Origin of the sequence: Sphingobium soli, from assembly GCF_020782245.1 — a bacterium.
GTDB lineage: Bacteria > Pseudomonadota > Alphaproteobacteria > Sphingomonadales > Sphingomonadaceae > Sphingobium > Sphingobium soli.
In genome coordinates this window covers 55,581-110,650 of sequence record NZ_JAJGNP010000010.1, presented here as the reverse complement: position 1 = coordinate 110,650, position 55,070 = coordinate 55,581, and the positions used below count along the sequence as shown (strand labels likewise).

The following is a 55,070-nucleotide window of genomic DNA, read 5'->3' as shown; positions in this document are numbered from 1 at the left end:
GCATGACCAACCCGCCGCTCAAAGCCGCCCTGATCCCCGTCACCCCGTTGCAGCAGAATTGCACGTTGTTCTGGTGCACGGAGACGATGCGGGGTGCATTCGTCGATCCGGGCGGCGACCTGCCCATGCTCAAGAAAGCAGCGCAGCAACATGGCGTGACCATCGAGAAGCTGTTGATCACCCACGGGCATATCGACCATTGCGGGCAGGCGGGCGTTCTGGCGCGCGACCTGGGCGTCCCGATCGAGGGGCCGCATGAGGAGGACCGGTTCTGGATCGAGCGGTTGGCACAGGATGGCGAGCGTTGGAATGTGCCGGGGGAAAGTTTCGAACCAGACCGCTGGCTGGCGGATGGCGACCAGGTGACGGTTGGCCATCTGACGCTGGATGTCTATCATTGCCCTGGCCACACGCCCGGCCATGTCGTGTTCCACCATGCGCCCAGCAAGCTGGCGATCGTGGGCGACGTGCTGTTTCAGGGTGCGATCGGCCGCACCGATTTCCCGCGCGGCAACCACCAGCAGCTGATCGACGCCATCACGGGAAAGCTGTGGCCGCTGGGCGGAGAAACCGCCTTCGTGCCCGGACATGGGCCGATGAGCAATTTCGCCCATGAACGCCGCACCAATCCGTTCGTGGCCGATTCGGTGCTGGCGCGCTGATCTAGGCCTGCGCCGCCAAGGCTGGCGGCACCGGCATTTCGCGCGTCTGGTGATAGGCCAGGGCAAGCGCGGCGCCTGCAAGCAGCACCATGACGCCCCAGGTGACGAGCGCCCCGCCCGCACGCCACAGGGTCGGTTTGTCCGCATCCATTCCGATGGCATGGGCGACGCGCGCCAGGATATAGGCCAGCGCCCCGATCCACAGCCACAGCGAAGGCCCGGCCGCCAGTTCGATCAGCGCGAACAGGATGAGGATGATCGGCGTATATTCGATGAAATTGGCGTGGGCGCGCATCCGTTTGGCGAGCAGCGCATGACCGGCATCGCCATGCATGATCTTGTCCGAAATGCGAAACCGCGCACAGCGAATCGCCAGCCACAGATTGAGCAGCGCGCAGGCGGCGGCAAAGGTCAACGTGATCGGCAGCAGCATCCGGCATTCCCCTGTATCTCGACGTGCGCACCCTATCGCGCGGGGCCGGGTGGGCAAGCGCAAAGGAAGGAAGGGGTTGCGTGGACGGCAAAAAGCGCTATAGGCGCATGGCTTCGCGATCACCCGGGCCGCATGGGTCTGCGGCGCCGTTGGCGTCGGCATCCCATCGGAAACCGGCCAGTCGCACAACCAGATCATTATACGGAACAAGGTGCCGACATGGCTGTCCCCAAGCGGAAAACTTCTCCCTCCCGTCGCGGCATGCGCCGCAGCCACGACGCGCTGCGCGTCGAGGCCTATCAGGAATGCTCCAACTGCGGTGAACTCAAGCGCCCGCACAATCTGTGCGACGCCTGCGGGCACTATAACGGCCGCGAAGTCGTCGCCGTCGGGGCCTGAGCCCATTCTCTACTCCGCAAAGGGGTGACCTGACAGTGTCCAGACAACCGCGAATCGCAATCGACGCGATGGGCGGGGACGAAGGCGTGCGTGTGATGATGGCCGGTGCCGCCTTGGCCCGCCATCGGCACGAAGGCCTGCGGTTCACCCTGTTCGGCGACGAAGTGCGGATCAAGGCCGCGCTTGACCGTCACCCCAATTTGCGGGCGGCGTCCGATGTCGTTCATAGCGACAGCGTGGTCGACGGTTCGGACAAGCCAAGCGTCGCTATTCGCAAGAAGAGCAGCTCCATGGCGATGGCGATCGCCGCGGTGAAGGCGGGTGATGCCGGCGCTGCGGTATCCGCCGGCAATACCGGCGCGCTGATGGCTATGGCGAAGCTGGCGCTGCGCACCATGCCCGGCGTGGATCGGCCGGCCCTGGCCGCCATGTTGCCGACGCTGGGCGACAATGACGCCATCATGCTGGATCTGGGCGCGAACACCGAATGTGACGCGCGCAACCTCGTCCAGTTCGCGGTGATGGGCGCGGCCTATGCCCGCATTGCCTTCGATCTTGACCGGCCGCGCGTGCGCCTGCTCAACATCGGCACCGAAGAATTGAAGGGCACGGACGAAATTCGTGATGCCGCGGCCATTCTGCGCGCCGCCAATGACCTGTCGCTCCAGTTCGACGGCTTCACCGAAGGCGACAAGATCGCGCGCGGGGACAGCGACGTCATCGTGTGCGACGGATTTTCCGGCAATGTCGCGCTCAAGACGGCGGAGGGCACGGCCCGCTTCGTCACCGACGTCCTGCGCAAGGCCTTCACCAGCTCCATCCGGTCCAAGATCGGCTTCCTCATTTCGAAGCCGGCCATGTATATGCTCAAACATCATCTGGACCCGAATAACCATAATGGCGCGGTGTTCCTGGGCCTCAACGGCGTCGTGGTGAAAAGCCATGGCGGCGCGGACGAAAAGGGCGTAGCCAATGCCGTCCATGTCGCCGCGCGGTTGCTGGAAGAGGATATTACCCGCCGCATCGCCGCCGACATGGCGGGCGTCGAGGGGCTGGGCGCCGTCGCATCGAAGCTGGAGCAGCCCGTCAAGTGATCCGCCGTTCTATTCTCCTGGGGACAGGCTCCGCCCTGCCCAAGCGCGTCGTCACCAATGCCGAACTGACAGAGACGGTCGACACCAGCGATGAATGGATCGTCGAGCGCACCGGCATCCGCATGCGCCATATCGCGGGTGAAGGGGAAACCACAGCCACGCTGGCGACCGATGCCGCCAAGGCTGCGCTGGAAGCGGCTGGCCTGACCGCGCAGGACATCGACCTCATCATCCTGGCGACGGCGACGCCCGACCAGACCTTCCCCGCTAGCGCAACCAAGGTGCAGGCGGCGCTCGGCATCGACGATTGTGTCGCGTTCGACGTCGCAGCAGTATGTTCGGGCTTTCTCTATGCCGTGACCGTGGCGGACAGCATGATCCAGTCGGGCGCGGCGCAGCATGCGCTGGTGATCGGGTCGGAAACCTTCAGCCGCATCCTCGATTGGGAAGATCGCACGACCTGCGTCCTGTTCGGCGACGGCGCGGGCGCGATCGTGCTGGGCGCGGAGGAAAGCGCGGCCACCGACCCCCGCTCCGCACGGGGCATCCTGGCGTCGAAACTCCATGCCGATGGTCGGCACAATCAGCTTCTCTATGTCGATGGCGGCCCTTCGACCACCGGCACTGTGGGCAAGCTGCGCATGAAGGGGCAGGAAGTGTTCCGCCATGCCGTGGTCAATTTGGCCTCGGTCTTGAACGAAGTCATGAGCCTGGCTGGCCTGGACGCGCGCGACATCGACTGGCTGGTGCCGCATCAGGCCAATGCCCGCATTCTCGATGCGACCGCGCGCAAGCTCAAGCTGCCTGCCGAGCGTGTGATCGTGACGGTCGACCGGCACGCCAATACGTCGGCTGCGTCGGTTCCGCTGGCGCTCGACCTTGCAATGCGCGACGGGCGGATCAAAGCCGGCGACCTCGTCGTGCTGGAAGCCATGGGCGGCGGCTTTACCTGGGGTGCCTGCGTCTTACGTCTATGATCATTGGTGCTGCTTGCCGAATCAGCAGGAATCGGTCAAATTTGCCTTTGGTCATCGGGGGGTGACTGACGCAATCGGTCGAGAGGGGACCAATATGGGCGAAATGAGCACTTTGACGCGGGCGGACTTGGCGGAAAGCCTCAACCGTCATGTCGGATTGTCGCGCGCGGAAGCGGCGGCGCTGGTCGAATCCATTCTGGATCATATGTCGGACGCGCTGGAGCGCGGCGAGAATGTGAAAATCTCCAGCTTCGGCACCTTCGTCCTGCGCGACAAGACCCAGCGCATGGGGCGCAATCCAAAGACCGGCGTGGAAGTGCCGATCGAGCCGCGCCGGGTGCTGACATTCCGCGCCAGCCAGACCATGCGCGATCGCGTCGCCTGACAAGCGCAAAGCGCAGGATTATCCGCCGCTTTTTCCTGTCGGACGCCGTCGGTTGCGGTTGACGCCCTAGTGGGGGCGGGTGCAACATTGAAGTCATGAAAAAGGCGGAGGGGGCATTTCTGACGATCAGCGAATTATCCGCTGAACTCGATGTGCCCCAGCATATCCTGCGCTATTGGGAAACGCGCTTTCCGGCCTTGCGGCCCCTGCAACGCGCCGGCAACCGCCGCTATTACCGGCCCGACGACGTGCTGCTGGCGCGGCGGATCCATCATCTGCTGAGCGTCGAGGGCTTCACGGTAAAGGGGGCGCAGAAGGCGTTGAGCGAGGGCGCGGGCAGCATGCCGCCTGCGCCGGTTGACGCCGCGCCCGAAACCCTGCTCAGCCAATTGGAAACGGTGCGCGCCATGTTGGCGCGGGCGCTCGGCGTCTGACCGACCGGCGCGCCGCGTCAGCGCGTTTCCGGCCCGAGCGCAGGATCAAGGTCGCGCGGCCGCGTAAAGCTTTTGAGCGTGGCGACGCCGGGCCGCGCATCGGCCCAGTGCTCGATCGCCAAGTCCATGACGGCCAGGCTGGCGGTGGGGAATTTGACTTCCACATCGTCGCGCAGGGCGCTTTTGCCGTCGTCGGGCACCAGATCCAGGATCAGTTCCTCAAAGCCGGGATTGTGACCTGACATGAGCGCTGCTTCCGCCGTTTCGGGCAGGTCGCGCACCACGTCGAACAGCGTCGCGGACGAGGCGAGGTAGATGCGCCGGTCCCAGCGGGCCTCCAGCGTTTCGCCATAGCCGGTGAAAAAGGCGTCCAGCGTCTGCACCACACGCTCGGCAGGGGAGGCCACCAGCTGGTCGAAACGCATCCCCTGGCGCGCGGCGAACTTTCCCATTAGCCGCGCGGCCTTTTCACCGCGCTGGTTGAGCGGGCGATCGAAATCGCGCGCCACCGGATCGTCCCAATCGGACTTCGCGTGGCGCAACAGGGTCAGCCGCTTCATTGTCACTCCTGTCGGGGCAAGCCGGATTCGTGCCCCTGATGCCCGATGGCGGCGCGTTCGCCAAGGCTTTCGCTCCGGGCGGATCGACTGACGGCGATGATCGCTTCATCCAGCGTCAGCCGACGCACCGGCGTTCCGGGCGGAAAGGCGGAGAGCAGGCGGCTGGGCATGGCGGCGGACAGGATGACGAAGCTGCCCCGATCCTCGGCCCGGCGGATCAGGCGACCAAAGGCCTGCGCCAGCCGCGCCCGGATCAGCCGGTCGTCATAGGCGCTACCCCCGCCGGCCAATCGGCGCGCGGCATGCAGCACCGTGGGCTTGGACCATGGCACGCCCTCCATCACCACCAGTCGCAACGAATGGCCGGGCACATCGACCCCGTCGCGCAGCGCGTCGGTGCCCAGCAGGGACGCGCGCGGATCGTCGCGGAAAATATCGACCAGTGTCCCTGTGTCCATCGGATCGACATGCTGGGCATAAAGCGGCAGGCCCGCGCGTGCGAGTCGATCGGCGATGCGGGCATGGACCGCGCGCAGCCGACGGATGGCGGTGAACAGGCCCAGCGTCCCGCCGCCGGCCGCCTCGATCAAACGGCCATAGGCGCCCGACAGCGCGGCGATGTCACCTCGCTTGATGTCGGTCACGATCAGCACTTCGGCGCGATCCGGATAGTCGAACGGGCTGCTTGCTTCGAACCGTTGGGCGCCATGGGGCAGATGGATCGCGCCAGCGCGCGCTTCGGCATTGTCCCATTCGCCCCCACCCTTGAGCGTGGCCGAGGTGATGAGCACGCCCTGTGCGGGCTTCAGCACGGTTTCGGCCAGCGGACGGGTCGGGTCCAGCCAATGGCGGTGGATGCCGATATCATATTCGCGCCCTTCGACCCGATCGACGGTCATCCAGTCGACAAAGTCGGGATCGGCCGGGCCGCCGATCCGCGCCAGCAGCGCCAGCCAGGCCGCGATCAGATCCCGGCGCCAGCCCAGCGATGCGATCGCGCCTTCGACCCGCGCCCGCGCCGCGCCATCCAGCCAGTCGGGCGCATCCTCGATCACCGCTTCCAGCCGGCGGGCCAGGCGCACCAGCGGCTTGATGAGCGCATCGAGCGCAAGCGCGGCCTCCTGCGCCGCTTCCACCAATGCCCCGTCGGGTTCGGCCAGTTCGGTTTCCAGCCCGTAGCCCGCATCCGCTTCGCCCGCATCGGCGGCGCGGGTGTATACGGTGCCGCGCACCGCCGCGAGCAGCGCCTCCAGCGGGCCGAACGGCTCGCCCGCCACGACGCGTTTCAACCAGTCGTCGGCCGGCAGCGCCTGCGCTGCATCGATCGCGGCGCGGATGGCCTGGCCACCTTCCTCATCATAGCTGGCCAGATCTGACAGACGCGCGGCAAGGCCCCGCCTGCGGCCGCGCGATCCGCCCTCCGGCCCCATGATCCAGCGGCGCAACTCGATCGCTTCCTGCCCGGAAAGGGCAACGGAAAAGGTCGAATCGGCTGCGTCGAACAGATGATGACCTTCGTCGAAGATGATGCGCTGGGGCCGCTGTCCCGTTTCGCGCCCGCGCGCGGCGTTGATCATGACCAGCGCATGATTGGCGATGACGATGTCGGCGTCCGCGCTCGCCCGGGCTGATCGTTCGATGAAGCATTTGCGATAATGGGGGCAGCCGGCATAGATGCACTCGCCGCGCCGGTCGGTGAGCGCGGTGGAGCCATTGCGGCGGAACAGCGTCGGCAGCCAGCCGGGCAGGTCGCCACCCACCATGTCGCCATCCTTGGTAAAAGCCGCCCAGCGCGCGACCAGTTGCGCCAGGATCGCGGCGCGCCCGGAAAAGCCGCCCTGCAACGCATCCTCCAGATTGAGGAGGCAGAGATAATTTTCACGCCCCTTGCGCACGACCACCCGCCTTGCCGCGAGCGCCGGGTCGGGAAACAAACGCAGGGATTCGCGATCGAGCTGGCGTTGCAGCGCCTTGGTATAGGTCGATACCCATACCGTCCCCTGCGCTTCGCTGGCCCAGAGGGAGGCTGGCGCCAGATAGCCCAAAGTCTTGCCGATGCCCGTGCCCGCTTCGGCCAGCAGCATATTGGGCTGGTCGCGATGGCGTTTGGGGGTGAAGGCATCGCCGGCGGCGGCGGCATAGGCGCGCTGGCCCGGGCGCGGCTCGGCCCCAGCGCCCGTCAGCGCGTCGAGCCGGGCGAGCACCTGATCCTCGTTCAGGCTGATGGTGCGCGGGGCAGGGCGAGGCTGCGCCTCCTCCCACTCCGGCAATTTGGAAAAAAGCCAGCGTTCAGCGTCCTTGGGGCGCGGGATGCGCGGCGCGACCAGCGGTGACCAGGGCCAGCGCAAACGGTGCAGCGCCTGCGCCGCGGTCCAGCCGCCCTCTCGCTCCAGCCAGTCCGGCGCGTCCAGACGGTCCAGCAACAGCGTCGCGGCCTGTTGCAGCAAGGCGGGAATGTCGCCCTCCTGCGGCGGCGCTGGCAGTCCCAGCGCTGCCGCCAGCCCCTTGGGCGTGGGCACCAGAAAGCGGGCGGGATGGAGAAAGGCCCATAGCTCCAGCAGATCGAGGCCGTTGAGTTCGGGATAGCCAAGGCGCTGGCCGGTCAGGGGCGCGTTGAGCAACAGCACCGGCGTTTCGGCCGCGCGAGCGATGGCCTGCCCCTTTGCCAGGCCCATCGTGCGGCCCTCTTCACGAAGCCAGATGCCGCCATGGCTGGCGTGGAGCGCTGGCAGGGAGGCGGGGTCAATCACCCCGCCGGCTTAGAGCAGCGGGAACAAAAGGAAAACCTGTTTCAGCCCATCCGGCGGCCAAAACCAGCACCCTGCACGCGAGGCGGCACAGTCATTGCCTCGGTGCGCGCGGCGCGCGCCAGCATCAGCTTGTCGAACAAGGGGCCTTCGGCCAGCGGATAGGGGAAACGGATGCCCATGCGATCCTCTTCGGACCAGCGCACCAGGCCAAAGGTAATGTGGCCATCAAGATCCAGCTGGCAGGACATTCCCGCAGGCAGGGAACACCCCGCCACCTGCGCGCCGCCCTCGCTCAGATCTATCACCACCCCATCCTGATAGTCGAGCACGGTTGTCACGACGACAGGTATCTCAACAGACACGCGTTGATGGCTGCGTTGTATGTGCATATCGCCTCCACTTCACACATCTATAGCATATTGTACATCGATGACGCAAAGCGGCGCGTGCTCCTGTCGGCCTTTGTCATCAAAAGGCGTTTTCTTTCCTTGCCGTCAGGACTAGGGGCTGTGCATTATGACTATCCCCGATCCGCTCCGCTCCGCCGCTCAGGCGTCCAAGGCCTGGCCCTATGAAGAAGCGCGCAAGCTGCTCAAGCGCTATCCGAACGGCGCGCCGGACAAAGGGCATATCCTGTTCGAAACCGGCTACGGCCCATCGGGTCTTCCCCATATCGGCACGTTCAACGAAGTGCTGCGCACGACGATGGTGCGCAACGCCTATCATGCGCTGTCGGATATTCCCACGCGCCTGGTGGCGTTCAGCGACGACATGGACGGGCTGCGCAAGGTGCCCGACAATGTGCCCAACCAGGCGATGCTCAATGCGCATCTGGGCAAGCCGTTGACGCAGGTGCCCGACCCGTTCGAAAAGTTCGAAAGTTTCGCCCATCATAATAATGCGATGCTGCGGGAATTTCTCGACCGCTTCGGTTTCGATTACGAGTTCGTGTCTGCGACCGAACAATATCGCGCCGGTGCTTTCGACGACGCGCTGCGGCAGGTGCTGCGGCGCTATCAGGCAATCATGGACATCATGCTGCCGACGCTGCGCAAGGAACGGCAGGCAACCTATTCGCCCGTCCTGCCGATTTCGCCCAAAAGCGGCATCGTGCTCCAGGTGCCGGTCGAGGTGATCGACGCGGAAGCAGGCCTCGTGCGCTTCGAGGATGATGGCGAGACGATCGAGCAGTCGATCCTGTCGGGCGGTGCCAAGCTGCAATGGAAGGTCGACTGGGCGATGCGCTGGTATGCGCTGGGTGTCGATTATGAGATGGCGGGCAAGGACCTGATCGATTCGGTCACGCAGTCGTCCAAGATTTGCCGCGCACTGGACGGACGCCCGCCCGAAGGCTTCAACTACGAAATGTTCCTGGACGAAAAGGGCGAGAAAATCTCCAAGTCCAAGGGCAACGGCCTCAGTCTCGAACAATGGCTGACCTATGGCCCGCAGGAAAGCCTGGCCTTCTACGCCTATCGCGAGCCGAAAAAGGCGAAGCAGCTGCACATGGGCGTCATTCCGCGCGCGGTGGACGAATATTGGCAGTTCCGCGGCAACTATCCGCGCCAGACCATCGAGCAGCAACTCGGCAATCCGGTGCATCATATCCATGACGGCAAGCTGCCGCAGGGCGAGCTGCCGGTGACGTTCGGCCTGTTGCTGAATCTGGTCGGCGTGATGGGCGACGCCAGCCGCGAACAGGTATGGGGCTATCTGCAAAATTATGTGCCGGGCGCGAGCGTCGACACCTATCCCGAACTCGACGGGCTGATCGGTCATGCGCTCGCCTATCACCGCGATTTCGTCGCGCCGACGCTCCAGCGCCGCGCGCCGGAGGCGAACGAGGCAACGGCGCTCAAGCGGCTGGACTTGGAATTGGCGGCGCTGCCGGCCGATGCCAGCGCGGAGGACATCCAGAATATCGTTTATGCCATCGGCAAGGACGAAGCATTCGGATTCGCCGAGCTGCGGGACTGGTTCAAGGCGCTGTATCAGACGCTGCTAGGCGCGGATCAGGGGCCACGCATGGGCAGCTTCATCGCCCTTTACGGCATCGAAAACAGCCGCAAACTGATCGCGGAGGCGCTGGCCGCCTGATGCGGAAAAATGGGGAACAATGGCCATAAAACGGCGTTTGCCCCTATGGTCCACCCCCCTTTCGGACTGATGATGCGCCTCGCGCGCATTATCGGCCGCGTGCGCCTGGCAACGGGCGGCGCGGCCAAGGGCGGTACACCCTCGTCGGCTGCACGGCACGACAGAAACGGCCCCGTTCCATCTGGAACGGGGCCGCTGCGTCTGCGCCCTCTGGTTTACCAGAAGAAGCCGCGATGCACCTGCATCACCCGTCCAGTACGGACGTTCACCAGCAGCACGTCGTTATAGTGGCGGACCCAGCGCAGGTTCGCGCCCGGGCGGGGCAGGCGATAGCGATAGGGGTCGGCGATATAATAGCGCGAGCTATAATAGGCCGGCCGCAACCGTGCGCCGGTGTTCCAGGCGGTATAGCGGAAGGGCGCGCGCCAGTTGCCGCCGCGATAGACGTTGCGGTGGCTGCGGCGATAGTCACGCCAGTCCTCGCGCACTTCGCGGCGGGCTTCGCGCACGTCGCGGCGTTGTTCGCGCACATCACGGCGGTCGCCATGGCGCTGCGCCTGCCGTAGATCGCGCTTTTCCTCGCGCAGTTGCCGCTCGCTGCGGCGCGCTTCGCCATAGGATTGGGCCGAAGCGACACTGGGGGCGACGGTGGCGGCCAGCAGGCCCAATATGATCAGTTTACGCATCTTTGGTCTCCCATTCAGCTTGGCGTCGAACCGATCTTTAGCTTTCCGGTTCCTGCGCCAGTGAAGAGAGATATGGCCCCGCGCATCTGAACGGACCGGGAATGGCGCCGTCAGATTCCAGTCATTTATGTCGCAATTTGTATCAGCCTCTCAGCCCCAGGGACGTTCGCGAAACCATTTGGTGACGACATATTTGGTGCCGCGCTCCACGGGCAGGGCAGCATGCAGGCTGAAGCGATTGGGCGCGCCATCCCGGTCCATATTATTCCAGATCAGGATCATCCCTTCGACCGGTGGGACCATGAATTCGCATTGCGGGAAATGCGTCTCTCCCCCGGCCTCGACAGCGGACAGATAGATCATCGTCGTCCATGTGCGTTGCCCGCCCGTCCCGCGCATCCTTTGCCAATAGTCCGCCGTCGCCGGGAAATAGTCGCAATGGACCTTATATTCCTGGCCGGGGGTATAGCGCTGTCCCTGAAGCGTCTCGCCGCTGATCGCCGGCAATCCGGTCAGCGCGCAGATGCGCTCGGTAATCCGTTCGACCAGCGGATCGCGAGGCGACAGGTTGCCGCTGTGGCTGGTGCGATAGTCTGCGTTGGCGCTGCCGGAAAAAAGCGTCGACGGCTGCGCATTCGCGTCGATCAGGCGGCGCAGTTCGGCGCATTCTTCCGGACTGAGGAAATCCTGTCGCCCAAATATCTCCAGGTGCGGCGTATCGATACGGCTCACCATCGGGTTGCGCTCCAGCCGCGCACGCACGGCATCGCCTATGGCGGCGCGAGCAGGAGAGGCGATGCCGCCGTCATCGGCAGCGTCTGCATCGAAAGAACCGGTCATAGGCCTTCCCTGCCACAGGGAGGACGGCGATGAAAAGACCCCGACGCGTCGCCGCGCCGGGGCCAGGGACTCCTGAAGGCCAGTTCAGGAAGCCGCGAATTCAGAAAACCGGCGCGTCACCAGAAAAAGTCGCGGATGACGTCGACGACATAGCCGTCGCGAACATCGACCAGCAGCGCATCGTCATAATAGCGGATCCAGCGCAGCGTGCCGTAGGCGGGAGGAAGCCGATAGGCATAGGGATCGTTGATCCAATAATTATTGGCGTAGAGCAGGTCGTTCAGGAAAAGCCCGACCGAAAAGGATCGATAGCCATAGCTCCATCCGCGCGGCGCATAATAGCGCCCGACCCGGTAGCGATCGCCATAGCGGTTGCGATAGCTGCGCCAGTCATAGCGGCGGTCCTGACGCCAGCCATTGTCCCAGCGCCGCTGGTTATTCCACCGTGTCCGTTCGTCAAAGCGCCGCACATCGACCCGTTCGCGCCCGCCTGTCCAGCGCCAGTCGCCCGGCCTGGCATCGCGGCGATCATTGCGCCAATCGATCCGGTCGTCGCGCCGGTCGGAACGCCAGTCGCGACGATCATCCTGGCGATCCGCGCGCCGGTCCTGCCGGTTATCCCGACGATCGGCCCGTCGGTCCTGCCGTTCGTTGCGCCAATCCTGCCTGCCATCGCGACGATCGCCGCGCCGGTCATCCATGCCCGGTCGACGTTCGGCGCGCCCGGCCTGCCACTGCTCGCGCCGTTCGCGCGCCTGCTCGACCGCGCGGGCGGCGTTTCCGCGCAGGCGATTGTCGGGTTGCGCCGGCGCCATCTGACGCGGCGGCTGGGCGCGCGGCTGCGTTCCGGCGGCGCGGCCGGCGTCACCGCGCGGCTGGTTCATGCGATTTCCGCGCGACACGGCGGCGCCATCGCCATTACGCATGCCGCGTTCGCCACGGGGTGCACGTTCCTGCGCATAGGCCGGCACGATCCCGCCCAGCACCGTCGCACTCATCAATCCTGCCAGCATGATCCTCTTGAACATGGGTCCAGCACTTTCCTGATACGGGGCACAGCGCCCCTAATGATCAGGTTATAGGCACATGGTGGTGAGCGATCGCTGAACCTTCATGTCAGCATTGCGAAAGAATCTTGCGACCCAATATGGTCTTTGGGGAAGGTTTTACGTAGGGTGCAAGACTGGTGCGTCAGCGCAGCCACCCCGGGGCTGACCGAAGCTGATGCAGATTAAAGACATTTTCTCCCATCCCTCTTAGGACCACCGAGTGACGAAATCCCCCGATGCTGGCCGCACCCGTCAGGCCCTGCGTGAAGCGACGATGGCGAGCCATGATCGGGTTGATGCCCTGTTTGCGGACTTTCCCCTCGATAACGCTCGGGATTATGCTGATTTTCTAAGCGCGCACAGCCGCGCTTTGTCGGCGCTGGAGCCGGCGGCGCAGCCGGACCAGACGCGTATGCCGTTTCTGGCGCAGGATCTCGCCGCTCTGGGCGTCGCGCCGCCGCAGTCGCTCAGCCTCGAATCCGCAGGGGGCGACGGGTATCGCTGGGGCTTGCTCTATGCGTTGGAAGGGTCCCGCCTTGGCGGCGCCTTCCTCGCCCGCCGGGTCGGACCGGGGCTCCCCAGCGCCTATCTTTCCGCGACTCATGACAAGGGGGAATGGTTGGCCTTCCAGCGCGCGCTTGACGGCGCTGCTGCGGAAGGCGGCGAAGGCTGGCTGAACGACGCCGTGCAGGGCGCGCTCGCCGCCTTCGCCCTTTTTGCCGCCGGCGCGGCGGCGCAGAAGGCGATGGCGCATGGCTGAAGGCGATCCCGGCAGCGACGCGACCGACCCCGGTTTCGCCGTCGACCTGAGCAATTGTGATCGCGAGCCGATCCATATTCTGGGTGCGGTGCAGCCGTTCGGCTTTCTCATCGCCCTGACGGCCGACTGGCTGGTGGCGCGCGCGTCCGCCAACAGCGCGCAATTTATCGGTCTGTCCCCCGACGATATGCTGGGCCGCCCGGTCGCTGATATTTTCGAAGCAGATGCGATCCACGCGCTGCGCAATCGCATCACGTTGCTGCGCGGTCCTGATTCGGTGGAGCGGCTCTTTTCGCTTCCGCTCATCAAGGATGGCCCCGCCTTCGACGTGGCGGTGCATTTTTCCGGTCCGATGGTGATCGTGGAGGCGGAACCCGCCAGCCATGACGAGATGGAGGCGAGCAGCACGGTTCGCTCCATGGTGTCGCGCCTGGCGCAGGCCGAATCCATGTCCGCCTTCCTGCGCGATGGCGCAAGGCAGGTGCGCGCGCTTACCGGGTTCGACCGCGTGATGGTCTATCGCTTCGCCGATGGCGGCGATGGCGAGGTCGTCGCCGAAGCGTTGCGGCCCGGCATCGAAAGCTTTTTCGGACTCCACTACCCCGCGTCGGACATTCCCTCGCAGGCGCGCGCCCTGTATCTGCGCAACATATTCCGCATCATCGCCGATGTGCAGGCGCAGCCGGTGCCGGTCCTGCCCGCGCTCGACCCCCATGGCGCGGCGCTCGACATGTCGCTGTGTCTGACCCGCGCGGTATCGCCCATCCATATCGAATATCTGCACAACATGGGCGTCGGCGCATCCCTGTCGATCTCGATCATCGTCGGCGGCAAGCTGTGGGGGCTGTTCGCCTGCCACCATTATGAACCGCGATTGCCGACCTTTGCGCAGCGCAGCGCCGCTGAGTTGTTCGGCCAGATATTCTCGATGATGCTCGAAAGCCGCGAGCGGGCGGAAACCGCCCATTATGAAGGCATGGCGCGGCAGGTGGCTGACCGGTTGCTGTCGGCGGTGGCGCAGGATCATGACCTGCTGTCCAACGCGCGCTGGCTGGGCGACATCATGTTCGACACCATTCCCGCCGATGGCGTGGGCGTTTATATTGACGGGCATATCAGCCTGTCTGGGCTGACGCCGGATGAACACGCTTTTGCCGCGATCGTGTCGATGCTCAATCGAACGGCGGCGAGCCAGATATTCACCACGGACAACCTGTCCCAACTGCTGCCCGATGCGGCCCGTCATGCCGACCGGGCGGCGGGGGTACTGGCCATCCCGATTTCCCGCCGGCCACGCGATTATGTCGTGCTGTTTCGCGCCGAACAGCTGCGCTCCGTGCGGTGGGCGGGCAAGCAGGACAAGCATATTGAATATGGTCCCAACGGCCCGCGCCTGACGCCGCGCAAGAGTTTCGAGGAATGGTCGGAACTGGTCAAAGGCACCGCGCGACCCTTTACGCCCGCCGAACTGCGCGTGGCGGAGGCGATGCGCACCGCCTTGCTGGAAGTCATCCTGCGCCTGTCCGATTCGGCAGACGCGGAACGGCAACGGGCAAACGAGAAGCAGGAATTGCTGATCGCCGAATTGAATCACCGCGTTCGCAACATCCTGTCGCTCATTCGCGGCCTGATCTCCCAGACGCGGGAGAGCGCGCAGTCGGTCGAAGATTTTATTGGCACGCTGGAAAGTCGCGTCCATGCATTGGCCCGCGCGCATGACCAGATCACCGCCGACCGCTGGAGCCCGGCCCGGCTCATCGACCTCATTGAAGTAGAAGCCGGCGCCTATCTGGCCGAGCGCAGCGATCGCGTACGCCTGACCGGCCCCAACGTCCTGCTGACCCCTGCCTGTTTTACGGTACTGGCGCTCGTCATTCATGAAATGCTGACCAACGCCGCCAAATATGGCGCGTTGTCCGATGGCGGCATCGTCGCGATCGACTGGCGGGTGGATGCGGATGGCAGCCTGCTGATAGACTGGACCGAAAGCGGCGGGCCGCCGGTCGTCGCGCCGACCCGGCGCGGTTTCGGCTCCACCGTAATCGAACGGTCCATCCCCTATGATCTGGGCGGCGATGCGGAGATCAATTATCGCCTGGCGGGGATCGAGGCGCACTTCTGCATCCCGTCGCGCCATGTCGTGTCGGTGCTGCCTGACAGCGTGGGACGCGATCGCGTAAAGCCTGCTGCCGCTCCCATGCCCGGGTTGCTGCGCGATCGCCATGTTTTGCTGGTCGAAGACAATATGATCATCGCCATGGATGGCGAGGACGCCTTGCGCGATCTGGGCGCGGAGGTGTTTACCGCCGCCAGCGTCGGACGCGCGCGCGAAGCGATTGCGCTTCAGCCCGTCGATCTGGCCGTGCTGGATTTCAACCTTGGCCATGAAAACAGCCTGCCCATCGCCGACCTGCTGGCCGAGCGGGGCGTGCCGTTCATCTTTGCCACCGGCTATGGCGACGGGCTGGAACTGCCGCCGCGTTTTCAGCATGTGACGCTGGTCAAGAAACCCTATTCGGGCGCGACGCTGGCGCAGGCGCTGGAGCCGGTGATCGGAAAGCAGGGGTGAGCGAGGCGCAGTCCCGCTGCGCCGGGGCTACGCCATGCTTTACGGCTGCCGCTTTGGCGGGCTGGCGGATCGACCCAGCGCCGGCACGCTGCGCGCCGCTTCCTCCGGCGTGATGCCAGGCGGCGGGGCGGCGGCGATCCGTTCCTCGCCGCGCATGATCCGGCCTGCGCGCTTGATCGCGCCCCGCAGCCGGGGATAGATGCCGCAGCGGCAGATATTGGTGATCGCAGCGTCGATCTGCTCGTCGGTTGGATTGCTGTTTCGCCGCAGCAAAACGGAAGCCGCCATGATGACGCCCGGCACGCAATAGCCGCATTGCGACACATTGTCGGCGGCAAAGGCCTGTTGCAGCGGATGGCCGCGGTCAGGCGACAGGGCTTCTACGGTGGTGACGAAACGCCCTTCGGCGTTGGCGATGCTGAGCTGGCAGGATCGCACCGCTTCCCCGTCGATGTCGACCGTGCAGGCGCCGCAATCGCCCGTGCCGCAGCCATATTTGGTGCCGGTCAGGTTGGACGCGTCGCGCAACGCCCATAATAAGGGCGTGTCGGGGTCCATGCGATATTGGACCGGCCGGTCGTTAACGGTGAATTTGGTCATGCGCCGGTCGGAGCCTCGCTATCATCCTCATCCTCGGCCTGATGGAACAGCACCTCGTTGCGGATGTGGATGGTGCGCGACGCCAGCCGGATTTCCTGGATGAAGGTGGCGAAGGCGGCGGTCTGGAGCAGCATCGCGAAAATGAAGATCAACGCGATCGCCGTGCCCAGGTGCGCGTTGAACAATTCGGCGGCGAACAGCAGCATGACGACCAGACAGATGGCGCAGCCCGATGCGACCGACAGAAAGATCGCGCCGTTGACCACGCTCATCCGCTTGTCGAGCACGCGAATTTCCGCAACCAGCCGGTCATGTTCGCGCCCGCGCGTCACCAGCACGCTCTGTTCCACCTTGCGCGCCCGGTCGATCACGCGCGCCAGCCGCCCGGCGCAGACATTGAGGAACGCGCCCAGCCCCGCCAGCATGAACACCGGCGCGACCGCCAGCTGGATGGTCGCCGCCACCTGGCTGACCTGGGGAAGCAGGATCATGCCGCTCATGCGATCGGCTCCGATACCAAGCTCAGGCCGCGCCCTTGGACGATGGCGTGTTGATGCCCATGGATTTGAGATAGGCCTTGATGTTGCGCGCCGCCTGCCGCAGCCGCTGCTCATTTTCGACCATGGCGATGCGGACATAGCCTTCGCCGTCCTCGCCATAGCCCACGCCCGGCGCGACCGCGACCTTGGCATGGGTGAGCAATTGCTTGGAAAATTCCAGGCTGCCCATCTCTTTCAGGGCGGGCGGCAAGGGCGCCCAGCAGAACATCGATGCGCGCGCTGCAGGAATGTCCCATCCGGCGCGGCCGAAGCTTTCGACCAGCACGTCGCGGCGCTTGTGGTAGAGCAGGCGGTTCTTCTCCACGATGTCCTGCGGCCCGTTGAGCGCGGCGCAGGCCGCCGCCTGGATGGGGGTGAAGGCGCCATAGTCGAGATAGGATTTCACCCGCGTCATCGCCGCGATCAGCTTGGCATTGCCCACGGCAAAGCCCATGCGCCAGCCGGCCATGGAGTATGTCTTGGACAGGGATGTGAACTCGATCGCCACGTCCTTGGCGCCGGGCACCTGCAGGATCGACGGCGTGGGATTGCCGTCATAATAAAGCTCGGAATAGGCGAGGTCGGAGAGTATCCAGACCTTGTTCTCCTTCGCCCAGGCGACCAGCCGCTCGTAAAAGGCAAGGTCGACCGTCTCGGCCGTCGGGTTGGACGGATAGTTGACCACCAGGATCGACGGGCGCGGCACGGTGAAGGCCATGGCCCGGTCAAGCGAGCGGAAATAATTTTCGTCCGGCGTGGTCGGCACCGACCGGATGGTCGCGCCCGCTATGATGAAACCGAAAGTGTGGATCGGGTAGCTGGGGTTGGGGGCCAGCACGACGTCGCCCGGCTCGGTGATCGCGGTGGCAAGGCTTGCCAGCCCCTCCTTCGATCCCATGGTGACGACGACTTCGGTTTCCGGGTCGATGTCCACGCCAAAGCGGCGGCCATAATAATTGGCCTGCGCCTTGCGCAGCCCAGGGATGCCGCGCGACTGGCTATAGCCATGGGCGCTTGGCTTGCGCGCCACTTCGACCAGCTTGTCGATGACATGGTCTGGCGGAGGCAGATCGGGATTGCCCATGCCCAGGTCAATAATATCCTCGCCCGCCGCCCGCGCCGTGGCCCGCATCGCATTGACCTCAGCGATGACATAGGGCGGCAGGCGCTTCATGCGGTAGAATTCTTCGGACATTATTGGGGCTTTCCTGAAAGCATCCTGTAGGGAATAGTGCGTGACGCGCCTCTGGCGTGTCATAATCGGGCTATAACCGGCCGGATAGGGACATGCCAGCGAAAGCCGCGACGCGCGCAATGCCAGGAAGAGGATGGTGGCCATGGAAAAAAGCAACGTCATGGAGCCCCGCCTGCCGACGCTGGAAGAGATGCAGCAATGGACGCAGGTGCTGGGCCGCGCCCAGCAATTGATGCTGGAGCAGGCGGCCGGATCGACCGGCCAGGCGCTGCCGTTCGATCCCGCACTCGTTGCGCGCATCCAGACAAGCTTCGCCGACGAAGGGCTGGCGCTGTGGCAGCGTTTTCTCGATGCCGGCGGCCTGCTGCGCGAGCGGCCCGATCCCGCGCCGGCCACCAGCCCGGCCGCCTCCAGGGACCGGCGCTTTGCCGATCCGGCGTGGACCGAGCATCCCTTCTACGACCTTATCCGCCAGAGCTATCTGCTGCTGTCCGACTATCTGATGAAGATGGCCGATGCGGTCGATGGCGTCGATCCCCGGCAGAAAGCCAAGCTGCGCTTCGCCACTACCGGGCTGCTCGATGCGATGGCCCCCAGCAATTTCCCGCTCACCAATCCGCAGGTGATGCGCAAGACAATCGAAAGCGGCGGCGAAAATCTGCTCACTGGCCTTAAGCATATGCTGGCCGACATGGAGAAGGGGCAACTCACCCACACCGATGGCACGACGTTCGAGCTTGGGCGCAATATCGCGGCGACGCCGGGCAAGGTGATCCATGAAACCCCACTCTACCAGTTGATCCACTACGCGCCCTCGACCCAAGAGGTGCTGGAAACGCCGCTCATCATCTTCCCGCCGTGGATCAACCGCTTCTACATCCTCGACCTGTCGCCGGAAAAAAGCTTCGTCAAATGGGCGGTGGACCAGGGGATCAGCGTCTTCCTCGTCTCGTGGAAATCCGCTGACGCCTCGATGAAGGACCTTATCTGGGACGATTATATCCTGGGCGGCCAGATCGACGCGATCGACACGGTGCGCGATTTGCTGGGCGTGGAGAGCGTCCACACGATCGGCTATTGCGTGGCCGGCACCACATTGGCCGCGACGCTGGCGCTGCTCGCGGCGCGGGGCGAAGCGGACAAGGTGGCGAGCGCGACCTTCTTCACCGCGCAGGTGGATTTCAGCCAGGCCGGCGACCTTGGCCTGTTCGTCGACGATGAGCAGATGAAGTTGGTGGATCAGTTGTCGGCGCAAGGGTTCCTCGATGGGCGCTATATGGCCGCGACCTTCAATTTGCTGCGCGGGCGGGACCTGATCTGGAACTATGTCGTCAACAATTATCTGCTCGGCATGGATTATCCGCCGTTCGACCTGCTTTACTGGAATGGCGACACGACCAATTTGCCGGCCCGCTGGCACAAGGATTATTTGACGCAACTCTATCGCGACAATCTGCTGGTTTCGCCCGGAGCGATCAGCGTCGCGGGCACGCCGATCGACCTGCGCGCCATCCGCACCCCGGCCTATGTCCAGGCCGGCAGGGAGGACCATATCGCGCCGTTGGACAGCGTGTGGAAGCTGACCGAACATTTTGGCGGGCCGGTGCGGTTTTTGCTGGCCGGGTCGGGCCATATCGCGGGCGTGGTCAACCCGCCGGCGGCCGGCAAATATCAATATTGGGCGTGCGAGGAGGCGCAGCCATCCCTGGCGCAGTTCCTGGAACAGGCGAAGGAAACCAAGGGTAGCTGGTGGCCGGACTGGCGTGCATGGCTCGGCGCTATCCATCCGCACATGGCGCCTGTTGAAGGCGCCCGGGTGCCCGGGAAAGGCCGTCTGAAAGCTATCGAAGATGCGCCGGGCCGATATGTAAAGGCCCGGTAAACGCTATGATTCCGTAGCGAAAGTCAGACTTCGAGAAAAATACGACGAACCGTTGGCACATTTTTGCTGCACCGCACAACAGGCCTTGCAACGGCAACCTGATTTCTATATTGTGCAGTGCAGCAAACGGAGGATGGTCATGGCCGATACCCCGAAGGGACCGAGGAATACAGCGCGCGCGAAAGCAGGGTCGACCACGATGTCGGCTGCAGAAGCCTTGATGGCGGCCGAAGCCGCCATTGGCACAGAGCCAGCGCGAAAGAAGCCCGCGCCGCGTAAGGCGGCCAGCGCCAATCCGGTCAAGGAAGCACCGGAAGGGGCGCTCAAGCCGGTTGAGACGAACCCGCAATCGGAACCTGCGCCTAAGCCGGTGGAGCCGCCTGCGCCCCCGCCGCCGCCTGCTCCGGCCGCGCCCGCCTCCAGCATGATCAAGAGCCCGACAGAAATGGCCGCAACCGCCAGCACCCAGCCGCTGCCCCCGATAGAAGGAACCAAGATGATGAACGACGTTATGGAAACCGGAAAGAAGTTCGCCGAAGACGCCAAGGCGAAGTTTGAAACCGCTTATTCAGACTTCAACGACAAGGCCAAGGCCCATGTCGAAAAGTCGACCAAGGCGGTTGAGGAAATGAGCGACATGGCCAAGGGCAACATGGAAGCCATGGTCGAATCCGGCAAGATCGCCGCCAAGGGCATGGAAATGATGGGCCAGGAAGCCGTCGATTTCACCCGCAAGAATTTCGAAAAGGCGACGGCTTCGTTCAAGAGCCTGGCCACCGCCAAGACGCCGACCGAATTTTTCCAGCTGCAGAGCCAGCTGTTTTCCAGCAGCTTCGACGACTTCACCAAGGAAGCGGCGAAGAACAGCGAAGCGATGATGAAGCTGGCCGGCGACGTTGCCCAGCCGCTGACCGCGCGCATGTCGCTGGTCACCGACAAGGTGAAGTCGATCGCCGCCTGATCGGCGCGATCCGCTAAAATCCATTGAGTCACGGGCGTTCTCTTCCGCTGGAAGGGGGCGCCCTTGTCCTTTGGAGGCGGGACGAGCGGCGAACGGCGCCGTCGCCCCCTTGCCATATCAGGGCGAATCGCCATATCCTTGCGCATCATGAACAGTCTCATCACCGCATCATGGCCCGTGAACATGGCGGGCCGGGACCAGGACGATCAGGGCGAAGGCCCCGGCGGTCCCAATGTCGGCATCGCCACCCGCACGCGCACCCGCACCAAAAAGCCGTCGCTCTACAAGGTGCTGATGCTCAACGATGACTACACCCCGATGGAGTTCGTGGTGCATGTCCTGCAAAGCTTCTTTCGCATGGACATGGAGGAAGCCACGCGGGTGATGCTGCACGTCCATCAGCGCGGCGTCGGCATTTGCGGCATCTTCAGCTACGAAGTCGCGGAGACGAAGGTGAACCAGGTGATGGATTTCGCCCGGCAGAACCAGCACCCGCTTCAGTGCACGCTGGAGAAGGCCTGACCATATCCGCTTAGCCACATGGGTCCTGCTCTCGCTGCAGATCTTGGCGAGGCCTGTCTGACCCGCTGATCGACCATGTTTGCCGTGTCGACTGACAGACCGAGGCGCTCCTCTCTTTTCATGCCTGCCGCGTCCGCCTACACCCGATGGCGTGACCCAGCAGAGCCCACCAGCCGCCCTCTATGATCTGGCCGTGATTGGCGGCGGGGTGAATGGATGCGGCATCGCCCGCGATGCGTCGGGCCGGGGCGCGAAGGTGTTGTTGCTGGAGCGAGGCGACCTGGCGCAGGGCACATCCTCCGCATCCACCAAGCTCATCCATGGCGGGCTGCGCTATCTGGAACATCGCGAATTCGGGTTGGTGCGCGAGGCGCTGGCCGAGCGGGAGCGTCTGTGGCGCATCGCGCCGCATATCATCCATCCGATGCGCTTCGTCCTGCCATGGACGCCGGGGCTGCGCCCACGCTGGCTGCTGCGCCTGGGCTTGTTCGTTTACGATCATCTGGGCGGACGGCGTGCCCTGCCGGCGACGCAGGGCATCGACCTGCGCCGTCATGCAGCCGGCGTGCCGCTGAAACCGGGCTTTGCCACCGGCTATTGCTATTCCGATGCCTGGGTCGATGACGCCCGGCTAGTGCTGCTCAACGCGCGCGACGCTGCTGCACACGGCGCATCCATCCAGACCCGGACGCAGGTTGTCGGGTTGACGCGGGAAGAAGGGCTGTGGGCGATAGACGCGCGTGCGGCCGATCGCGCGGGCCTGCGTTTCCACGCCCGCGCGATCGTCAACGCGACCGGGCCGTCGGTGCTGGCTCTGCCGGGGGGCGGGGAAGGGCTGGCGGGTCGCAAGATGCGGCTGGTGCGCGGATCGCATATCGTGGTGCCGCGTCTGTTCGATCACGACTTTGCCTATTTCTTCCAGCTGCCCGATGGCCGGATTTTCTTCGTCATTCCCTATGAGCGTGATTTCACGCTGATCGGCACGACCGACCAGGATCATGACAGCGAAACCGACAGCATCGCGGCGAGCGCTAAGGAAATTGCCTATCTCTGCGATGCCGCCAGCGGCTATTTCGCACGACCAGTGACACCGGACGATGTAGTGTGGAGCTATGCCGGCGTGCGGCCGCTGATCGATGATGGCTCCGACCGGCCGGAAGCGGCGACGCGGGGCTATCGGCTGGAGCTTGACCAGGGCGGGAAGGGGGAAGCCCCGGCCCTGCACGTGCTGGGCGGCAAAATCACCAACTACCGGCATCTGGCCGCCGAGGCGGTCGATATGCTCAAGCCGCACCTTCCCATGTTGCGCGGCGGCGACTGGACAGCGGACGCCCCATTGCCTGGCGGGGATTTTCCCATGACGGGGTTGTCGGCGCTGCTGGACAGGCTGGCGCAGGACTATCCGTTTCTCGATGCCGCCAGTGTCGATCGCATCGGCCGCGCCTATGGCGCCGATGCCTGGACATGGCTGGGGACAGCGCGGGGATGGAGCGAACTGGGTGTCGCTTTCGGCGTCGGCTTCACACAGGCGGAAGCGATCTGGCAGATTGAGCGTGAATGGGCGCGCACCGCCGAGGATATGCTGTGGCGGCGGACGAAGCTGGGCCTGCGCTTCGCCCCGGACCAGGTGGCCCGGCTGGACCGCTGGATAAGGGAGGGCCAATGACGGACGCCCGATTGCTGGTGCTGGACGCGGGCACCACGTCCACGCGCGCGATGCTCTACACTCCCGATGGAACGCGCATGGCGACGGCGCAGCGCAACCTTGGCCAGCATTATCCCCGCCCCGGCTGGGTCGAGCAGGACCCCATCGAGATATGGGCGCAAAGCCTGGCCTGCGCGCGCGACATGGTGGCCCAGGCCGGCGGCGCGGACCGGATCGCCGCCATCGGCATCACCAATCAGCGGGAAACCGTCATCGCCTGGGACAAACGCAACGGTCGGCCGCTCGCCCCTGCAATCGTCTGGCAGGACCGTCGCACCGCCGACCAGTGCCGGGCCTTGCGCGACGCGGGCCATGAACCGATGATCCAGGACCGGACCGGGCTAGTCATCGACCCCTATTTTTCCGCGAGCAAGATGCGCTGGCTGATCGACCATGAAACAGCTGTTGCGCAGGCCGGGGATGCGCTGGCGCTGGGCACGGTCGAAAGCTGGCTGGTCTGGAATCTGACCGGCGGCCTGCATATCAGCGACGCCAGCAATGCCAGCCGCACCCAGTTGCTGGCGCTTGATGGCGCAAACTGGGACAGGGACTTATGCGACCTGTTCGGCGTGCCGGTCGCCGCGTTGCCCGACATTGTCGACAATGAAGGGGATTTCGGCGCGGCCAGCCCCGGCCTGCTGGGCGGCGCGATTCGGATCTGCGGCCTGGCCGGCGATCAGCAGTCCGCGACGATCGGGCAGGGGTGCCTGTCGCCCGGCCCGGCGAAAGCGACGCTGGGCACCGGCGCGTTCATCCTGGCGCCGACCGGGACTGTCCTGCCCCGATCGAACAACCGGCTGCTTGGCACGATCCTGCGCCAGCAGGGCGGTCGCCGTCACTATGCCCTGGAAGGGTCGATCTTCGTCGCGGGCAGTCTTATCAAGTGGCTGCGGGACGAACTGGGGCTGATCCGCGCGGCGCAAGAGACCGAGGCGTTGGCCCGTTCCGTTACGGACAATGGCGGCGTATCCCTGCTGCCTGCCTTGTCCGGCCTTGGCGCGCCGCACTGGCGGCCTGAAGCGCGCGGGGTGATCGCCGGGCTGACCCAGGGGACGACCCGTGCGCATATCGTGCGGGCCGCGCTCGAATCCATGGCGCATCAGGTTCATGATCTGGCCGGCGCCTTCGCGGCTGATGGCGCGCCCTGGACGAACTTGCGCATCGATGGGGGCATGAGTGCCAATGACTGGATCGCGCAGGACCTGGCCGACATACTGAACCTCACCGTCGAGCGACCCGCCGATGTCGAAACCACCGCGCGTGGCGCTGCAATGCTGGCGGCCGTGGGTGCAGGACTGCATGCTTCGCTGGACGATGCGGCGGCGGCGATGCCGATCCGGCAGTGTTTCAAACCCCGCATGACCGCGCCGACGCGGGCGGCGCGGCTTGGGAATTGGAACGACATTTTGCGGACCGCGACCGGGGGATCATGAGCGAAAAATTAAGGATGCCGTCCTAAATCCGATCCTACCATGTCGCGCTTCTCTCTTCGTAGCCCGAACTCTCCTTTTGCGCCCGTCATCACAGGCTGCGTCTATTTTGCTGCGGCCAGTTTCACTGTGTCGATTTCGCGCTTCGAAGGGGGGCTGGCTTTCATCTGGATCGCCAACGCGTTCCTGATGGCGGAGCTGTTGACCACCCGCATGTCCTACTGGCCACGCGCGGTATTTGCCTGTGCCCTCGCCAGTGCCGTAGCGACCGCCCTGTTTGGGATCGGTCCTGCCGCCGCTGTGCCAATGGCCTTCATCAACGTCAGCGAATCGCTGATCGTGGCGGCGATTTGCCGCTATTTCCTCAAGGACGATATCGTCACAGGGTCGGTCCGACCGCTGGTTGTCTTCATCCTGGCCCTGTGCGGCGTGGCGGACATTGTCACCGGGCTGGCGGCCGCATCCGTTGCGTCGGCGACTACGCCGGTGGGGTTCAGCGCATCCTGGCTGCAATGGTATGCTGGGCATGCGCTGGGCGGACTGACATGCACCCCGGTCGTCATCCTGTTGCTCCAGGGCGAATGGTCCCGCTGGCTGCGCGATACGCCCAGGGCCGTGAAGATCGAAGCGTTGATCTTGCTCGCCCTGTTCACGCTGGTCACGGTCCATGTCTTCTACTGGGCGCGCTATCCCATGTTGTTCGCGCCCATGCTGCCCTTGGTGCTGATAGCCTTTCGTGTGGGGCATGTCGGGGCGGCCGCCTCTATCGTGATCCTTGCGGTGATAGGGGGGGTGGCGACGATGTCGGACACCGGCCCGCTGATGCTGATCCCACTTTCGACGGGTGAGCGGGTGCTGGCGTTTCAATTCTATCTGGCGCTCAGCTTCCTGTTGTCGATGCCCGTCGCGGCCGAGCTGAACGGGCGTCGTCGCCTGTTCCAGATGTTGCAGGAAAGCGAATCGCGCTTTCGCGCCATCGCCGAACATAGCGGCGACGTCGTGCTCAACGTCAATCTTGCCGGCGTGATCGAATATGCCTCTCCGTCTGCGTTGGAACAGATGGGCTGCGCGCCCGCGCTTCTGGTGGGCCAGGGCGTGACCGATCTGGCCGATGCGCGGGATCGGGAAATGGTGCGCGCGATATGCCAGAGCGCACTGGCGCATCCCGGCAGCGTCCATCAGGCGGAATTTCGCCCGCTGACGGCGCTGAGCGATCTGGACTGTTGCGAGATGGTCAGCCGCGCGGTCGTGGACGAACGCGGCCAGCCGGTTGGTGTCGTCAGCATGATCCGCGACATATCCCGGCACAAGGCGCGTCAGCGCGCCCTGCAACAGGTCGCCGCACGCGACGCGCTGACCGGCGCGGACAGCCGCCGCGCCTTTCTGGACAAGCTGGACGCCGAAATGCTGCGCGCCGCCGACGGCGCGCGGTCCAGCCTGCTGCTGATGGACCTGGATCATTTCAAGTCGGTCAATGATCGTTACGGCCATGGCGGGGGAGATCGCGTACTGACCGGTTTCGTGCAGGCGATCCAGCCCGAACTGCGGGACGGGGACAGCATCGGCCGACTGGGCGGAGAAGAATTTGCGATCCTGCTGGTCGATTGCGACCGGCGCGCCGCCGCGCAGTTGTGCGACCGGCTGCGCCAGCGGCTTTCGGCACCGATCCGCGTCAACGACAAGGACGATGCGATCGCCGTGACGTTCAGCGCCGGACTGGTGCAACTGAATGGCGGATCGACCCGATCGGCGATGCTGGAGGCCGCCGACCGCGCCCTCTATGACGCCAAGCATAGCGGCCGCAACTGCCTGCGTCAGGCCGCCTGACCGGGCGTTTTAAGCCCCGGTAAATTTTCAATGATATGTTGTAACTTGGTTTGAACTGGCCTATGTAGCCGGGACCATGTCGCAAAGCCTTCGCCAAGCCCTTATTTCGGGACGACTGGATCGCCTGGCGATCGCCGTATCGGGCTTGTGCGTCGCTCATTGTTTCGTGACCGCCGTCGTGCTTGGTTTGCTCGCGTCCGCCGGCGGGATTTTCGAAAGTCCGATCTTTCATGAAGCCGGCCTGATGATCGCAATCACACTGGGGGCGATCGCGTTGGGGCATGGCGCGATCGTCCATGGTTTCATGATGCCGGCCGCCGTCGGATCGCTGGGTCTGGGCGTCATGACGGGCGCGCTGACCATGGATCATGGGTTGCAGGAAAGCGTCTACACGCTGATCGGCGTTGGCATATTGGCGCTTGGCCATGATCTCAATCACAGGGCCAGCCACTAGCGCCTGGCCGGCGCTATGCACCGTTGGTTCATTCCTCGCCCGACGTGGTGCGGACGCGATGTTCGCCCTTCACCCAACGCACGGTGCCGGTGCTGGCGCGCATCACCACGCTTTCGGTCGTCAGCTTGCCGCCGGGCAGCCGCTTGACCCCGTCGAGCAGTGATCCGTCGGTCACGCCCGTCGCGGCAAAGATGCAGTCTCCTTTCGCCAGGTCCTTCAGGTCGTAGACCTTGTCGAAATCGGTGATGCCCCATTTGCGGGCGCGGTGCCGCTCATCCTCATTGCGGAAAAGAAGACGGCCCTTGAACTGGCCGCCGACGCAGCGCAGCGCAGCGCAGGCCAGCACGCCCTCCGGCGCGCCGCCCGATCCCATATAGATGTCGATATTGGTTTCCGGGTCGGTCGTTGCGATGACGCCGGCCACGTCGCCATCGGGAATCAGCATGATGCCGCAGCCGATCGCCCGCAGTTCGGTGATCAGCTTTTCATGACGCGGCCGGTCGAGCACGCATACGATGATTTCATGCGGTTCGACGCCCTTGGCCGCCGCCACCGCCGCGACATTGTCGCGGACGGACCGGTCCAGGTCGATGACGCCGTCGGGATAGCCGGGACCCACGGCCAGCTTGTCCATATAGACGTCGGGCGCATTGAGCAGCCCGCCTTCCTCCGCGATGGCCAGCACGGCCAGTGCATTCGGCCCGGCCTTGGCGGTGATGGTGGTGCCCTCCAGCGGGTCGAGCGCAATGTCGATCCGTGGCCCCTTGCCGATCGCGCTGCCGACCTTCTCGCCGATATAGAGCATTGGCGCTTCGTCGCGTTCGCCTTCGCCGATCACGACGGTGCCGTCCATGTAAAGATCGTTGAAGGCCAGCCGCATGGCTTCGACCGCGGCGGCGTCGGCGGCTTTTTCGTCACCGCGCCCGATCAGCCGGGACGCGGCGATCGCTGCTGCTTCGGTCACGCGGACCATCTCCAGAACCAGCACCCGGTCCAGATTCGCGCCTGCCTGTTCCATCACATCCTCTTTTCTTCTTTGTCGCCCAGCCGATAGGCGGTCGCTGCCGCCTTGTCGAGCATGGCCATCATTCCGCCATGATCGGATGATCCTGTGGTCGCATGCGCCTAGCAGCCCTTTTTTTCACTTTGATGCTGCTGTGGCCGAGCAGGGGGCTGGCGCAGGACGAGCCCGATCCGATGGTGGCCTACCGCGCGAAAACGCAGGTGGTAAAGCCATGCGACCGCAGCGGCGGAGGCATCATAGTGTGCGGCAACCGGGCGGAGCGCAACGCGCGTCAGCGGCTGCCATTGCCGCGCGAGCCCGATGCAGACCGCATCCTTCCGGGCGACGCGCCACGCGCTTCGGCCGCGCCGGTGCGGCAGGGGGCGTGCGGCGTGGTCGGCGGGCAAGGCGCGGGCTGCACCGGCGGCCTGTCGGTCTTTCAGGTGGTTGATGTTCTGGGCAAAGCCGCGACCGCGATCGTCGACGCGGACGCTGACTTGGCCCCGCCGCCGCCACTGCCGGATCGTTTCCGGGGCGCAACGCCGCGCTGACCCCGTGCCTAGTCCAGAATGTGCATCACCATCGGCGCTTCGAGCAGGCTGTCCGATCCGCTGAGCCGTTCCAGCGTTTCGCGCACGCACCGTTCCGCGCCCGCATGGGTGACGATCGCCACCAGAACGCCATCTTCCTGATTGGCGCCGCGCTGGATCATGCTCTCGATCGACACGCCCGCGTCGCGCGTCGCCGCCGCGATCTCCGCCAGCACGCCAGGACGGTCCTTGACCCGGAAACGCAGATAGGCGCGGCCCAGGCGCGCGCCGGCGTCAGCCGACTGATGGGGCGTGAGCGCGGCGACCGGCATGGCGAAGGCGTCGCCATATTCGTCCCGCGCCACGTCGATCAGGTCGGCGACGACCGCCGATGCGGTGGGGTCATCGCCAGCCCCGCGCCCCTGGAAGAAGAGGCGGCCGACGAAATTGCCCTCTGCCACGACCGCGTTCAGCGACCCGTCGACATGGGCGAGCGGATGATCGAGCGGCACCAGCATGGGATGGACGCGCTGGAACAGGCCGCCGTCAGGCCCATCGACCGGTGCGTTCTGCGCCATGCCGACCAGGCGGATGCGATAGCCCAGCGCCGCAGCTTCCGCGATGTCGGCGGCGATGACATGGCGGATGCCGGTGGTGGCCACCGCATCGAAATCCAATTCGGTGCCGAACGCCAGGCTGGCGAGGATCGACAGCTTGTGCGCGGCGTCCACCCCGTCGATGTCGATGCCGGGATCGGCCTCGGCAAAGCCGAGATCCTGCGCCTCCTTGAGCACATCGGCGAAGCTGCGCCCCTCCTTCTCCATGGTGGTCAGGATGTAATTGCAGGTGCCGTTCAAGATGCCGTAGACACGGCTGATCTCATTGGCCGCCGCGCCTTCGCGCATGCCCTTGATAACCGGGATGCCGCCCGCGACTGCCGCTTCATATTTGAGCGCGATGCCGCCCGTTTCGGCCAGCCGGGCAAGGTCAAGGCCATGATGCGCCAGCATCGCCTTGTTGGCGGTCACGAAGGGCTTGCCCGCGTTGAGGCACTGGCGTGCCAGGGTCAGCGCGGGGCCATCCGCGCCGCCGATCAGTTCGACCACCACGTCGACATCGTCGCGTGCCGCCAGCGTGGTCATGTCGTCGACCCACTCATAGGGCGACAGGTCGACGCCGCGATCCTTGTTGCGGTCGCGCGCGGAAATGGCGACGATCTGGATCGGACAGCCGGCGCGGCGGGCGATCAGGGCGCCATTGGTTTCCAGCAACCGGATGACGCCGCCGCCCACCGTGCCGAGACCGACGAGCGCGACGCGCAGCGGGGCATGGCGGTGCAGATTGGTCATGGCGGCGGCTTCCCTTCTAATTCCCAATGCCGCGCTGATAGCCATGTCTGCCCGCCTGTCCAAGGAAAAGCGCCCTTATTGGACGCTGCGGCTCCGGCGGCAGGGGCCGAGCGCGGCGATCACCAATTGATAATCGGCGCGGGCGGCCTGGGCATCGGGGGGCGACAAGGTGCGAACCGATTGTGGCGGCAGGACTGGGGGGAGTCCGCAGGCGAGACGGTACCAGAGCAGGCTGCCCTCCTCAGGCGGGCGGGCGGCCTCGTCGACGATCTCGCCCAGCGCGACCGCCCAGCGCGGCGCCTGCCCCGGCCGGCGCAGGATGGAAAGCGACACTGGATCGCCCGTTTCCGTTCGCAGGAATATCTGCGTCTCGCCTTCTCCCGCGATGGTGCCAGCGACATGGAAGGCTTCGCCCGGTCCCAGGATGCGGGGCGGGGCATCGGGCGCAACCAGTGCGGACAGGATCGTCCGGACGCGCGCGACAGCCTGAGGCGTCGCCGGGACCTGGGCGTCGGGGCTTACCAACTGGATTTCACCAGGCCGGCTTCCGGCGCGGGCGAAGATGATCACCTCATCCTTCTTGAGCTTGGGCAGCTTGCCGCGCGCGTCAAGCGGCGCGTCGTAGAGATAGGTGACGGTAGGGCTGATGCCGCCTTCGCCGCGAATCAGGCCTATGGTTTCCGCCTCGATATAGACGCGCCGATGCCCCTGCGGCACGCCCGTCGCGCGCTCAGGCTTCAGCGCGATGCTGTTGCGAATCCGCACATGGGCGACCAGCGGGGCCTGTTCGGCCAGATCAACGATATCCGCATAGGTCAGTCCGCCGACATCATGCGTTGACGCGCCTGATGATGACGTTACCATTGGAGCGTCCTGAGCAAATGCCGGAGAAACCCCGGCAGTTGCGGCGGAAATGAGGCAGGCCAGCATCAGTCTGCAAGGGCAAGTGGCGGGTTTCATCTACTGCTTCGTCCTGTATTTTCAGCCCGTGGCGCGGATGTCACAGGCAAGTGTTTCTGATAGGAAATGGTAAACGCAAATGAAGATAACGATAAAGCGTTTGCGTGCCACGATGCGTCGCGATAGGAGTTCGCTCGGTAGCAAATGAACGGACAGGGGCCAAAGGTGGCCGGGATCAGCCCGGACAGCTTGGGTCGTTTTTGGCTGATTTGTATAAACCACTGGTAAGATGAGTTAAGGAGTGTCGTTGCCGAATGGCCTATGCTGACCACTCGCAAGGATCGAGTCGCACGATATCGATCGTCATCGTCGCCCTGATTCACGCTGTTCTCGGCTATGCCTTCGTCACCGGTCTTGGCATGAAATATGTCAAAAAGGCGGCGGAACAGCTGAACGTGATCGACGTGAAGGAGGAGCCCCCGCCACCTGACGAGGAACCGCCGCCGCCGCCGCCAGACCAGCCGGTCGAGCCGCCGCCGGTCGTTGCCCCGCCGCCTATCGTTCGGACCCCGGCGCCTGCGCCGCCGATCCAGACCGTGCGGACGCCGCCCCCGGTGTTCAACCCGGTTCCGGTCGCCGCACCGCCACCGCCACCGCCGGCTCCACCGCCGCCGCCCGTTGCTGCATCGCGTGCTTCGCCACGTGGCAATCCGGGTTCGTGGCTGAGCGATGCGGACTATCCTAGCCGCGCTCAGCGTGAAGAACGCTCGGGCACTGCTGGGTTCCGCCTGGACATCGGCGCGGACGGTCGGGTGACCAACTGCACCATCACCTCCTCGACCGGTCATAGTGATCTCGATGAGGCCACCTGTCGCCTGCTGCCGCGCCGCGCGCGGTTCAAGCCGGCGAAGGGTTCCGATGGTAAGGACATGCCCGACACTTACACCGGGCGCATCACCTGGCGTCTGCCGGAATAATCCAAATGGGCGAGGCGCGCGCCCGGCGCCGCCTTTCCCAAGCTTGATCTCATTGAGAGGGAAGTCTTGAACATGTTGATGTATCTCGCAGCTGCGGCTCCCCAGGCCGAAAACCCGTACGGCCTGATGGAAGCCCTTGAACAGGGCGGCACCATCGCCTGGACCGTATTCATCATCCTGTGCGCCATGTCGGTCGGCACTTTCTACATCCTGTTCACCAAGCTGATCGAACAGCAGAAGGTGATCAGCCAGGGCAAGAAGGTCCGCGCGACCTTCTGGCGTTCGGCCTCGCTGCGCGAAGCGTCGGCCAAGCTCGAAAAGAACTCGGCCTACAAGCAGATCGTCGACGACGGCATTAAGGCGCAGGAAGAGCATGGCAAGCTGAAGGATCCGGTCGAAGCGCATGACTGGCTGCACGGTTCGCTCGCCCGTTCGGAAGGCGCGATCAACTCGTCGCTCAACGGCGGCCTGGCGTTCCTCGCCACGGTGGGTTCGACCTCGCCGTTCATCGGTCTGTTCGGTACGGTTATCGGCATCTACCGCGCGCTCATCAAGATCGGCGCCGCCGGTCAGGCCTCGATCGACGCCGTTGCCGGTCCGGTCGGTGAAGCGCTGATCATGACCGCTCTGGGTCTGGCCGTCGCCGTTCCCGCGGTGCTTGCCTACAACTTCCTGCAGCGCCGCAACAAGGCGATCGCCGAGCAGCTGAACGGCTTCACCGTCGACCTGCTGGCCTATCTGGTTTCGGACGGTGCCGTGAAGCCGACCGTTGCTGCCGCGCCCGGCGCCCCGGTTGCCAAGCCGGCCGCCACGCCGACCAAGGCCTGATCGGTCTCAAGACGACGGTTGCGGGAATCGGGTGGCGGCTGCGACCGCCCGGTTCCCCGCCGACCATGGCTCCCATACCCGTCTCCCAGACTGATGGGCGGCCATCGACACCAAGGTTAGGATAATATCAATGGCAATGAGTGTTGGCTCCGACGGCGGTGACGACAAGCCGATGTCCGACATCAACACGACGCCGCTCGTCGACGTCATGCTGGTGTTGCTCATCATCTTTCTCATCGCGGTCCCGGTCGTCGTACAGACGGTTGAGCTGCAGCTTCCCAAGGTGGAGTTCGAGCCGACCACGACGAAGCCGGAAAATGTTTCCCTGTCGATCACGCAAGCCGCCGACGGCAGCTGTGCGGTTTTCTGGGGCATGACGCCGGTGACGTCGAGCGAACTGCTCGATCGCGCCGTCGCAAAGCTGGAAGCGGACATCAAGAAGGCGGGTGGCGTCGAAAATCTGAAGCCCGAAGATCTGCCCGAAGTGCATATCCGCGGTGACATCAACACACCCTATCGGTGCATTGGCGGCACCATCTACACGATGCAGCGCGCCGGTTTCCCCCGCGTGGGCTTCATCTCCGAACCGGAACCCGGTTCGGGCACCGTCCGCCTCTGATCGGTTGAAGAAGGAGAAATCCCCATGGCAATGAGTGCCGGCTCCGAAGATGGCGAACCGATGGTGGAAATGAACACGACGCCGTTGATCGACGTCATGCTCGTTCTGCTCATCATGTTCATCATCACCATCCCGATCCAGACCCACGCGGTGAAGATCGACCTGCCGCAAAATGCGCCGCCTTCCGACAGCGTCATCGACCCGGTCAAGAACAAGGTCGCGATCGATGCCGGTGGCGTCATCACCTGGAACGGATCGCCGATCGACCTGCTGACCCTGCGTCAGTATCTGCAGCAGTCGCTGCGGTTGCCGGTCGAACCGGAACTCCAGTTCCAGCCCGATGCGCAGACCCGTTATGTGGTCGTCGATTCGGTGCTTGCGGAAATCAAGCGCGCAGGCGTTACCAAGCTGGGTTTCGTCGGCAACGAACAATATGGCAATTTCTGACGGCTGATTTCAGGCGCGGTGCGCTTCGCAAGGACTTCCCCTTCGCGCTTCTTGCCTGAGATCATTGGATAAAGATTGCACGGATCAAGGGTCGCCATCGGCGGCCCTTTTTTTGCGCCTTATCGTCAAGCCATGGCGCGTAGCGGTTTAACATTTTGCTTACCCGTGCGCGCTAATGTCCCGCAAAGGACTGATCATGAGCGCTAACCCGCAATTCGAACAGGATCGCAAACGCCGCGCTGCCGAACGACGCGCTGTCCAGATCGGCATTAAGGTACGTCGTCCCGGCGAAACCTGGTTCAGCAGCCACATCGCGGATTTGTCGATTACCGGCTTTCGCCTGCAAAGCTTCATGAAATTGCGCCCTGGCGATGATCTCTGGATCATGCTGCCCGGCTTTGAAGGGCGGCGCGCGCGTGTTCTGTGGACCCGCGGGCATGAATCAGGCTGTAGCTTCGAACGGCCGTTACACCCTGCAATTCTGGATCATGTGGTGCAGATCGGGCGGCGGCAGGCCGACGCCTGACCCCGGCCGTTTAGTCGGCCATGCCATCCTGAAACTGCAATCGCGCCAGTCGGGCGTAAAGGCCGTCGCGCGCGATCAGGGCCGCATGGTTGCCCTGTTCGACGATACGCCCTTCGTCCAGCACGATGATGCGATCGGCCGACCGGACCGTCGCCAGCCGATGCGCGATCACAATTGTTGTCCGCCCCTGCATCAACGTTGCGAGCGCGTCCTGCACCAGTCGTTCGGATTCAGCGTCCAGTGCGGACGTCGCTTCATCCAGCAACAGGATGGGGGCGTCGCGCAGCAGCGCGCGGGCAATGGCGATACGTTGTCGCTGGCCGCCGGACAATCGCGCGCCGCCTTCGCCCAGGAAGCTGTCCAGCCCCTGAGGCAGGTCGCGCAGAAACATCTCGGCATTGGCTGCCCGCGCCGCGTCCCATATCTGCGCATCCGTTGCATCCCAGCGCCCATAGCGCAGGTTGTCGCGCGCGGACGCGGCAAAGATGACGCTGTCCTGCGGCACCATCGCCATCATCGCGCGGAGATCCGCCGGCGCCAAATCAGGCAGGGCGACGCCGTTCAGGCGGATGGCCCCGGCATCGGGATCATAAAAGCGCAGCGCCAGCTGGATCAGCGTCGATTTGCCGGCGCCCGAAGGTCCGACCACGGCCACCGTCTCCCCGGGATGGATGTCGAGATCGATGCCGTGAAGCGCCGCCTGGTCGGGCCGCGTGGGATAGTGGAACCGCACCTGATCGAATGTCAGGCGCGCGCCGCGCTCCATCGGCGGAAGCATGTGCGTCCGCGCGGGCGGACTGATCTCTGGCGCAGCGGTCATGAGTTCGCCCAGCCGGCTTGCCGCGCCTGCGCCGCGCAGCAGGTCGCCCCAGCTTTCCGACAGCGAGCCGAACGCGCCAGCAACAAGGCCCCCGGTCAGGACGAAGGCGGCAATGCTGCCACCCGACAGCCGTCCCGCGGCAACGTCGATCGCGCCCAGCCACATGACGCCGGTAATCGCGCCGAAAATGAGCGCGAAGGCGACCGCCGTCATCATCGCGCGCAGCCGGATGCGCTGCCGCGCCGTGGCAAAGCCGCGTTCCACCGTCGCACGGAAGCGGGCCGCTTCCCGCTCTTCCTGCCCGAACGCCTGAACGATCTTCATCGCGCCCAGCACTTCGGTCGCGGCGCTGCCGATATCGGCCAGCCGGTCCTGGCTGGCCCGCGAAAGGGTGCGCACCCGCCGGGCAAGGCCGATCAGCACCAGCAGGACGACCGGAATGCCGAGCAGCAGCAGCGCGGCGAGTTTCGGCGCGAGTGCGAACAGGTAGACAAGGCCACCGATCGCCGTGACCATGTTGCGCAGTGCTACCGATACGGTGGAGCCGACGACCTGCTCCACGATCGCGGTATCCGCCGTCATGCGCGACGCGATCTCCGACGGGCGGTTTTCCTCGAAGAAACGGGGTGCCTGTCGCAGCAGATTGGCCTGCGTCGCACAGCGTATGTCGGCCACGACGCGCTCGCCCAGCCAGGATACGAAGTAGAAGCGCAGCGCGCTGGCCAGCGCCAGCACGATGACGATCATCAGCAGATATTCGAACCAGCGGCCAATGTCGCCGCCGCCCATGAACCCCTTGTCGATGACCAGGCGAAATCCGTTGGGAATGGCGAGCGTCGCGGCTGATGAGACGATAAGGGCGATCAGCGCGCCCGCGATCCTGCCGGGATAACGACGTGCGAAGCGCCAGAGCATCGCCAGATTGCCAAGCGCCGGCCGCGTGTTCGAAATGCTGCTGTCATCCGCCATGACGAGCGCTTAGCAGCCTGCCTTGTCGCCCTCAATGGCTCCTTCAGCCCGCCGGCGCGACGGCCCCGGCCAGTTCCATGATCCGCGCCGGCGCGGCTTGCCCGGTCAGGGCATAGGCCATGTTCCCGACCTCCCAATAGGCGACGACGTCGGCGGCGCGCCGTTCGATCAGGGGCTTGGCCTCGGCCGGTGTTTCGGCGCGGTCGGCGAAAAAGGACAGATGTTCGCCGCGCGGCGTTTCCAGCGCCATGGCGATGGCCGGGCTGTCGGACGTCGGGAACAACTGAACGTCCGTAATGCGCCAATCGCGCGGCAGTTCGGGCAGGACGATGCCGGTGGCGTTCTCGATCTCCTGCGGGTTGAGGGTGGCGCTTTCGACCTGCGACACCATCGCCTGACGCAACAGTCCCGCGCGGCGCGATGCGGCGGCTTCGTCAAGGAAGCTGCTGGCCTGCGCGGCCTGCGGAAATTCGCCCAGTTCGCCGCGCGCGATCCAACCCGCGCCGATCAAAGCCGCGATCCCGGCGGCGCGCTGGATATGACGCCAGGTCCGGCCGCGGTCGTTGTCATTGGCGACCGGCACAGAGGTGTCGCGTCGACGGCCGACCAGCGTCCCTTTGGTCCCGTCCTTTACCAGCCGAAAGTCGATATGGGGCCAGCGTTGTCGCCAGCGGCGCGCGACCAGTCGTTCGCCGGGCCGCGCCGCATCGTCCAGCAGTACGACGCCATTGGGGGACAATCGTGCGAACAGGTTGTCTGCCGCGCCGCGCACGAGTGGATGCACGCTCCAGGGCGGACCGTCGATGATGATGAGGTCGATCTGGTCCGGCACCCCGTCCAGCGTATACCAGCGCCCCGGCCAGTCGCTGCTGTCCTGAGTCAGCGGAGCGTGGCGAATGTCGACCGACAGGCCATGGTCGCCCAGCCATTGCCGCGTCGCATCAACGAACCCACCATGCTGGTCGAAACTGTGCAATTGCCCGCCGCCATGTAGTTGCAAAGCGCGCGCAGCCACCAGCGATGACGCGCCCGCGCCGAGTTCCACCACATGGGCCGGGCGCAGCCGGGCAATTTCCCGAACAATATGCCGTAAAAAGCCGACATCCGCCTTCCAGCTTCCCAGATGCGGCAGGGCGTCATGGGCAAGACCCAAATCGTCAAGCAAGGCCCGCTTGTCCGCCTTGCGACCGCCCGACAGGCTGGCGAGCAGCCACGGCCAGCCAATCGCCCCGAAACCGATGCGCCACGCCATGTCGGACAGCCGGCGCGACCATTGCGCGTCCGTCAAGTGCCTGTCGTCAAGGGGCAGGAAACCGGTAAGCTCACGGGACGTCACGGACAATCATCTCCTGATGCAGGCAAGGCGGCGACTCTATGCCCGTTCATGCGGCGCGCGCATAGGGTGCAAGATGATCCGGCACGCAATTGCGGTAACACAACCGGCCTGTGACAGTATCTTAGCGGTCGTCTTTCAATAACCCAGCGTCAGGCCCACAGCATAATATTTTGGCCCGACATTGGCCTTGGCCCGAACCTTGGGCAGCAATGGCATGGCGACCGTGGCGTAGGGGCGGACGTCGTCGCCGCTAATCCGCGCACCAGCTCCGATCCTTGCTGATAGGGGGATGGTATAGGCCGCTTCCACCCGCCCATAGAGCTTGGTGTCGCCATCGCGAAGATAAACACCGCCGCCGGGCGTCAGGCTGAAACCGGCCATGTCGAAGGCATAGCCCGCCCCGATTTCGGTGCCCCAATGACCGTCGGCGCGGCCATAGTTGATTTCAGCGCCCAACCCCTGGGCCAAGGCGGCCTGAGGCGCGGCAAAAGCGGCGGCAGCGAACAGGAATGGCATGATCTTCATGATCAAGGCCGCTAGGGAGTCAGCCTTGCCCCAGCAAGCGCGCGCCGATGAGGCGAGTCGCCTGCGCGCCAGACTGCCGTCATCCCTCCAGGTCGACGCGCTTGACCGGCTGCACTTCCGCATAGGGCATGATCATCCGGCCGTCCGGTGCAGCGGTGAAGGTCGTCTGTGTCGGATAGGCGAACTCGATGCCGCGCTCGTTGAACTGACGCAGGATGGCGAGGCCGATATTGTGACGGATGTTGTAGATATCGTCCCATCCCGGCAGATAGACTTCGAATTCCAGCTCGAAATCAAGGCTGGACGCGCCAAATCCGACAAAGCCGGACCGAACGAAGGTGCCGCCCAGATCATCGACGATGCCCTTGAGGATGTCGGGGATCTGTTCGGCGACATCCGGGGCGGTCTGGTAAATGACGCCGATGGCGAATTTCAGCCGGCGATGGTCGAGCGTGTGGTAGCTGGTGATTTCCTTTTGCAGCAGATTGGCGTTGGAAATCACTTTCTTCTCGCCCGTCAACGCGCGCAGCCGGGTCGATTTAAGGCCGATCTTTTCCACTGTGGCGGTCGTCGTATCATAGGAAATGGATTCGCCCCGGCGAAACGGCTTGTCGAAAATGATCGACAGCGCCGCGAACAGGTCGGAAAAAATCCCCTGCGCGGCGAGGCCGATCGCGATGCCGCCGATGCCAAGGCCCGCGACCAGGCCGGTGACGTTGACGCCCAGATTGTCGAGCACGACGATCCCTGCGATCGCGAACAACGCCACCGTCACCAGCACGCGGATCAGGCCCATGGCATTGGCGAGCGTTTCGCCCTGGCCATCCTCCGCCAATGTGCGCCGTTCGATCAGGCCCAATATGACTTCGCGCGCCCAGATCGCGCCCTGCAAGACGGTGGCGATGGTGAACAGGAAAACGATGGTGCGATAGACGACGGGCGGCGCGTCGGCATAACCCGCCACCAGCCGGGCGGACACCATCACCATGAAGAAATGCGTGGTCTTTGCGACTGTCCGGCCCAGCACATTGGTGTAGCCGATCGTATCACCGCGGCTGCCCTTGTACCGCTTGCCCAGTCCCTTGAGCGTGGCGAGCAGCAGATAGATGACGACGGCCGCGCCGATGGCGATCAGTATCTGCATATAATGGACGGCAAACCAGTCGGCCGTATCTCTCCACATCGCCTGAAAGTCGGGCGCGCGCATGGTTTTTGTCGGGAGGGCGGGGTCTTTTGCGTCGGCCATGCCTGTCCTGTCTTGCTGGCTGGAATATCGAGGCGGATCGCGGACCCGCCGGTTTAGCTCCGGGGGTAGAGCATGACGGTGGTCGGGTTCAAGCCGCTGCGGCCAATGGGCTACAATCGGCGATGTCGTCGAGGAAGGCGATGAGGCCCCGTTCCATGCGGGAGAGATAGCGGGTGCGGCGCGGCAGACGCAGCGTGCTGCGCCAATCCTCCTGGCCATCCTTGCACAAGGCGATAAGGGCGGGATGGATATAGGATTTGCGGCTGATCGCCGGCGTGTTGCCGAGCGCTTCAGCGACCGGCGCGATCATTGCCTTGAGCGACACCGGGCCGGTCGCAAGCTGTTCGAACGCGATGACGGACGCGCCCCAGGTGCGGAAATGCTTGGCCGTAAAGGGCGCGCCCATGGCCTCGGCAATATAGGCGTTGACGTCGGACGAATTGATCGGACGGGCGTCGCCGTCTTCATCCAGATATTGGAACAGATGCTGGCCGGGCAGGTCCTGCACCTGCCGCACGAAGCGCAATAGCCGCGTATCCGTCACCGCCAGTTCCCGATCCTGGCCCGATTTGGCGCGATAGCGCAGCATGATCTTGCGTCCGGCGATGTCGAAATGGCGCCGCCGCAGCGTTGTGGCGCCGAAACTCTTGTTGGTGGTGGCATAATGTTCATTGCCCACGCGCAGCTTGGCCAGATCCAGCAGACGGACGACGGCGGCAATCGTGCGGTCCTTGCGCAGGCCACGCTTCGACAGGTCGCTGTCCAGCTGCGCGCGCAACCTGGGCAGGGCGCGGCCGAAGTCCGGGCAGCCGGCATATTTCGCCGCCTCCTGCGCTGCGCGGAAATCGGGATGATAGCGATATTGCTTGCGTCCCCTGTCGTCATATCCCGTCGCCTGGATATGGCCAAAGGGGGAGGCGCAGAACCAGCAGTCGCGATAGGCGGGGGGCAGGGCGATGGCGTTCAGCCGGTCGATTTCGTCCCGGTCGGTGATCCGTTGCCCATCACCATCATAATAGGCCCATCCGCGTTTGAGCGCGCGTCGCGTGATGCCGGGGCTTGTATCATTCGTGTGGACGAGTGCGGACTGGGCCATATTTTCCTTCTCATGCCGCAAAACCCGCCGTTCGTCGCTTCGTTCCGCAACCCCGGGGGCGCTCGCCCGTTGAAGGATCTCACCCCAAACGAAGGAGAGATTTATGCCAGCCATTGAGCAGAGCCGCATCCTGATCGTCGCCACCGACGGGTTTGAACAGTCCGAATTGTTCGAGCCGCGCCAGAAGCTGATCGACGCCGGTGCGAAGGTCACGCTCGCGTCGCCCGCCACTGATCCGATCCAGGGCATGCAGCATGATGAAAAGGGCGATACGATCACGCCCGACATGACCTTGGAGTCCGTCAAGATTGAGGACTATGACGGGCTGGTGCTGCCCGGCGGCGTCGCCAATCCCGACACGCTGCGTACCAATGAGCGCGCCGTGCGCATCGTCCGCGACTTTGTCGCATCGGGCAAGCCCGTCGCCGCCATCTGTCACGGTCCCTGGCTGTTGGTTGAAGCAGACTGCGTCGATGGCAAGACCGTCACATCCTGGCCGTCCGTGCGTACCGATCTTGCCAATGCCGGCGCGCAGGTCGTCGATCAGGAAGTCGTGGTCGACGGCAATCTGATCACCAGCAGGAACCCGGACGACATCCCCGCCTTTGTCGACGCCTTCAAGAAGGCGGTGACGCAAGGGGCTGCGGTCCCCGCCTGAATCGACGGATAGCGTCGCCGCCTGATTGCCACGGCATGGGGCGGCGGCGCAGCATCGACAGATGCGCCAGCGCCAATGTCGCGCTGATGGCCGTCAACGGCCACGCGAGCGGCACCAGTTGAGGAACTGTGACTGCCACGCCGACAGCGATGGCGACACTTGTGATGGCCAGCATGGTCGTCCTAAGGTCGCCGTCCGGTCCCCGAAGCCAGAGGATACCGGTCGCGACGCCCGCGATGAATGACAGGGCGAAGCGGGCATTGCTGCCGTCCATCATCCCGAGCGCCACCAACAGTATCAACAAAAGTGCGCCGGCGATGGCGCGGGTCGTTTTGCTCAGCAGGCGAGCGCAGGCCGGATAGACCAGCGTTTCGCTCAGGATCGCTGCCAGGGTTATCGCCTGCGCATCCTGCGGGCGACGCGCGATTACGGCAATGATCGCCATTGCGCCCCAGGGCAGCAGCCGCGCCGGGGCCATGCGGATATGGCTGATCCAGTCCAGTGCGCCGGCACGCGCGTTCCAGCGCCGATCCGCCACCCGCACCTGAAATCCGCCGACCAGGAACAGCACCTCCGCGCCCCAGGGTAGCCATTCGCTCCGCCCCAGCCATGGCAAGGCCAGGAACAGGCCAAGCAGCAGTCCGTGTGCCGCGGTGAGCGGCGTCATATCGCCCCTCACGCCATCGCCCCGTTGCCCTGAGCGATGGCTCTGTCCAGTTGCTGTTTGGCCGCCGCCTTGCGCTTGCGCGTCAGATAGGTGTCGAGCCCGATCTGCAACGCCAGCATCATGAAGATGAAGGGCTGATAGGCGATGCCCACGAACAGCGATCCGATCATGTAGATGATGTGGCCTTGTTGCAGCGCCAGCGCGAAGGGCGCGACCCAGGCATCGTCCGGGCCATCACGCTTGCGATAGGCGCGGCGGATCGCTTCGGTACGGATGAAGCAGATGAGGTGCAGCAACGCCCACACCGCAAAGCCGAAATAGCCCTGCTCGCCCAAAAGTTCGAAATAGGCGCTATGATAGGCGCGGCCCCGGTCGGTCACCAACCGCCGCTCGACTCGTGTGCCGCCGCTGTCCGTGACCGTGCTCTGCGCGAAATAGGTAAAGCTGTTCTGCAGATAATTGTCGAAGCCGCCCCCGCCCGGATGCTCCTTCACATAATCGAGCGTCCACATCCACACCGCGACCCGGGTAGAGGCGCTTTCATCCCCCTGGTGATTTTCGATCGTCTGCATCCGCTGCGTGAAGCTGGCCGGCAGGAAGGGGATGGAGATCAGCGCCGCCAGCAGCATCAGCGGGCCGTAAACAAATTTGCGCTTCGAACGCATCAGCATCAGCCCGGCCAGAATGACGATGCAGACAAGGCCGGTGCGCGCCTCTGTCCCGACCGGCATCAGCAGGCAAGCGAGGCACAGGCAGTAGCAAAACGTCTTCACCTTCCAGTCGGGCGGGAAGACGGTGCCATGTTTCGACAGCCACAGGATCAGCGGGATCAGCGAGATCGCCACGCAGGAAATGATGCTGCCTTCATAGAGGCCGCTGTTATTTTCAACCATCAGGTTGAGCACGCCATAGCCGCCGCCCGACAGGGCCGTCTTCATGCCGCCATTGATGATGATCGTGCTGGCGCACAGCACCATGAACAGGGCCAGCGCCTCGATCCGCAGCCTCGTGCGCAGCACCAGCGGCAGGAAGACGCCCGCGATGATCGCCTTCCAAACCCAATTCCATTTGGTCAGCGCTTCGACCGGGAAATCGGCCGTCAGCGTGGTATAGCCGCACCAGGCGAGCAGCAGCAGCAGCAATCCCTGTCGCGCGGAAAAACGGCAATCCTTCTTGTCATCGACCAGCAGCCATGCGCCCACCATCATCGCAAAGGCGATTGCGGAAATCGGAATCGAATTGAGCAGGAAATAGGAAAGTCGCTGCGGCGAAACGATGTCGATATAGGCATAGACCGCGACCAGCAGGAACGGCCGTCGCAGCCCCATCAACCCGAACAGGCCAAGGAACGCGATGAAGAACAGGTCACGCATCGCCATGCGGCTCCTGCGCCGGCGGATCGCGATCCAGATCGGCACGCGGCAAAAGCCGCCAGGCGGCGAGCAGGATGACGCCATGGCTGATCAACAGGGACAAAGTGTCTATCATGGCTCGCTTGCATTATCGCTTCGGGACCTGTGTCCTAGCCTGACAGAGTTGACGGGCCGTTAAACCTTTTGCCGCAGACAGGACCGGCTATGACTCGCATTCTTCATGTGCTGGACCACAGTCTGCCGATGCACAGCGGCTATACGTTCCGGACCCGGGCGATCCTGCGTGCGCAGATCGCCAAGGGGTGGGATGTGCGCGGGATTACCGGGCGGCGGCATAGTGCCGCCGGACCGGATGAGCAGATGGTGGACGGTCTGGTCTTTCACCGCACGCCTGGAACGCCGGCGGCGGGCAATGCACTGGTGCGCGAGTGGCGCGATCTTGCCGCCCATACCGAAGCGATCGAGGCCCTGGTGCAGCGATGGCGGCCCGATGTGATCCATGCGCATTCGCCGGTGCTGAACGCCATCGCCGCGCAGCGCGTCGCGCGGCGGCACGGCATTCCGATAATCTACGAAATCCGCGCTTTCTGGGAGGATGCGGCGGTCGGCAACGGCACGGGGCGGGAAGGCAGCCCCCGATATTGGCTGACGCGGCAGCTGGAAACCCGCGCCGTGCGGGATGCCGATGCGGTCGCGGTGATATGCGAAGGCCTGCGCGGCGATCTTGTCGCGCGCGGCATTGATTCGTCCAAGATCATCGTGTCGCCCAATGGCGTCGATATGGATCAGTTCGGGGCGCCGGTGCCGCGCGATCCCGGCCTGACGGCAGAGCTGGGGCTGAACGGCGCGGACGTGGTCGGCTTCATCGGCAGCTTCTATGATTATGAGGGGCTGGACGACCTGATCGCCGCCATGCCGCGACTCGTGCGCGCGCGGCCGCAGGCAAAGCTGCTGCTGGTCGGTGGCGGACCCATGGAGCAGGCGTTGCGCGCGCAGGCGATGGCGTCGCCCTTCGCCGATCATATCGCCTTCGTCGGCCGCGTGCCGCATGATCAGGTCGAACATTATTATGCGCAGGTCGATGTGCTGGCCTATCCTCGCAAGGCGATGCGGCTGACCGATCTGGTGACGCCGCTCAAGCCGCTGGAGGCGATGGCCCAGGGCAGGCTGGTGGCTGCTTCCGATGTCGGCGGTCATCGCGAACTGATTGAGGACGGGGTGACGGGCATGTTGTTCGCCCCCGACGATCCGGCGGCGATCGCCGATTCGCTTGCCGCCCTGTTCGCCGATCGCGCGCAATGGGATGAACGCCGCCGGGTCGCGCGCGCCTATGTCGAGCGTGAACGGAACTGGTCATCCAATATTCTGCGTTACGAACCTGTTTACCAACTGTTGCTAGCACGGTCGCGTGAGAGTCGCGCGGCGGCGTGAACGAAAACGAAGGTCGAGAGGTTGAACAGGGCGAGCGCCAGACGGGGAACGGCAATGGCGGCGCTGGCAGGCGTCGCTGCCGCTGTCGCCTTGCTGGCGACGCCGGTCGGCCTGTTGGAAATGCTGGTGGCCTCGAGTGGCCTGAGCGAAGCGGTGCCGGCAGCCGCGCCGCCACTCGGGGTGACGGCGCGGCTGATGATGGCCGGGTTTGTGGGCCTATTGATTGCAGGGGCTGTCGCGGCGGTCCGCGATCCGCGCCAGGCCGAGGATGAACGGGATACGGACGGGCGACAGCAGAGCGCCCAAGGAGCAAGACAGATGGGTTTCGCCTTTTCCAAGCTGACAGCCCTTGCGCGGGGCCGCGCTACGCCGACCGGCGTGGCGGAGGCCCCGGCGCTTCGCCGCGCCGACGCGCATCCCGACGCGCCGCCGCGTCCGCCCATCTTCGCCAGCCGCGACTTTGACGGGGTCGAGATTTTTGCCCGGCCCGACGCCAAGCGCCGCCCCCTGGTCGTCGCGCCCGAGCCAGAGGCGCGCTCTGTCGTACCGATGCAGGGTTTTGCCGCGCGTTCGCCTGATGACATGGCGAAAGAGGATCAACCCGTACCGGCCTTTGCGCGCCCGGTTGATCTAGCCGAGCCAACGGCCGAACCGTCCGCGTTTCGGGCGGATACAGAACAGCCCGCAGCGCTTCGGGACGATGAACCTGCCGATCACGAGCCGGTCGAGGCAGCCCGGCCCGCGCCGCTACCGCTGCCCACGCATGGCCTGTCAGTCGCCGAACTGACCGATCGGTTGGAACGGGGCCTGGCGTCCCGCCGCCGCGCCACCCCTGCGCCCGTGCTGGCCGACATGCCGGTAGCACCGGCCGTGCCGGTGCGCGACAGCGTCGCACCTGACGCGGACGAAGCCTTGCGCGCGGCGCTCGGCACCTTGCGCACGATGGCGGAACGGCGGCGCTGATCCGCGCGGCTACCAGTCACGGATGGTCAGGGCCGACAACCGGACCCAGACATCCTGATCCGCAACCCCTTCGCCATCGACTGCGATGTCTGCCACAAAATGGCCGGGTAGGGTCCATTCCGCGTCGTCCAGACCAGCGAGCAGCCGATCTTTTTGTTTCTGCGCCTCCGCGCCGCTGAAGCGCAGCCAGATCGTATGGCGCTGCCCTTCGAACAGGGCGCTGGCCCATGGGCGGCTGGTCGTGCGATCGATCACCGTCGGACGGCCTGCCCTCAGCAGTAATTGCGCCAGCAGAAGCGGCAGCGGATCGGCCCCACGGCGGCGGATATCTTTATTTCGGAGCAGATTGGGGCGGCCGAAATGTGCATCCATGCTTGTCATTGGCCATGGCTCCTGCGATAAGTGTTCATGAAATGTTCTACACGTCTCGTCAGTCGTGCGCCGGGCTCGCGACCATGCCGCAGGTCGAACACCAACCGCGGATCACGCGCGCTGTCCCGCCCGAAACGCGTCGGCGGCATGTCGTGTTGACGTAGGAAAGTTTCGATCAATGGCAGCAGCATCAGCCCGTATCTCCCCGTTAAAGGCGACTCGCCCCATGCGAGCCGCTATGCATATTCCTATCTCCTCTGCGCGATTTTCCTACTTGTCTAGGAAAAATCTTATCGATAATGGATAGATAATGGATCAACCGCAGGACGCCCGCGCCACGCTGGAACGGCTGATTGCCGACCGGGGGGACAATTATGCTGATCTGTCCCGCCTGATCGGCCGCAACGCCGCTTATATTCAGCAGTTCATCAAGCGTGGCACGCCGCGCAAGCTGGACGAGGATGATCGGCGTGTTTTGGCGCGCTATTTCGGTGTGTCGGAAGATATGCTGGGGGGGGTGGCGTCCGCCGCTCCTGCGCCCTTGCGCGGTCGCGGTCTGCCCGCCGTCGTTTCCGTTCCGCGGCTGGCGCTGGGTGCGTCGGCCGGCGGCGGCACATTGGATGACGATGAGCGTACGGCCGGCGTCATGGCCTTCGACGCGCGCTGGCTCCGCCATCTGGGGGTGCGGCCGCAGCGCGTCTCGATCATTCGCGTCGATGGCGAATCGATGGCGCCGACGCTGAGCGACGGGGACGACATCATGGTGGATCATGATGATGACGCCGACCGGTTGCGCGATGGCGTCTATGTGCTGCGGCTGGATGGCGTATTGATGGTGAAGCGCATCGCCATGGGGCCGCTGCGGGGTCGGTTCAGCGTCTTGAGCGACAATGCCCATTATCCCGACTGGGCCGACATCGACCCGACACTGGTCGACATCGTCGGACGCGTCGTATGGACGGGCCGGCGCTTGCACTAGCCCCGCTTCATCCCCATTGCTTGGCGGCAGCGCGATGCTGGGCACGAACCGGGAGCAGGATGTTTTGAACGACAATGGCGCGGTGATTCGCAAGGCGATCGAATGGCGCGGCGCGCCGATGGCACTGGCGACCGTGATTTCCACCTGGGGTTCCGCGCCGCGCCCGCGTGGCAGCCATATGCTGGTGCACCAGGATGGCCGACTGGAAGGAAGCATTTCGGGCGGGTGCGTGGAAACCGACGTGTTGCAACGCGCGGCGGAGGTCATTGCCGGCCGGCCCGCGCATGTTCATCGCTATGGCGTTGCCGACGGCGATGCCTGGGATGTTGGCTTGCCGTGCGGCGGCGAGATCGCAGTGCTGGTGCAGCCGGTATCGGACGCAGGCTTTCCGCCCCATCTGTTCGACCTTGTGGCGAAGGCCAGCGCAGTGGGACGGGCTGCAACGCTGGCCACCGATCTTGCCACTGGCCAGACGCGCGAGGGCGATGGGGAGGGCGCATTCCTTAACCGCTACGATCCGCCGCGCCGCCTGTTGATCGTCGGCGCGGTGCAGATCGCCCAGTCGCTGGTTCCCCTGGCCCAGGCGATTGGCGTGACGCCCATCGTCATTGACCCGCGCGGCCGCTTCCTGACGGCGGAACGCTTCCCGAACGCGGAACTGGACGATCGCTGGCCCGATGACGCCATTGCCGCGCGCCATCCCGGTGAATCGACGGCGGTCGTGACGCTCAGCCATGACATCAAGATCGACGACCCCGCGCTGACGGCCGCGTTGAACGCGCCGACCGGCTATATCGCCGCGCTGGGCTCGCGGCGCAGCCATGCGGCGCGGCTCGACAGGTTGACCGCCGCGGGGTTTGACGCGGATGCGCTTGCGCGAATCGACGGCCCGGCAGGGCTGGATATCGGCGCGATCGGTCCCGCAGAAATCGCCCTGTCAATCACGGCAGGCATGATTGCGGGTTTCAACGCAAAGGGTTAGGGATGGGCGCCCCCCGCCGCAAGGGATGGGCAGGGGGCGTGTCCTGAAGCTGTCGGGCACCAGTGACGGCCGCCCCGTATCAGAGCGCCGGGAAACAGCAATAGAAAAACGGGCAATCTATTAAACTTTATATTCGTAAAATTGCAAATCTTTGTAATATAATTGCAAGATTAGCAGCACCGGCCTCCATTGCGTCCCCCATAACGGGCTTGTTGCCGGTCTCTGAAAAAGCTGGTGCGGTCCATCACCGGCTTGGTGGGGTGGTGATCGGCCATATGGCGCAGATAGGCATCATAATCGGGGATGCCAACCATCATATGGGCCGCCTGCCGCAGCTTTTTGATAAACCCCGTCATCGCGCCGGTGCCAGACTGGCCGGGATCTCCCATGCCGTAGGGGCGGCGCTGCGCCGGGCCGCGATACAGGTGCGGATGGTGAAATAGAGGATCGCCAGGACAACCGCCAGGAACAGGCCCACCAACGCCGCATCGATTCGATCGTTGAAGATGATGCGCTGCATCTCGCCCATGGATTTCGCCGGGCTAAGCAGCGTGCCGGCTTCTGCCGCTTCGCTGAATTTCGCGGCATGCGCCAGGAAACCAACCTTGGGATCAGCGGAAAACAGCTTGAGCCAGCCTGCTGACAATGTGCAGATCAGCAGCCAGACGGTTGGCAGCATCGTCACCCAGGCGAACCGGTCCCGCTTCATGCGGAACAGCACGGCTGTGCCCAGCATCAGCGCAATCGCCGCCAGCATCTGGTTCGAAATGCCGAACACCGGCCACAAGGTATTCACCCCTCCTAGCGGATCGGTGACGCCCTGATAGAGGAAAAACCCCCAGGCCGCGACGCACAGGGCAGTGGCGATGATGCCGGGCATGTGGCTGTCGCTGTGCTTGAAGGCCGGGACGACAAGGGCGATCAGATCCTGCAACATGAAGCGACCCGCCCGCGTGCCTGCGTCGACGGCGGTCAGGATAAACAGCGCCTCGAACAGGATGGCGAAATGATACCAGAAAGCCTTCATCGCCGGCCCGCCGACGACATGGCTGAAGATTTCCGCCATCGCCACGGCCAGCGTCGGCGCGCCGCCCGCGCGGCTGATGATCGTATGTTCGCCCACATCCCGCGCTGTCTGGGCGATGGTATCGGCCGATATGGGAAAACCCATGGCGGTGACGGCGGCGGACGCGCTGGCGGCGTCAGTGCCGATCAATGCCGTCGGGCTGTTCATGGTAAAATAGACGCCCGGGTCCAGGATTGACGCGCCGACCAGCGCCATGATCGCCACGAACGCTTCCATCAGCATCGCGCCATAGCCGATCATGGGCGCGTCGCCTTCGCTGGCGATCAGCTTGGGGGTGGTCCCGCTGGAAATCAGCGCATGAAATCCCGACACTGCGCCGCAGGCGATGGTGATGAACAAGAAGGGAAACAGGCCACCGGCCCAGACCGGCCCGTCGCCGGCGACGAATCGCGTCAGCGCCGGCATCTGGAGCGGCGGCGCCATGATGACGATGCCGATGGCGAGCGCGGCGATTGCCCCGATCTTGAGAAAGGTCGACAGATAGTCGCGCGGCGCGAGCAACAGCCAGACAGGCAGCACGGACGCCACCGCGCCATAGCCGATCAGGATCCAGCAAAGCTGTATCGGCGTGAAGGTGAAGGCCGGCCCCCAGGTCGGAGATTGCGCCACCGCCTGTCCGTACATGATCGCGGCGATCAGGCCGATGAGGCCCAGCACCGACACCTCGCCGATCCGGCCCGGCCTGATCCAGCGCGTATAGGCGCCCATTGCCATGGCGAGCGGCACGGTGGCCGCAACGGTGAACATGCCCCAGGGGCTTTCGGCCAGCGCCTTGACCACGATCAGCGCCAACACGGCCAGAATGATGACCATGATCATGAACGCGCCGAACAGGGCGATCGTGCCGGCAACCTGACCCATCTCCATGCGGATGAGTTCGCCCAGCGACTTGCCGTCGCGGCGCATGGAAATGAACAGGACCATGAAATCCTGCACCGCGCCGGCCAGCACCACGCCGAAGATGATCCACAGCGTGCCGGGCAGATAGCCCATTTGTGCGGCGAGCACGGGCCCTACCAGCGGCCCGGCGCCCGCGATCGCGGCGAAATGATGGCCGAACAGGACGGTGCGGTCGGTCGCGACATAGTCCAGGCCATCGGCGCGCCGCACGGCGGGGGTGGGCCGTGCTGGGTCTATCCGCATGACATGCCGCGCGATGAACAGCGCATAATAGCGATAGGCGACCAGAAAGCAGCTGACTGCCGCGACGACAATCCACAGGGCGTTGACGCTTTCCCCCCGTGAAATCGCCACGACGGTCAGGGCCAGGACGCCGATAATGGCTGTCACTATCCAGGGAATATGCCGGGTCACGCCGCCTTGCTCCGCTTGTTCAGGACTTTGGCCTCACCCTAGGGGGGCGGGCGGCAAAGACAACCGCCTTAGCGCCGCCGCGCAAATGGCCAGTCGGTCACCCCGCTCACCCACAGCGCCCACCAGATGATGACCGGTTGCAGCGCCAGCCGCGGTCCATGATACCACCAACTCAGGTGCACGCCGTTCAGCGGAATGTCGCTGAGCGCATGATGGATATTGGCCGGCCATACACACAGCGCATAAAGCGCCAGTCCGATGCCCGCAGCGTGGCGAAAGGGTGGCAGCATCAGGCCTATCGACCCGGCGATTTCGGCGATGCCGGTCAGGCAGATGACAGTGGCTGGATAGGGCACCCAGTCGGGCGTGATCGCGATGAATCCCCCTGGCGAACGCAAATGCGCTACCCCTGCGATCAGATAGGCCAATGCCAGGACGGCGCGGGCGATCCGGCGGGGGCGGCTGTCAGCGATCATTTCATCCCGATCGGAAAAAAGGCATATCGTTCATAATGCTGGGGCTGGCAGGGACATGTCTGTATTGTCCGGCTGTCTTTGGCGGGTCACGAAGGAATGACGATTGCGACTATCATCGATACGACGCCATATTGCGCGCAAATTCAAGGGTGGTGAAGCGAAAACGGAGCGACAGCCCGTTCCCGACCAGCAAAAGAGCACTGACGACGATATCAGTTTTCTGCCGGACATGAACGAATGGGTCCGCAACCATTATGTCGGCGTCGTCGACGAATTTGTCGCGGCTATCGGCTGTCTGGAGGGGAAACGCATCCTGGACCTGGGGTGCGGCGAGATGTTGATGACCTATGGCCTCGCCTCGCGCGGCGCCGAGCAGGTCATCGGTCTGGATATCACCACGCCGGACCCGGACAAAAGCCTCAAGACCCTGGTCGATGGCGGTTTCCCCGACGCCGACAATTTCAGGGATCGTGTCACCGCTGTCGTCTATGACGGCAAATCCATGCCGTTTCCGGACGCGCATTTCGACATCATATTCTGCTGGGGCGTCATGGAGCATGTCGCCGATGTCCCCGCTGTGCTGGCCGAAATCAAGCGCGTGCTCAGGACAGGCGGGGTCGCCTTCATCAAGGTTTTCCCCTGGTTCCATTCCTATTTCGGCAGTCACCTGTCGGATTTCATCCCCGTGCCTTTCGCGCATCTGACGCATGACAGGACGGCGATGCGCGCCATCATTGAAAAGACGGCACACGAGCAGTCGGTTGTGCACCCCAACATGATCCTGGGTCATATGTGGAAGGAATATCTCACGCTGAACCGCTATTCGGCAGACATGTTCTACCGCGACGTCAAGGCGGCGGGCTTTTCGCGCGACATATGGACGCTCATCAGCCGCCAGCACGACCTGACGGATGCGCCGCCGGGATATGAGTTGTCCCAGCTCATGGTGTCCGGTTCCGACACGATCCTGTACAAATGAAGCGGGCGCCTCCGCACGAAGGCGCCCGTCAGTAAATCCCGCCCTGATCCTGCAGGAAGTCGGCGTCGGTGCGCTGCCGCCCGCGCGCCACGGCGGCTGCCGCCTTGGCATCGGCCGCCTTCGCCTGCGCTTCGGCCTCTTCCTTGCGGATGGACCGGCGCGGCTCGGTTTCGGGCTTGAACGCTTCCCAGATGACCGCGGGTTTGGGATCGTTGGTTGGCCACACGCCATAGACGCGCTTGCCCGAACGACGGTCGATCGTGACCATGCGGATGCCCGCCGGCGCGACAAAGGGCGTCTTGGGCATGGTTTCCAGGATCGGCGCCATCGCCGCCTTCCAGATCGGCGCGGCGATCCGGCCGCCCTGCGCCCATCCGCCCAGGCTCCGGGGCTTGTCATAGCCGACATAGACTCCCGCAACCAGGTCGGGCGATCCGCCCACGAACCAGACATTGGTGGGGCCATTGGTGGTGCCTGTCTTGCCGAACAGCGGGCGCTTGAGATCAGCCAGCACGGTGGCGGTGCCGCGCAGCACCACGCCTTCGGCGATATGCACGACCTGATAGGCGGTCATCGGGTTCATCACCTGCCGCCCTTCAAAGCCGAAGCGCGGCATCGGCTTGCCGTCCCAATTGGCCATGTTGCACCCGTCGCATGGGCGCCAGCGTTCGGGCCAGATCACCTTGCCGCGCCGGTCCTGCACATAATCCATGACCTTGGAGGGATTCTGTTTTCCCTGGTTGGCCAGCGTTGCATAGGCATTGACCATCCGCTCGACCGTCGTTTCGCCCGCACCCAGGGCGAAGGAGAGGTAGGGCTGATAATCGCCAATCCCCATCGCCTTGATCGTGCGTACGACCCGGTCCATGCCGGTTTGGCTGGCGGCGCGCACCGTCATCAGGTTGCGGGACTGTTCCACGCCCCAGCGCATCGTCTGCGGCCCGGCGCTGCCGCCCGAAAAGTTGCGGAAGCATTTCTGCCCCAATCCCGCGCCCTGGTAGACGCAGAGCGGCCCATCGACGATGATCGACGCGGGCGTCATGCCATTGTCCAGCGCGGCGGCATAGACGAAGGGCTTGATCGTGGAGCCGGGCTGGCGCTGCGCCTGCGTCGCGCGGTTATAGGAGGAGAGGCGGGAATCGAACCCGCCCTGCATCGCGCGAATACGGCCGGAATGCACTTCCTGCACCACCATGCCGCCTGACACTTCCGGGACGGTGCGCAAAGCCCAGTCATCGCCATTCTTGGCCACGACAATCAGGTCGCCGGCCTTCAACGCGGAAAAGGCGGGGCCGCCGGTTCGGCGATAGGGTGTCTGCGCCAGCGACGCGGGCAGGGTGCCGGTGCTGCCGTCCGAAAAGCCGATCTGCGCCTGGGACGATGATCGATCGATGACGACGGCGATGCGCCAGCCCTCATAATCGACGCCGACATAGCTGGCGGCCAGTTCACGCTCCCAGCCCCGGTCGGGATCGATATGGCCCACCGGACCAGACCAGCCGCGCCCCGCGCCAAAGCGCAGCAATCCGTTGCGCAGTGCATCCTTGGTGCGTTCCTGCGCCACGGGATCATAGGGGCTGCGCACCCACAGGCCACCGGCATAGACGCTATTGGGGCCGTCCTGCGCCTTTTCACCGAAGCGGTCGATCAGGCGACGGCGCACCTCTTCCATATAATAGCCCCCTGCGCGCGCGTCGAAGCTCGATCCGCGCACAGTGACGGTGCCCAGGGGTTGCGCCTGCGCCTGCGCGCGCTGCGTGGCGGAGATCCAGCCATTGCGCTCCATTTCGCCCAGCGCCCAGTTGCGCCGTTCGATCGCGCGGGCGTGGCCGGTTTCGCTTTCGGGGCGATAATTGGCCGGCCCCTTGGGCAGGATCGCCAGATAGGCCATTTCAGGCAGGCTGAGGTCGGCGACATCCTTGTCGAAATAGGCGCGCGCCGCCGCCTGCACGCCATAGGCATTGCGGCCAAGGAATATCTGGTTGAGGTAGAGTTCCAATATCTGCTGCTTGGACAGCACATTTTCCATGCGCCAGGCCAGGATCATCTCCTTGACCTTGCGCGTGGGCGAATATTCGTCGCCGATCAGCAGGTTCTTGGCCACCTGCTGTGTGATGGTCGATCCGCCACGCGCGCGTTGGCCCGACCCCAGCTTGCTGACATAGTCGGCGACGGCGCCGGCAAAGCCGGGAAAATCCACGCCATGATGCTCGAAAAACGTCTTGTCCTCCGCCGCCAGATAGGCGCGGATCAACAGCGGGGGATAATCGCTATATTGCAACTGCACCCGCCGTTCGCGGGCGTAGCTGTGCACCGGCTGCCCGTTGATGTCGCGCACCATGGTGGGCAGCGGCGGCTCATATTCCAGCAGGGTCGCCGCATCGGGCAGGCCGCGCGCGAAGATCAGCCAGAACAGGAAGATCGCGAGCAGGAATCCGCCCAGCAGGACCGCCAGCCAGCGGAACAGCCGCCGGCCCCATAGCGGCCGCAGCCGCGCCATGGCGCCGCCCGCGTCACGGCGCAGGCGATAGGCAAAGGATGTCGGGGCGGTATCGGAATGGGCCTCTTCCATGGGGAAGAGGCTCTAGGGTCAAATCGCCGCCAAGGCCAGTGGCGTTTCGACGGGCCGCGCCATCAGCCGCCCGCCGCCACGCCGCTCATCGCGAGCTTGCGCGCGAAATGCACTTCGATCGCCTTTGCAACGCCCCGCGCGATTTTTTGCTGACCCTCGCGTGAGGACAAGAAGGCGGAGTCCGCTTCATTGCTGATATAGCCGGTTTCGAACAGGATCGACGGCGTGTCCGGCGCCTTGAGCACCATCAGCGACGCGAAGCGATGATAGGCGCTGCGGAAGGGTACATAGGGCGACGCTTCGCGTTGGAGCAGCCGTGCGAAACTGGAGGAGATATTCAGCGATTCGCGCTGTGTCAGGTCGATCAGGATCGACGACACATCGCCCGACTGGCCGCCCAGATTGACGCCGTTGATGATGTCGGCCTTGTTCTCGCGCGCGGCCAGGCGCGCGGCTTCCCGGTCCGACGCGGTTTCCGATAATGTGTAGACCGTCGCGCCATGCGCGTCGGTGTTTTCCGCGGCATCGGCATGGATCGAAATGAACAGGTCCGCGCCCATCTTGCGCGCAATGCCATAGCGTTCCTGCAACACCAAGAAGCGATCATCGTCCCGCGTCAGCGCGACGCGCACCCGTCCGCCCTTGACCAGCTGGTCGCGGATCGCCTGCGCGATCGCCAGCGTCACATCCTTTTCGCGTTTGCCATTATCCTTGTTGATCGCGCCGGGATCATGGCCGCCATGGCCCGCATCGATCACCACCAGCGGACGCGCGCCGTCATTGACGCCCTGCACCGGGGGCAGGGCAACGCCGCGCGCGGCGGGCGGGATCGGCACGGTGATCGAATGCATTCGCTTTTGCGGGCGCGCGGCCATGTCGGCCGGCGCGTCGAACGCCATGCGGCCGCGGCCCAGTTCGCTACGAAAGCGGCTGTCGCTCACGCCCTTAATAGCGAAGCTCAGCGATTTGCCGTCCGGCGCGATGCGCGCGTCGGCCAGTGTCGCGGGGCTGGCAAGGTCGAGCACTACCCGCGCGCGTTCCGGGCTCAATTGTCCCTGACGAACACTCGCCACCGCGCCATTGCCCGGCGAAAAGGGAAAGCGCCCCGTTTGCGCGCCATCGATATCAAGGGCGATGCGCTGCGGTCCGTCGAGCAGGAAGGCGGACGCGCCCTCCACCCGCTCATCGAAACGCACCACCACCCGGTCCCCCTGCACATCGACGCCGGCGATGCCG

56 protein-coding genes (1 of these 56 only partly in view) are annotated in these 55,070 nt (G+C 64.6%); 28 read left to right on the top strand and 28 right to left on the bottom strand.

The annotated features are described in order from the left end of the window. The first annotated feature begins 2 nt into the window (after positions 1-2). The gene (locus tag LL253_RS12995) at positions 3-662 is read left to right on the top strand and encodes an MBL fold metallo-hydrolase (protein ID WP_228227451.1); all 660 of its coding nucleotides are present in this window, start codon (positions 3-5) and stop codon (positions 660-662) included. 1 nt (position 663) lies between these two features. On the opposite strand, the gene LL253_RS12990 is transcribed toward LL253_RS12995, so the two are convergent. Further along, entirely contained in the window at positions 664-1,095 is a 432-nt protein-coding gene (locus LL253_RS12990) for an MAPEG family protein (RefSeq protein WP_228227450.1), read from the bottom strand. Between the two features lie 219 nt (positions 1,096-1,314). Between LL253_RS12990 and rpmF the strand changes: the two genes are divergently transcribed. From rpmF to LL253_RS12965, 5 genes are all read left to right on the top strand, one after another. After that, positions 1,315-1,494 (top strand): 50S ribosomal protein L32, encoded by a 180-nt coding sequence (gene rpmF / locus LL253_RS12985; protein WP_031298882.1) that lies wholly within the window; start codon positions 1,315-1,317, stop codon positions 1,492-1,494. A gap of 68 nt (positions 1,495-1,562) precedes the next feature. Beyond that, complete coding sequence (plsX, locus tag LL253_RS12980; protein WP_009822788.1) at positions 1,563-2,588, top strand: phosphate acyltransferase PlsX; 1,026 nt, start codon at positions 1,563-1,565, stop codon at positions 2,586-2,588. Beyond that, a complete protein-coding gene (locus LL253_RS12975; protein ID WP_228227449.1) occupies positions 2,585-3,565 on the top strand; it encodes a beta-ketoacyl-ACP synthase III in 981 nt (326 codons plus the stop codon). Before plsX ends, LL253_RS12975 begins: the two co-directional genes overlap by 4 nt. A 94-nt stretch (positions 3,566-3,659) precedes the next feature. Then, complete coding sequence (locus LL253_RS12970; protein ID WP_009822786.1) at positions 3,660-3,950, top strand: integration host factor subunit alpha; 291 nt, start codon at positions 3,660-3,662, stop codon at positions 3,948-3,950. A gap of 95 nt (positions 3,951-4,045) precedes the next feature. Continuing rightward, positions 4,046-4,384 carry a MerR family transcriptional regulator gene (locus tag LL253_RS12965; RefSeq protein ID WP_009822785.1) on the top strand — a complete coding sequence of 113 codons (339 nt, stop codon included), beginning with the start codon at positions 4,046-4,048 and terminating at the stop codon, positions 4,382-4,384. 17 nt (positions 4,385-4,401) lie between these two features. Here the strand turns inward: LL253_RS12965 and LL253_RS12960 are convergent, their stop codons facing one another. From LL253_RS12960 to LL253_RS12950, 3 genes are read right to left on the bottom strand one after another with little or no spacing between them, the layout of a single operon-like run. Beyond that, entirely contained in the window at positions 4,402-4,944 is a 543-nt protein-coding gene (locus LL253_RS12960; protein ID WP_228227448.1) for a SixA phosphatase family protein, read from the bottom strand. Between the two features lie 2 nt (positions 4,945-4,946). Next, positions 4,947-7,694, bottom strand: a complete 2,748-nt coding sequence (locus LL253_RS12955; RefSeq protein ID WP_228227447.1) for an ATP-dependent DNA helicase — start codon at positions 7,692-7,694, stop codon at positions 4,947-4,949. Between the two features lie 41 nt (positions 7,695-7,735). Continuing rightward, positions 7,736-8,083 (bottom strand): PilZ domain-containing protein, encoded by a 348-nt coding sequence (locus tag LL253_RS12950; protein WP_228220953.1) that lies wholly within the window; start codon positions 8,081-8,083, stop codon positions 7,736-7,738. A 127-nt stretch (positions 8,084-8,210) separates the two neighbouring features. Between LL253_RS12950 and LL253_RS12945 the strand changes: the two genes are divergently transcribed. Beyond that, positions 8,211-9,791 (top strand): lysine--tRNA ligase, encoded by a 1,581-nt coding sequence (locus LL253_RS12945; RefSeq protein WP_228227446.1) that lies wholly within the window; start codon positions 8,211-8,213, stop codon positions 9,789-9,791. A 215-nt stretch (positions 9,792-10,006) separates the two neighbouring features. On the opposite strand, the gene LL253_RS12940 is transcribed toward LL253_RS12945, so the two are convergent. From LL253_RS12940 to LL253_RS12930, 3 genes are all read right to left on the bottom strand, one after another. Next, positions 10,007-10,477: an RcnB family protein gene (locus tag LL253_RS12940; protein WP_228227445.1), complete on the bottom strand. Its 471-nt coding sequence runs from the start codon at positions 10,475-10,477 to the stop codon at positions 10,007-10,009. A 150-nt stretch (positions 10,478-10,627) separates the two neighbouring features. Then, the gene (locus LL253_RS12935; protein ID WP_228227444.1) at positions 10,628-11,317 is read right to left on the bottom strand and encodes a prolyl hydroxylase family protein; all 690 of its coding nucleotides are present in this window, start codon (positions 11,315-11,317) and stop codon (positions 10,628-10,630) included. A 116-nt stretch (positions 11,318-11,433) separates the two neighbouring features. Then, a complete protein-coding gene (locus LL253_RS12930) occupies positions 11,434-12,345 on the bottom strand; it encodes an RcnB family protein (RefSeq protein ID WP_228227443.1) in 912 nt (303 codons plus the stop codon). Positions 12,346-12,586: 241 nt separating this feature from the next. Here LL253_RS12930 and LL253_RS12925 point away from each other — a divergent pair, with 241 nt between their 5' ends. Together LL253_RS12925 and LL253_RS12920 are read left to right on the top strand one after the other, a co-directional pair. Next, the gene (locus tag LL253_RS12925) at positions 12,587-13,126 is read left to right on the top strand and encodes a biliverdin-producing heme oxygenase (protein WP_228227442.1); all 540 of its coding nucleotides are present in this window, start codon (positions 12,587-12,589) and stop codon (positions 13,124-13,126) included. Continuing rightward, the gene (locus tag LL253_RS12920) at positions 13,119-15,695 is read left to right on the top strand and encodes an HWE histidine kinase domain-containing protein (RefSeq protein ID WP_228227441.1); all 2,577 of its coding nucleotides are present in this window, start codon (positions 13,119-13,121) and stop codon (positions 15,693-15,695) included. Before LL253_RS12925 ends, LL253_RS12920 begins: the two co-directional genes overlap by 8 nt. A 39-nt stretch (positions 15,696-15,734) precedes the next feature. Here the strand turns inward: LL253_RS12920 and LL253_RS12915 are convergent, their stop codons facing one another. Genes LL253_RS12915 through LL253_RS12905 form a run of 3 tightly spaced genes read right to left on the bottom strand, consistent with a single transcriptional unit; the run spans position 15,735 to position 18,029 of the window. Continuing rightward, positions 15,735-16,295 carry a (2Fe-2S)-binding protein gene (locus tag LL253_RS12915; protein WP_228227440.1) on the bottom strand — a complete coding sequence of 187 codons (561 nt, stop codon included), beginning with the start codon at positions 16,293-16,295 and terminating at the stop codon, positions 15,735-15,737. After that, complete coding sequence (locus LL253_RS12910; RefSeq protein WP_037543543.1) at positions 16,292-16,786, bottom strand: DUF2721 domain-containing protein; 495 nt, start codon at positions 16,784-16,786, stop codon at positions 16,292-16,294. The genes LL253_RS12915 and LL253_RS12910 overlap by 4 nt, the downstream gene beginning before the upstream one ends. Positions 16,787-16,817: 31 nt before the next feature. Next, entirely contained in the window at positions 16,818-18,029 is a 1,212-nt protein-coding gene (locus tag LL253_RS12905; RefSeq protein WP_037543119.1) for an LL-diaminopimelate aminotransferase, read from the bottom strand. Between the two features lie 142 nt (positions 18,030-18,171). On the opposite strand from LL253_RS12905, the gene LL253_RS12900 reads away from it, so the two are divergent. From LL253_RS12900 to LL253_RS12870, 7 genes are all read left to right on the top strand, one after another. Beyond that, positions 18,172-19,911 carry a PHA/PHB synthase family protein gene (locus tag LL253_RS12900; RefSeq protein WP_228220945.1) on the top strand — a complete coding sequence of 580 codons (1,740 nt, stop codon included), beginning with the start codon at positions 18,172-18,174 and terminating at the stop codon, positions 19,909-19,911. A gap of 139 nt (positions 19,912-20,050) precedes the next feature. Next, on the top strand, positions 20,051-20,872 hold the full coding sequence (locus LL253_RS12895; RefSeq protein ID WP_228227439.1) for a phasin family protein: 822 nt from the start codon (positions 20,051-20,053) through the stop codon (positions 20,870-20,872). A 147-nt stretch (positions 20,873-21,019) separates the two neighbouring features. Continuing rightward, complete coding sequence (gene clpS / locus LL253_RS12890; RefSeq protein WP_009822770.1) at positions 21,020-21,394, top strand: ATP-dependent Clp protease adapter ClpS; 375 nt, start codon at positions 21,020-21,022, stop codon at positions 21,392-21,394. Positions 21,395-21,545: 151 nt separating this feature from the next. After that, entirely contained in the window at positions 21,546-23,060 is a 1,515-nt protein-coding gene (locus LL253_RS12885) for a glycerol-3-phosphate dehydrogenase (protein ID WP_228227438.1), read from the top strand. Continuing rightward, on the top strand, positions 23,057-24,532 hold the full coding sequence (locus LL253_RS12880; protein ID WP_228227437.1) for a glycerol kinase: 1,476 nt from the start codon (positions 23,057-23,059) through the stop codon (positions 24,530-24,532). Before LL253_RS12885 ends, LL253_RS12880 begins: the two co-directional genes overlap by 4 nt. Positions 24,533-24,571: 39 nt before the next feature. Beyond that, on the top strand, positions 24,572-26,356 hold the full coding sequence (locus LL253_RS12875; RefSeq protein ID WP_228227436.1) for a sensor domain-containing diguanylate cyclase: 1,785 nt from the start codon (positions 24,572-24,574) through the stop codon (positions 26,354-26,356). Positions 26,357-26,432: 76 nt separating this feature from the next. After that, positions 26,433-26,810: a MerC domain-containing protein gene (locus LL253_RS12870; protein WP_009822766.1), complete on the top strand. Its 378-nt coding sequence runs from the start codon at positions 26,433-26,435 to the stop codon at positions 26,808-26,810. Between the two features lie 28 nt (positions 26,811-26,838). On the opposite strand, the gene glpX is transcribed toward LL253_RS12870, so the two are convergent. Next, a complete protein-coding gene (glpX, locus tag LL253_RS12865) occupies positions 26,839-27,828 on the bottom strand; it encodes a class II fructose-bisphosphatase (RefSeq protein ID WP_228227435.1) in 990 nt (329 codons plus the stop codon). Positions 27,829-27,959: 131 nt separating this feature from the next. Here glpX and LL253_RS12860 point away from each other — a divergent pair, with 131 nt between their 5' ends. Beyond that, on the top strand, positions 27,960-28,364 hold the full coding sequence (locus LL253_RS12860; RefSeq protein ID WP_228227434.1) for a hypothetical protein: 405 nt from the start codon (positions 27,960-27,962) through the stop codon (positions 28,362-28,364). A gap of 8 nt (positions 28,365-28,372) precedes the next feature. Here LL253_RS12860 and LL253_RS12855 read toward each other — a convergent pair whose 3' ends face one another. Both LL253_RS12855 and LL253_RS12850 read right to left on the bottom strand, forming a co-directional pair. Continuing rightward, positions 28,373-29,692, bottom strand: coding sequence for a homoserine dehydrogenase (locus LL253_RS12855; RefSeq protein WP_228227433.1), 1,320 nt, complete (start codon positions 29,690-29,692; stop codon positions 28,373-28,375). 75 nt (positions 29,693-29,767) lie between these two features. After that, on the bottom strand, positions 29,768-30,556 hold the full coding sequence (locus LL253_RS12850) for a hypothetical protein (RefSeq protein ID WP_407696100.1): 789 nt from the start codon (positions 30,554-30,556) through the stop codon (positions 29,768-29,770). A 350-nt stretch (positions 30,557-30,906) separates the two neighbouring features. On the opposite strand from LL253_RS12850, the gene LL253_RS12845 reads away from it, so the two are divergent. From LL253_RS12845 to LL253_RS12825, 5 genes are all read left to right on the top strand, one after another. After that, on the top strand, positions 30,907-31,569 hold the full coding sequence (locus tag LL253_RS12845; protein ID WP_009822760.1) for an energy transducer TonB: 663 nt from the start codon (positions 30,907-30,909) through the stop codon (positions 31,567-31,569). 72 nt (positions 31,570-31,641) lie between these two features. Next, positions 31,642-32,397 (top strand): MotA/TolQ/ExbB proton channel family protein, encoded by a 756-nt coding sequence (locus LL253_RS12840; protein ID WP_009822759.1) that lies wholly within the window; start codon positions 31,642-31,644, stop codon positions 32,395-32,397. 130 nt (positions 32,398-32,527) lie between these two features. Beyond that, the gene (locus LL253_RS12835) at positions 32,528-33,016 is read left to right on the top strand and encodes an ExbD/TolR family protein (RefSeq protein WP_021227926.1); all 489 of its coding nucleotides are present in this window, start codon (positions 32,528-32,530) and stop codon (positions 33,014-33,016) included. 24 nt (positions 33,017-33,040) lie between these two features. Beyond that, the gene (locus tag LL253_RS12830) at positions 33,041-33,463 is read left to right on the top strand and encodes an ExbD/TolR family protein (RefSeq protein WP_021227927.1); all 423 of its coding nucleotides are present in this window, start codon (positions 33,041-33,043) and stop codon (positions 33,461-33,463) included. 196 nt (positions 33,464-33,659) lie between these two features. Further along, entirely contained in the window at positions 33,660-33,989 is a 330-nt protein-coding gene (locus LL253_RS12825) for a PilZ domain-containing protein (RefSeq protein WP_037543540.1), read from the top strand. A gap of 10 nt (positions 33,990-33,999) precedes the next feature. On the opposite strand, the gene LL253_RS12820 is transcribed toward LL253_RS12825, so the two are convergent. The 5 genes from LL253_RS12820 to LL253_RS12800 all read right to left on the bottom strand — a co-directional run bounded on the left by LL253_RS12820 (position 34,000) and on the right by LL253_RS12800 (position 39,981). Beyond that, a complete protein-coding gene (locus LL253_RS12820; RefSeq protein WP_228227431.1) occupies positions 34,000-35,778 on the bottom strand; it encodes an ABC transporter transmembrane domain-containing protein in 1,779 nt (592 codons plus the stop codon). A 43-nt stretch (positions 35,779-35,821) separates the two neighbouring features. Next, entirely contained in the window at positions 35,822-37,114 is a 1,293-nt protein-coding gene (locus tag LL253_RS12815) for a class I SAM-dependent methyltransferase (RefSeq protein ID WP_228227430.1), read from the bottom strand. A 135-nt stretch (positions 37,115-37,249) separates the two neighbouring features. Beyond that, entirely contained in the window at positions 37,250-37,639 is a 390-nt protein-coding gene (locus LL253_RS12810; protein ID WP_228227429.1) for a hypothetical protein, read from the bottom strand. Between the two features lie 79 nt (positions 37,640-37,718). Further along, positions 37,719-38,885: a mechanosensitive ion channel family protein gene (locus LL253_RS12805; protein WP_009822752.1), complete on the bottom strand. Its 1,167-nt coding sequence runs from the start codon at positions 38,883-38,885 to the stop codon at positions 37,719-37,721. 88 nt (positions 38,886-38,973) lie between these two features. Continuing rightward, positions 38,974-39,981 (bottom strand): DNA topoisomerase IB, encoded by a 1,008-nt coding sequence (locus LL253_RS12800; RefSeq protein ID WP_228227428.1) that lies wholly within the window; start codon positions 39,979-39,981, stop codon positions 38,974-38,976. 103 nt (positions 39,982-40,084) lie between these two features. Between LL253_RS12800 and LL253_RS12795 the strand changes: the two genes are divergently transcribed. Continuing rightward, entirely contained in the window at positions 40,085-40,639 is a 555-nt protein-coding gene (locus tag LL253_RS12795; protein ID WP_228220931.1) for a type 1 glutamine amidotransferase domain-containing protein, read from the top strand. Here the strand turns inward: LL253_RS12795 and LL253_RS12790 are convergent. Genes LL253_RS12790 through LL253_RS19790 form a run of 3 tightly spaced genes read right to left on the bottom strand, consistent with a single transcriptional unit; the run spans position 40,599 to position 42,794 of the window. Continuing rightward, positions 40,599-41,306: a hypothetical protein gene (locus LL253_RS12790; protein WP_228227427.1), complete on the bottom strand. Its 708-nt coding sequence runs from the start codon at positions 41,304-41,306 to the stop codon at positions 40,599-40,601. The two genes, LL253_RS12795 and LL253_RS12790, sit on opposite strands and share 41 nt — an antisense overlap. A gap of 8 nt (positions 41,307-41,314) precedes the next feature. Further along, positions 41,315-42,679: a putative O-glycosylation ligase, exosortase A system-associated gene (locus LL253_RS12785; protein WP_228227473.1), complete on the bottom strand. Its 1,365-nt coding sequence runs from the start codon at positions 42,677-42,679 to the stop codon at positions 41,315-41,317. Further along, positions 42,672-42,794, bottom strand: coding sequence for a hypothetical protein (locus LL253_RS19790; protein ID WP_009822747.1), 123 nt, complete (start codon positions 42,792-42,794; stop codon positions 42,672-42,674). The genes LL253_RS12785 and LL253_RS19790 overlap by 8 nt, the downstream gene beginning before the upstream one ends. 89 nt (positions 42,795-42,883) lie before the next feature. Here LL253_RS19790 and LL253_RS12780 point away from each other — a divergent pair, with 89 nt between their 5' ends. Both LL253_RS12780 and LL253_RS12775 read left to right on the top strand, forming a co-directional pair. Continuing rightward, positions 42,884-44,110 carry a TIGR04063 family PEP-CTERM/XrtA system glycosyltransferase gene (locus tag LL253_RS12780; RefSeq protein ID WP_228227426.1) on the top strand — a complete coding sequence of 409 codons (1,227 nt, stop codon included), beginning with the start codon at positions 42,884-42,886 and terminating at the stop codon, positions 44,108-44,110. A 54-nt stretch (positions 44,111-44,164) separates the two neighbouring features. Beyond that, on the top strand, positions 44,165-45,073 hold the full coding sequence (locus tag LL253_RS12775) for a serine/threonine-protein kinase (RefSeq protein WP_228220928.1): 909 nt from the start codon (positions 44,165-44,167) through the stop codon (positions 45,071-45,073). 9 nt (positions 45,074-45,082) lie between these two features. Here LL253_RS12775 and LL253_RS12770 read toward each other — a convergent pair whose 3' ends face one another. Both LL253_RS12770 and LL253_RS12765 read right to left on the bottom strand, forming a co-directional pair. After that, complete coding sequence (locus tag LL253_RS12770) at positions 45,083-45,454, bottom strand: hypothetical protein (RefSeq protein WP_228227425.1); 372 nt, start codon at positions 45,452-45,454, stop codon at positions 45,083-45,085. Further along, a complete protein-coding gene (locus tag LL253_RS12765) occupies positions 45,451-45,636 on the bottom strand; it encodes a hypothetical protein (RefSeq protein WP_228220927.1) in 186 nt (61 codons plus the stop codon). Before LL253_RS12765 ends, LL253_RS12770 begins: the two co-directional genes overlap by 4 nt. Before the next feature lie 119 nt (positions 45,637-45,755). On the opposite strand from LL253_RS12765, the gene LL253_RS12760 reads away from it, so the two are divergent. Further along, the gene (locus tag LL253_RS12760; protein WP_228227424.1) at positions 45,756-46,424 is read left to right on the top strand and encodes a S24 family peptidase; all 669 of its coding nucleotides are present in this window, start codon (positions 45,756-45,758) and stop codon (positions 46,422-46,424) included. A 64-nt stretch (positions 46,425-46,488) separates the two neighbouring features. Further along, positions 46,489-47,406 (top strand): XdhC family protein, encoded by a 918-nt coding sequence (locus tag LL253_RS12755; RefSeq protein WP_228227472.1) that lies wholly within the window; start codon positions 46,489-46,491, stop codon positions 47,404-47,406. Positions 47,407-47,576: 170 nt separating this feature from the next. Here the strand turns inward: LL253_RS12755 and LL253_RS12750 are convergent, their stop codons facing one another. The 3 genes from LL253_RS12750 to LL253_RS12740 all read right to left on the bottom strand — a co-directional run bounded on the left by LL253_RS12750 (position 47,577) and on the right by LL253_RS12740 (position 50,283). Next, positions 47,577-47,762 carry a YbdD/YjiX family protein gene (locus tag LL253_RS12750; protein ID WP_037543102.1) on the bottom strand — a complete coding sequence of 62 codons (186 nt, stop codon included), beginning with the start codon at positions 47,760-47,762 and terminating at the stop codon, positions 47,577-47,579. Beyond that, entirely contained in the window at positions 47,759-49,807 is a 2,049-nt protein-coding gene (locus LL253_RS12745; protein WP_228227423.1) for a carbon starvation CstA family protein, read from the bottom strand. Before LL253_RS12745 ends, LL253_RS12750 begins: the two co-directional genes overlap by 4 nt. 68 nt (positions 49,808-49,875) lie before the next feature. Next, entirely contained in the window at positions 49,876-50,283 is a 408-nt protein-coding gene (locus tag LL253_RS12740) for a DoxX family protein (RefSeq protein WP_228227422.1), read from the bottom strand. Between the two features lie 229 nt (positions 50,284-50,512). On the opposite strand from LL253_RS12740, the gene LL253_RS12735 reads away from it, so the two are divergent. Beyond that, a complete protein-coding gene (locus tag LL253_RS12735) occupies positions 50,513-51,262 on the top strand; it encodes a class I SAM-dependent methyltransferase (protein WP_228227421.1) in 750 nt (249 codons plus the stop codon). Positions 51,263-51,290: 28 nt separating this feature from the next. Here the strand turns inward: LL253_RS12735 and LL253_RS12730 are convergent, their stop codons facing one another. After that, positions 51,291-53,834, bottom strand: a complete 2,544-nt coding sequence (locus LL253_RS12730; protein WP_228227420.1) for a penicillin-binding protein 1A — start codon at positions 53,832-53,834, stop codon at positions 51,291-51,293. A gap of 62 nt (positions 53,835-53,896) precedes the next feature. After that, positions 53,897-55,070 carry the 3' portion of an N-acetylmuramoyl-L-alanine amidase gene (locus tag LL253_RS12725; protein WP_228227471.1) on the bottom strand. 104 nt of this gene lie beyond the right edge of the window, so only the last 1,174 of its 1,278 coding nucleotides appear in the window; its start codon lies beyond the right edge, outside the window; the stop codon is at positions 53,897-53,899.

Excerpts from the sequence above, each read along its gene's own strand:
- LL253_RS12995 (WP_228227451.1), top strand. The coding sequence starts at position 3 with ATGACCAACCCGCCGCTCAAAGCCGCCCTGATCCCCGTCACCCCGTTG.
- LL253_RS12990 (WP_228227450.1), bottom strand. The coding sequence starts at position 1,095 with ATGCTGCTGCCGATCACGTTGACCTTTGCCGCCGCCTGCGCGCTGCTC.
- rpmF (WP_031298882.1), top strand. The coding sequence starts at position 1,315 with ATGGCTGTCCCCAAGCGGAAAACTTCTCCCTCCCGTCGCGGCATGCGC.
- plsX (WP_009822788.1), top strand. The coding sequence starts at position 1,563 with ATGGGCGGGGACGAAGGCGTGCGTGTGATGATGGCCGGTGCCGCCTTG.
- LL253_RS12970 (WP_009822786.1), top strand. The coding sequence starts at position 3,660 with ATGGGCGAAATGAGCACTTTGACGCGGGCGGACTTGGCGGAAAGCCTC.
- LL253_RS12965 (WP_009822785.1), top strand. The coding sequence starts at position 4,046 with ATGAAAAAGGCGGAGGGGGCATTTCTGACGATCAGCGAATTATCCGCT.
- LL253_RS12960 (WP_228227448.1), bottom strand. The coding sequence starts at position 4,944 with ATGAAGCGGCTGACCCTGTTGCGCCACGCGAAGTCCGATTGGGACGAT.
- LL253_RS12950 (WP_228220953.1), bottom strand. The coding sequence starts at position 8,083 with ATGCACATACAACGCAGCCATCAACGCGTGTCTGTTGAGATACCTGTC.
- LL253_RS12945 (WP_228227446.1), top strand. The coding sequence starts at position 8,211 with ATGACTATCCCCGATCCGCTCCGCTCCGCCGCTCAGGCGTCCAAGGCC.
- LL253_RS12940 (WP_228227445.1), bottom strand. The coding sequence starts at position 10,477 with ATGCGTAAACTGATCATATTGGGCCTGCTGGCCGCCACCGTCGCCCCC.
- LL253_RS12935 (WP_228227444.1), bottom strand. The coding sequence starts at position 11,317 with ATGACCGGTTCTTTCGATGCAGACGCTGCCGATGACGGCGGCATCGCC.
- LL253_RS12930 (WP_228227443.1), bottom strand. The coding sequence starts at position 12,345 with ATGTTCAAGAGGATCATGCTGGCAGGATTGATGAGTGCGACGGTGCTG.
- LL253_RS12920 (WP_228227441.1), top strand. The coding sequence starts at position 13,119 with ATGGCTGAAGGCGATCCCGGCAGCGACGCGACCGACCCCGGTTTCGCC.
- LL253_RS12915 (WP_228227440.1), bottom strand. The coding sequence starts at position 16,295 with ATGACCAAATTCACCGTTAACGACCGGCCGGTCCAATATCGCATGGAC.
- LL253_RS12910 (WP_037543543.1), bottom strand. The coding sequence starts at position 16,786 with ATGATCCTGCTTCCCCAGGTCAGCCAGGTGGCGGCGACCATCCAGCTG.
- LL253_RS12905 (WP_037543119.1), bottom strand. The coding sequence starts at position 18,029 with ATGTCCGAAGAATTCTACCGCATGAAGCGCCTGCCGCCCTATGTCATC.
- LL253_RS12900 (WP_228220945.1), top strand. The coding sequence starts at position 18,172 with ATGGAAAAAAGCAACGTCATGGAGCCCCGCCTGCCGACGCTGGAAGAG.
- LL253_RS12895 (WP_228227439.1), top strand. The coding sequence starts at position 20,051 with ATGGCCGATACCCCGAAGGGACCGAGGAATACAGCGCGCGCGAAAGCA.
- clpS (WP_009822770.1), top strand. The coding sequence starts at position 21,020 with ATGAACAGTCTCATCACCGCATCATGGCCCGTGAACATGGCGGGCCGG.
- LL253_RS12880 (WP_228227437.1), top strand. The coding sequence starts at position 23,057 with ATGACGGACGCCCGATTGCTGGTGCTGGACGCGGGCACCACGTCCACG.
- LL253_RS12875 (WP_228227436.1), top strand. The coding sequence starts at position 24,572 with ATGTCGCGCTTCTCTCTTCGTAGCCCGAACTCTCCTTTTGCGCCCGTC.
- LL253_RS12870 (WP_009822766.1), top strand. The coding sequence starts at position 26,433 with ATGTCGCAAAGCCTTCGCCAAGCCCTTATTTCGGGACGACTGGATCGC.
- glpX (WP_228227435.1), bottom strand. The coding sequence starts at position 27,828 with ATGGAACAGGCAGGCGCGAATCTGGACCGGGTGCTGGTTCTGGAGATG.
- LL253_RS12860 (WP_228227434.1), top strand. The coding sequence starts at position 27,960 with ATGCTGCTGTGGCCGAGCAGGGGGCTGGCGCAGGACGAGCCCGATCCG.
- LL253_RS12855 (WP_228227433.1), bottom strand. The coding sequence starts at position 29,692 with ATGACCAATCTGCACCGCCATGCCCCGCTGCGCGTCGCGCTCGTCGGT.
- LL253_RS12850 (WP_407696100.1), bottom strand. The coding sequence starts at position 30,556 with ATGGTAACGTCATCATCAGGCGCGTCAACGCATGATGTCGGCGGACTG.
- LL253_RS12845 (WP_009822760.1), top strand. The coding sequence starts at position 30,907 with ATGGCCTATGCTGACCACTCGCAAGGATCGAGTCGCACGATATCGATC.
- LL253_RS12840 (WP_009822759.1), top strand. The coding sequence starts at position 31,642 with ATGTTGATGTATCTCGCAGCTGCGGCTCCCCAGGCCGAAAACCCGTAC.
- LL253_RS12835 (WP_021227926.1), top strand. The coding sequence starts at position 32,528 with ATGGCAATGAGTGTTGGCTCCGACGGCGGTGACGACAAGCCGATGTCC.
- LL253_RS12830 (WP_021227927.1), top strand. The coding sequence starts at position 33,041 with ATGGCAATGAGTGCCGGCTCCGAAGATGGCGAACCGATGGTGGAAATG.
- LL253_RS12825 (WP_037543540.1), top strand. The coding sequence starts at position 33,660 with ATGAGCGCTAACCCGCAATTCGAACAGGATCGCAAACGCCGCGCTGCC.
- LL253_RS12820 (WP_228227431.1), bottom strand. The coding sequence starts at position 35,778 with ATGGCGGATGACAGCAGCATTTCGAACACGCGGCCGGCGCTTGGCAAT.
- LL253_RS12810 (WP_228227429.1), bottom strand. The coding sequence starts at position 37,639 with ATGAAGATCATGCCATTCCTGTTCGCTGCCGCCGCTTTTGCCGCGCCT.
- LL253_RS12805 (WP_009822752.1), bottom strand. The coding sequence starts at position 38,885 with ATGGCCGACGCAAAAGACCCCGCCCTCCCGACAAAAACCATGCGCGCG.
- LL253_RS12800 (WP_228227428.1), bottom strand. The coding sequence starts at position 39,981 with ATGGCCCAGTCCGCACTCGTCCACACGAATGATACAAGCCCCGGCATC.
- LL253_RS12795 (WP_228220931.1), top strand. The coding sequence starts at position 40,085 with ATGCCAGCCATTGAGCAGAGCCGCATCCTGATCGTCGCCACCGACGGG.
- LL253_RS12790 (WP_228227427.1), bottom strand. The coding sequence starts at position 41,306 with ATGACGCCGCTCACCGCGGCACACGGACTGCTGCTTGGCCTGTTCCTG.
- LL253_RS12785 (WP_228227473.1), bottom strand. The coding sequence starts at position 42,679 with ATGCGTGACCTGTTCTTCATCGCGTTCCTTGGCCTGTTCGGGTTGATG.
- LL253_RS19790 (WP_009822747.1), bottom strand. The coding sequence starts at position 42,794 with ATGATAGACACTTTGTCCCTGTTGATCAGCCATGGCGTCATCCTGCTC.
- LL253_RS12780 (WP_228227426.1), top strand. The coding sequence starts at position 42,884 with ATGACTCGCATTCTTCATGTGCTGGACCACAGTCTGCCGATGCACAGC.
- LL253_RS12775 (WP_228220928.1), top strand. The coding sequence starts at position 44,165 with ATGGCGGCGCTGGCAGGCGTCGCTGCCGCTGTCGCCTTGCTGGCGACG.
- LL253_RS12770 (WP_228227425.1), bottom strand. The coding sequence starts at position 45,454 with ATGACAAGCATGGATGCACATTTCGGCCGCCCCAATCTGCTCCGAAAT.
- LL253_RS12765 (WP_228220927.1), bottom strand. The coding sequence starts at position 45,636 with ATGCTGCTGCCATTGATCGAAACTTTCCTACGTCAACACGACATGCCG.
- LL253_RS12760 (WP_228227424.1), top strand. The coding sequence starts at position 45,756 with ATGGATCAACCGCAGGACGCCCGCGCCACGCTGGAACGGCTGATTGCC.
- LL253_RS12750 (WP_037543102.1), bottom strand. The coding sequence starts at position 47,762 with ATGACGGGGTTTATCAAAAAGCTGCGGCAGGCGGCCCATATGATGGTT.
- LL253_RS12740 (WP_228227422.1), bottom strand. The coding sequence starts at position 50,283 with ATGATCGCTGACAGCCGCCCCCGCCGGATCGCCCGCGCCGTCCTGGCA.
- LL253_RS12735 (WP_228227421.1), top strand. The coding sequence starts at position 50,513 with ATGAACGAATGGGTCCGCAACCATTATGTCGGCGTCGTCGACGAATTT.
- LL253_RS12730 (WP_228227420.1), bottom strand. The coding sequence starts at position 53,834 with ATGGAAGAGGCCCATTCCGATACCGCCCCGACATCCTTTGCCTATCGC.